General features: G+C 41.5%; 38 protein-coding genes (1 of these 38 only partly in view). 19 read left to right on the plus strand and 19 right to left on the minus strand.

The features are described from left to right. The 4 genes in view from J8L97_RS07670 to J8L97_RS07685 are tightly spaced (at most 34 nt apart) and all read left to right on the plus strand, a layout consistent with a single transcriptional unit that may run on beyond the window. Positions 1 to 52: the 3' end of an acetyl-CoA carboxylase biotin carboxylase subunit family protein gene (locus tag J8L97_RS07670; RefSeq protein WP_211048546.1), read on the plus strand. Its footprint begins 1181 nt before the window's first position; 52 of the gene's 1233 nt are visible here — the last part of the coding sequence; its start codon lies off the left edge, out of view; the stop codon is at positions 50 to 52. Between the two features lie 34 nt (positions 53 to 86). Continuing rightward, a complete protein-coding gene (locus tag J8L97_RS07675) occupies positions 87 to 428 on the plus strand; it encodes a pentapeptide repeat-containing protein (RefSeq protein ID WP_211048548.1) in 342 nt (113 codons plus the stop codon). 12 nt (positions 429 to 440) lie between these two features. Further along, positions 441 to 1382 (plus strand): ketopantoate reductase family protein, encoded by a 942-nt coding sequence (locus J8L97_RS07680; protein ID WP_211048550.1) that lies wholly within the window; start codon positions 441 to 443, stop codon positions 1380 to 1382. Beyond that, on the plus strand, positions 1372 to 1650 hold the full coding sequence (locus J8L97_RS07685; RefSeq protein ID WP_211048552.1) for a 2TM domain-containing protein: 279 nt from the start codon (positions 1372 to 1374) through the stop codon (positions 1648 to 1650). Before J8L97_RS07680 ends, J8L97_RS07685 begins: the two co-directional genes overlap by 11 nt. A gap of 15 nt (positions 1651 to 1665) precedes the next feature. Here J8L97_RS07685 and J8L97_RS07690 read toward each other — a convergent pair whose 3' ends face one another. Then, the gene (locus tag J8L97_RS07690) at positions 1666 to 3747 is read right to left on the minus strand and encodes a winged helix-turn-helix domain-containing protein (protein WP_211048554.1); all 2082 of its coding nucleotides are present in this window, start codon (positions 3745 to 3747) and stop codon (positions 1666 to 1668) included. Between the two features lie 731 nt (positions 3748 to 4478). Here J8L97_RS07690 and J8L97_RS07695 point away from each other — a divergent pair. Both J8L97_RS07695 and J8L97_RS07700 read left to right on the plus strand, forming a co-directional pair. Further along, positions 4479 to 5018, plus strand: coding sequence for a hypothetical protein (locus J8L97_RS07695; protein ID WP_211048555.1), 540 nt, complete (start codon positions 4479 to 4481; stop codon positions 5016 to 5018). An 11-nt stretch (positions 5019 to 5029) separates the two neighbouring features. Next, positions 5030 to 5311 (plus strand): hypothetical protein, encoded by a 282-nt coding sequence (locus tag J8L97_RS07700; protein WP_211048557.1) that lies wholly within the window; start codon positions 5030 to 5032, stop codon positions 5309 to 5311. Here the strand turns inward: J8L97_RS07700 and J8L97_RS07705 are convergent. Then, a complete protein-coding gene (locus J8L97_RS07705; RefSeq protein ID WP_211048559.1) occupies positions 5286 to 6440 on the minus strand; it encodes an MBL fold metallo-hydrolase in 1155 nt (384 codons plus the stop codon). The two genes, J8L97_RS07700 and J8L97_RS07705, sit on opposite strands and share 26 nt — an antisense overlap. Before the next feature lie 62 nt (positions 6441 to 6502). Next, positions 6503 to 7375 carry an SDR family oxidoreductase gene (locus J8L97_RS07710; RefSeq protein WP_211048561.1) on the minus strand — a complete coding sequence of 291 codons (873 nt, stop codon included), beginning with the start codon at positions 7373 to 7375 and terminating at the stop codon, positions 6503 to 6505. A 104-nt stretch (positions 7376 to 7479) separates the two neighbouring features. On the opposite strand from J8L97_RS07710, the gene J8L97_RS07715 reads away from it, so the two are divergent. Next, positions 7480 to 8763: a hypothetical protein gene (locus tag J8L97_RS07715; protein ID WP_211048563.1), complete on the plus strand. Its 1284-nt coding sequence runs from the start codon at positions 7480 to 7482 to the stop codon at positions 8761 to 8763. A 41-nt stretch (positions 8764 to 8804) separates the two neighbouring features. Here J8L97_RS07715 and J8L97_RS07720 read toward each other — a convergent pair whose 3' ends face one another. The 7 genes from J8L97_RS07720 to lptM form a co-directional block, all read right to left on the minus strand. Further along, the gene (locus J8L97_RS07720) at positions 8805 to 10286 is read right to left on the minus strand and encodes a peptide MFS transporter (protein ID WP_211048565.1); all 1482 of its coding nucleotides are present in this window, start codon (positions 10284 to 10286) and stop codon (positions 8805 to 8807) included. Between the two features lie 85 nt (positions 10287 to 10371). Next, a complete protein-coding gene (locus J8L97_RS07725) occupies positions 10372 to 11091 on the minus strand; it encodes an HAD-IA family hydrolase (RefSeq protein WP_211048567.1) in 720 nt (239 codons plus the stop codon). Positions 11092 to 11139: 48 nt separating this feature from the next. Then, the gene (xerC, locus tag J8L97_RS07730) at positions 11140 to 12078 is read right to left on the minus strand and encodes a tyrosine recombinase XerC (RefSeq protein ID WP_211048569.1); all 939 of its coding nucleotides are present in this window, start codon (positions 12076 to 12078) and stop codon (positions 11140 to 11142) included. 4 nt (positions 12079 to 12082) lie between these two features. Then, positions 12083 to 12718 (minus strand): DUF484 family protein, encoded by a 636-nt coding sequence (locus J8L97_RS07735; protein WP_211048571.1) that lies wholly within the window; start codon positions 12716 to 12718, stop codon positions 12083 to 12085. A 20-nt stretch (positions 12719 to 12738) separates the two neighbouring features. Then, complete coding sequence (dapF, locus tag J8L97_RS07740; RefSeq protein WP_211048573.1) at positions 12739 to 13569, minus strand: diaminopimelate epimerase; 831 nt, start codon at positions 13567 to 13569, stop codon at positions 12739 to 12741. 64 nt (positions 13570 to 13633) lie between these two features. Next, positions 13634 to 14887: a diaminopimelate decarboxylase gene (lysA, locus tag J8L97_RS07745; protein ID WP_211048575.1), complete on the minus strand. Its 1254-nt coding sequence runs from the start codon at positions 14885 to 14887 to the stop codon at positions 13634 to 13636. A gap of 1 nt (position 14888) precedes the next feature. Further along, a complete protein-coding gene (gene lptM / locus J8L97_RS07750; protein WP_211048576.1) occupies positions 14889 to 15092 on the minus strand; it encodes an LPS translocon maturation chaperone LptM in 204 nt (67 codons plus the stop codon). Between the two features lie 121 nt (positions 15093 to 15213). On the opposite strand from lptM, the gene cyaY reads away from it, so the two are divergent. The 7 genes from cyaY (at position 15214) to add (ending at position 22045) form a co-directional block, all read left to right on the plus strand. Beyond that, a complete protein-coding gene (gene cyaY, locus J8L97_RS07755) occupies positions 15214 to 15534 on the plus strand; it encodes an iron donor protein CyaY (RefSeq protein WP_211048578.1) in 321 nt (106 codons plus the stop codon). Next, positions 15534 to 16187, plus strand: coding sequence for an alpha/beta hydrolase (locus tag J8L97_RS07760; protein WP_211048613.1), 654 nt, complete (start codon positions 15534 to 15536; stop codon positions 16185 to 16187). Before cyaY ends, J8L97_RS07760 begins: the two co-directional genes overlap by 1 nt. A gap of 16 nt (positions 16188 to 16203) precedes the next feature. Further along, positions 16204 to 17055, plus strand: coding sequence for a DUF2914 domain-containing protein (locus tag J8L97_RS07765; protein WP_211048580.1), 852 nt, complete (start codon positions 16204 to 16206; stop codon positions 17053 to 17055). Between the two features lie 20 nt (positions 17056 to 17075). After that, positions 17076 to 18014 carry a hydroxymethylbilane synthase gene (gene hemC, locus J8L97_RS07770; RefSeq protein ID WP_211048583.1) on the plus strand — a complete coding sequence of 313 codons (939 nt, stop codon included), beginning with the start codon at positions 17076 to 17078 and terminating at the stop codon, positions 18012 to 18014. Between the two features lies 1 nt (position 18015). Continuing rightward, the gene (locus tag J8L97_RS07775) at positions 18016 to 19803 is read left to right on the plus strand and encodes a uroporphyrinogen-III C-methyltransferase (protein WP_211048585.1); all 1788 of its coding nucleotides are present in this window, start codon (positions 18016 to 18018) and stop codon (positions 19801 to 19803) included. Next, entirely contained in the window at positions 19800 to 20906 is a 1107-nt protein-coding gene (locus J8L97_RS07780) for a heme biosynthesis HemY N-terminal domain-containing protein (protein ID WP_211048587.1), read from the plus strand. The genes J8L97_RS07775 and J8L97_RS07780 overlap by 4 nt, the downstream gene beginning before the upstream one ends. 140 nt (positions 20907 to 21046) lie before the next feature. Further along, on the plus strand, positions 21047 to 22045 hold the full coding sequence (add, locus tag J8L97_RS07785) for an adenosine deaminase (RefSeq protein ID WP_211048589.1): 999 nt from the start codon (positions 21047 to 21049) through the stop codon (positions 22043 to 22045). 26 nt (positions 22046 to 22071) lie between these two features. Here add and J8L97_RS07790 read toward each other — a convergent pair whose 3' ends face one another. The 3 genes from J8L97_RS07790 to ubiD all read right to left on the minus strand — a co-directional run bounded on the left by J8L97_RS07790 (position 22072) and on the right by ubiD (position 25020). Further along, positions 22072 to 22476 carry a CBS domain-containing protein gene (locus tag J8L97_RS07790; protein ID WP_211048591.1) on the minus strand — a complete coding sequence of 135 codons (405 nt, stop codon included), beginning with the start codon at positions 22474 to 22476 and terminating at the stop codon, positions 22072 to 22074. 247 nt (positions 22477 to 22723) lie between these two features. Continuing rightward, a complete protein-coding gene (gene fre, locus J8L97_RS07795) occupies positions 22724 to 23437 on the minus strand; it encodes an NAD(P)H-flavin reductase (protein ID WP_192506152.1) in 714 nt (237 codons plus the stop codon). Between the two features lie 107 nt (positions 23438 to 23544). Beyond that, entirely contained in the window at positions 23545 to 25020 is a 1476-nt protein-coding gene (gene ubiD, locus J8L97_RS07800; RefSeq protein ID WP_211048593.1) for a 4-hydroxy-3-polyprenylbenzoate decarboxylase, read from the minus strand. Positions 25021 to 25247: 227 nt separating this feature from the next. Between ubiD and J8L97_RS07805 the strand changes: the two genes are divergently transcribed. Continuing rightward, the gene (locus J8L97_RS07805; RefSeq protein ID WP_211048595.1) at positions 25248 to 27836 is read left to right on the plus strand and encodes an EAL domain-containing protein; all 2589 of its coding nucleotides are present in this window, start codon (positions 25248 to 25250) and stop codon (positions 27834 to 27836) included. A 1-nt stretch (position 27837) separates the two neighbouring features. Here J8L97_RS07805 and J8L97_RS07810 read toward each other — a convergent pair whose 3' ends face one another. Both J8L97_RS07810 and J8L97_RS07815 read right to left on the minus strand, forming a co-directional pair. Further along, the gene (locus J8L97_RS07810; RefSeq protein ID WP_211048597.1) at positions 27838 to 28647 is read right to left on the minus strand and encodes a tetratricopeptide repeat protein; all 810 of its coding nucleotides are present in this window, start codon (positions 28645 to 28647) and stop codon (positions 27838 to 27840) included. Positions 28648 to 28797: 150 nt separating this feature from the next. Then, positions 28798 to 30186 carry a M20/M25/M40 family metallo-hydrolase gene (locus J8L97_RS07815; RefSeq protein ID WP_211048598.1) on the minus strand — a complete coding sequence of 463 codons (1389 nt, stop codon included), beginning with the start codon at positions 30184 to 30186 and terminating at the stop codon, positions 28798 to 28800. 155 nt (positions 30187 to 30341) lie between these two features. On the opposite strand from J8L97_RS07815, the gene dbpA reads away from it, so the two are divergent. Then, entirely contained in the window at positions 30342 to 31730 is a 1389-nt protein-coding gene (gene dbpA, locus J8L97_RS07820) for an ATP-dependent RNA helicase DbpA (RefSeq protein WP_211048600.1), read from the plus strand. Here dbpA and J8L97_RS07825 read toward each other — a convergent pair. Beyond that, positions 31720 to 32298, minus strand: coding sequence for a DNA-J related domain-containing protein (locus J8L97_RS07825; RefSeq protein WP_211048602.1), 579 nt, complete (start codon positions 32296 to 32298; stop codon positions 31720 to 31722). The genes dbpA and J8L97_RS07825 overlap by 11 nt on opposite strands. Before the next feature lie 140 nt (positions 32299 to 32438). On the opposite strand from J8L97_RS07825, the gene J8L97_RS07830 reads away from it, so the two are divergent. Beyond that, a complete protein-coding gene (locus J8L97_RS07830) occupies positions 32439 to 35207 on the plus strand; it encodes an ATP-binding protein (RefSeq protein WP_211048605.1) in 2769 nt (922 codons plus the stop codon). On the opposite strand, the gene J8L97_RS07835 is transcribed toward J8L97_RS07830, so the two are convergent. The 3 genes from J8L97_RS07835 to trxA all read right to left on the minus strand — a co-directional run bounded on the left by J8L97_RS07835 (position 35184) and on the right by trxA (position 38361). Further along, positions 35184 to 36443, minus strand: a complete 1260-nt coding sequence (locus J8L97_RS07835; protein WP_211048607.1) for a methyl-accepting chemotaxis protein — start codon at positions 36441 to 36443, stop codon at positions 35184 to 35186. The genes J8L97_RS07830 and J8L97_RS07835 overlap by 24 nt on opposite strands. Positions 36444 to 36569: 126 nt before the next feature. Continuing rightward, positions 36570 to 37829, minus strand: a complete 1260-nt coding sequence (gene rho / locus J8L97_RS07840; protein ID WP_192506143.1) for a transcription termination factor Rho — start codon at positions 37827 to 37829, stop codon at positions 36570 to 36572. 205 nt (positions 37830 to 38034) lie between these two features. Further along, complete coding sequence (gene trxA, locus J8L97_RS07845) at positions 38035 to 38361, minus strand: thioredoxin TrxA (RefSeq protein ID WP_192506142.1); 327 nt, start codon at positions 38359 to 38361, stop codon at positions 38035 to 38037. Positions 38362 to 38452: 91 nt separating this feature from the next. Here trxA and rhlB point away from each other — a divergent pair, with 91 nt between their 5' ends. Further along, a complete protein-coding gene (gene rhlB, locus J8L97_RS07850; protein ID WP_192506141.1) occupies positions 38453 to 39733 on the plus strand; it encodes an ATP-dependent RNA helicase RhlB in 1281 nt (426 codons plus the stop codon). 41 nt (positions 39734 to 39774) lie between these two features. Beyond that, complete coding sequence (gene gppA, locus J8L97_RS07855) at positions 39775 to 41274, plus strand: guanosine-5'-triphosphate,3'-diphosphate diphosphatase (RefSeq protein WP_211048609.1); 1500 nt, start codon at positions 39775 to 39777, stop codon at positions 41272 to 41274. The last annotated feature ends 137 nt before the right edge of the window (positions 41275 to 41411 follow it).

Raw genomic sequence — 41411 nt, forward strand, 5'->3', positions numbered from 1 at the left:
GCGAGACATTCAACAACAATTTCAAAAAAATCTATCTTTTACAACAATTTAATTTTAATAGTATTTAAAAAATAAGGAATAAAAAAATGAACACGATTAGTTTAAACAACTGTGAGCACAACTTTGATTTGGTGAACGTAGATATGGGCAAGAGCTCATTCGAAGAAGTGGATGCATCAGGTTCAACATTTAACCAAGTGAACTTGTGTGGCTCTAAGTTCGAAAAAGTTAAGTTAGACAAATCAGAATTGGATGGTGTTGTTTGTGAAGAGGTTAATATGGTGTCAGTTAACTTACATAATGCCACTATCACGCGCAGTAATTTGCATAATTTAAAAATATCTAGTTGCAACTATGAAGGGATGACAATTGAAGGTATTGAAGTATTTAAGTTATTGCAGGCATATCAATTACAACAGTCAGCATAATGGTGGATTAAAATGAATATTCTCATCGTTGGGTGTGGTGGGATTGGCGGTTACTTTGGTGCTAGGCTTCTTGAAGCTGGCATCAAAGTCACGTTTCTTGCCCGGCAGAATACAGTTAATAGATTGAAAAAAAATGGGTTGCATTTAAAGAGTGGGAGAGGAGATGTGAGCGTCAAAGATATTGACGCGCTTACTAAAGAGGAAATTACAGGCCCATTTGATGTCATTATATTAACGTGTAAATCATATGATTTGGCTCAGAGCCTCCGGGATTGCCAAAAGGCGGTAGGGCGATCGACTTATATTTTACCAATGTTAAATGGCTTTGGGCATTATGAGAAAATAGGCTCTGCTTTTCCTGACGCTCAGTTATTGTATGGCTATTGTAATGTAAGTACTGCTAGAAATGCTGATGGAGAGATCCAACACTTCAATTCGATTCATGAAATGACAATTGGGACTGATGATATTGCACAACAAGATGAGGTTTCTTTTAAAGCGCTGATTGAGTTGTTAAAAAGTGCGCATTTTAATTTAAGAGTTAGCAAAAACATTCAGCAGGAATTATGGGAAAAGTTCACTTTCATTAATGCGCTGGCCGGATGCACCACTTTATTGCGTGGCACCATTGGCGAGCTAATTAATACAGAACATGGACAGGCTGTTGCGGTTCAAATTATTGATGAGTGTCAAAGTGTGGCTTCAGCCCATGGTTTTTCGATACGGCCAAGGTCAAATAAAATAACACGGGATGCGTTTTTACAGGTGGGATCACCGCTTTCAGCATCGATGTTAAAAGACATAGAAAATAACCATAGAATAGAGCTAAATTTACTCTCAGAATTATGTGAGTTCGCGGCGGAGAAGGCTGTAAAGGTGCCTTTGATGTGTGCAGCACACAGTCAACTTGAAGTGTATTTAAATAATAATAAGGAGTTTAGGCATGAGTCGTGAAGACAAGGTATATCAACAAGCAATTGAGCAGGTAAGTAAAATTAAACATTTTTATCAGTTTCTTTTAAAAGGATTACTGTTGTGTGTGGCATTAATGTTGATCAATGTGGTGACGAGTCCCGAGTATATGTGGAGTTTGTGGGTTTTGGTAGCATGGTTGGTTATTGCATCGCTAAAATGGGTCAGTACATTTGGTTTTGGCGCGCTATTTGATAGAAATTGGGAGAAAAAGCAAGTTGAAAAACGCCTGTCTCAGCTGAGCGAGTGAGTTTCAGTATGCGCACTATATAGCAGGGGCAAGTTCAATAATGTCTGTGCTACCTAGTGCGTATTGATCAATTGAGCACTGTGTGGAGCCACATTTAATTCTTCGCGGTGTACTGTTTAAATGAATTAATTTAATCAGCTCGTACTCCCCGCCATTTTCCCATATTTGTAAAGTCTTTCCGTTTAGCATCAGGATATAGTCATTCGTGACTGTCCACTTATCGGAAAAGTAGCTCTCAAAATCAGGAATTATCAATGTTTTCTCTCGTGTGTAGGCGTTGTATCGCCAAAGGCCTGGTTGTCTAAACTCAGTGAGGTAAATATTTTGGCCGACAAAGTGCCCTGTATACCCAGAAACCCCAAGTAATTCTTTTTGTTGAGTTTCCAAATTGAATGATTCTAAGTACCAACTTTCACCAACTTCCTTACTATACAAAACTTTATTGTCGGTTGCCGAATATGAATAATTTTCGATATTCGGGGTATTATCTTTTAAAGTTGAAATTTCACCTGTGGTTTTATCAATTTGAATTAGCTTACCAGGCTTCGTGGTTAATAATATGGACCCAGCGTCGGTTAATGTTTTTATGTTCTTAAGCATGCTACTGTCAGAGAGCATCTTATTTTTATAACCTTGGCTTTTCCAAATGCCAGTTTCGTTTGAGCGATTGCTAATGAAGTAAAAACTGCCATCCTTTAATGGACGTGTCGGTGTATGTTCCAAGTAGTCACTTTTTTCTCTATCAGTGAGGCTGAAGTCATTCAGTGAAAGGAAAGCAAGCTCGGCTTTAAAAAAATCTCCCGTACTGAGAAAGATAGAGCCGTTTATTGCCATAGGCATATATAATGCCGTTGATAAGTCGTAGACTGTGTCTATCGCATCATCTTCCATTGAGTAATTGAGCAGAACTTCTCCATTGGTAAATATGATTTCGTCATCAGAGTACCAACTTAATTTATCGATTATGTATGGTTTCGCAAATAGTTTCCGTGTTTCACCTGAGTGCATGTCCATAACCCAGATACTTGACTTTTCCCAAAATAAATCTCTAATAAATGCAATTTTACTCCCGTCAGGACTGACTGTCGCGCCATAGTCACCACGGCCAGTTGTTGGGGGGGAGGTTAAATTTCTTTCTAAACCTGTTGTTAAGTCATGCTTTACGATCACGAAAGGTTCAGTGACATCTCTACTTTGAGCGTAGAAGATAGCATCACCTGCCTTGGAAAACTCTATGGACATAATATCCCGCTGTGTTTCACACGCTGAGATTAGCCTTTTTTCATTCATGATTAATTGACCGTTGGAAACGCGTGTGATGTATAAGCATGAACGATCACCATCAACTTCGACAAAAGCCAGAGCGTTGCTGTCTTTAGAAAATGCAAATGAAGTGATCGAGTGCGCGCTTTCTAAGCTGATGGATTGCTTCTCCTCGGTATCCAAATTCTTGGAAATCAGAGAAAATTCAGACTCTTGTTCGTTTATATAGACCAGTGTTTTCTTATCCGGAGATATGGAAAAGTTGTATTCCAAACCACGTTCAAACGTGAGGGTTTTTTGCATGAATGAGGGTTTTGAGAATGACGCCGAAAAATTTGGAAATAGCGAGAACAAGGTCCCTAACGCCACTGTTAGAGCGGCTGCAATCATGGATTGCTTCACTCGCTTTGGTTGTATTTTTACCTTGTTAACGATGTGATTGGTTTGATCTGTCTCTATAGGAGGGATCAATTGATCATTTTTTGTCGTGACTTCAGTATATTCTTGCTCAGTGAATGTTGTGACCGACTCGAACTCAGCGAAGCGATAACCTCTTTTTGGCACTGTGAGAATATATCTTAAATCAGGGTCGCCACAATTTATATGCTTTCTGAGCTCTGAAATGACAGAGGCAATCGTGTTTGTATCACGAAATTGTGTGCCCCAAACTTTGAGTAGCAGGGTGTCATAGTCGACGGTTTTACCTTGTGCTTCGAGCAAAGCTAGCAAACATGCATTGTGTCTCGCGGCAAGCTGAGTAGAGCCCCCATTCGAAAATATAAGTTCATTATTTGACGAAAAAAATGTCCAATTGGGTGTCGCGTAAATATCCATGGCATTTGGGCCTTAACTACTCGAAAGAGATAGAAAGTGAGAAGTATTTATTCATTATTGGTTAATGTTTTGAACTAGTATCTTTTCTGTAAATTACAATGTCAACACAATATTATTTAATTGACTTAAAGTTAACATTGTAAATTCCATTATCCACATTTAATCATTTATACTAATCCGCTAGGATGGTTTTTTATTTTTTACCCATATAAATTGATTAGATTTAATGGTTTAAGGTAGGAGGGTGGTGATAAGAAAATAATTTAATGCTTTTTACTGAATGTTCTATTTGGAATAAATTTAGAATTTCAAAACAATAAGCATAAATAAAGGAAAAGTAAAAGGTTGAATTTAAGCAAGTCATTTAGTCGAATATAGGTGATGATATTGCCAAGTGTATGGATAAAAGCAATGGCGTGATTGGCGGCAGTCCAGCGTTAAAGACCGCAGTAAAATATGTGTTGTAAACTTTAAAGTCAGACATTTTAGAACGATAAATACTCGTCATGAAGCGATAAGTAAATGGTTTTCTGTGTAATTAACTATTGTTTTTTATACCTTTAATAATATTGTAAATGACTTCTGTGTGTAAGTCTTAGTGGTCATTTGTTGGGTTAGCGGTGTTGATGGGTTGTAATTGTGTTATGAGAATTGTTTAAAATTGTAATGTAGGGTTGCGTAGGGTGCTGATGTGCTGAATTATAGAGCGATACAATGGAATAGGATTTCTCGTGAAAAAAGCCATATTTACTTTAGCGATAGGTGATAACCCAATGTACCGGGCTGCGATTGCTAGCTTCCGCTATTATGCCGATAAGGTCGGCGCAGATTTAATCATTTCAGATCAACTTCACTTCCCAATCTCTATTGAGAAGCCAAAATATAATGCCAGTCCTGCTTGGACAGAAAAACTGCGTATTGGTGACCTGCTTCGTGAATATGATCGTGTTCTTTATGTAGATGCAGATGTATTAATTACGCCTAATGCACGGAATGTGTTTGAGCTATACACAGATAGAGAAACAACTTATTGGTTTGATGAAGGGGTGGTACAAGATCGAGATAACGATATTGCGTTGGTCTGTGATGCGTTAGGTGATGTTTGTTGGCCTAAAAATAATGAACGGTTTGTTTATTATAATGCTGGCATTATTCTCACTTCAAAAGAGAGCGGTTTGTTTAAAAAAACAAAGTTAGATGACTTACAGCGTATCTGTAATGAGATAATGATCAAAGTTATTTTAATTATCTGTTACATAGATACTCAATAAAGCATGCGTCGTTGGACAAAGCATTTAACCGCATGGATATGTTTGGAACTGATGATTATTTAGAGGCTGACTTTATACATTATGCAGGGAAAGGGTATGCTAAAAATAGCCGTCGACGAGATGTACAGTTTTTGAAAGATTTTGGCAATTTATACCATAACCTTTTGCCCGTGGAGCAAGTTGCTAATTTGAAAATACGGGCATGGCAGGACTATTTGGCGGTTGTTTATAAGAAGTATCCTTTACCAAATAGCGTAATAAAAATGTTCAGTCAGCGATTTGTTCCACATTAGTTTTTACATTGGGAGGGGGGAGCAGATCGGTATAGCGGATGCTCTCACCCATTTGCATTATTTTTAGGTGCATGTTGGGGTTAATGTCTTTAAACGCTTTCTTTAAACGCCTTAATGGTTCGTTAACGTGCTCATAGCCTAAGAGCCAAGTACCGTAACCCCACGGAATAAAGACTTTACAAGCAAGGTCTTGCGCAGCTTTGACAGCATCTTCGGGTGCCAAGTGAATACTACGATAATTGTGGTCATATGCCACTATGGGCATTAAGCAAACATCAAAGCCGTTAAATTGGGCTTTTATATCTTTATAAATTTGACTGTAACCCGTATCGCCGGCAAAAAAGACAGTATGCTCACCGTCATCAAATAACCAGGATCCCCACAGTGTTTTATTCCAGTCGGTTAAACCTCGTCGAGAAAAATGGTGGGCAGGTAAAAAATGAATATTCGTGTTACCGACAGACGTCTGTGTGTACCAGTCCATCTCTGTAATAGGGCCTTGCTTGTAATCAACATTGTCTGTGACGGCTAAGGGAAGAAGCAGCTGTGTATCTGTGGCCAACTGGTTTAACGTTTGTTCACTTAAGTGATCATAATGATTATGAGAAATGACGACACCATCTACAAATTGCAACTGAGCTGTTTTTACCGGTGCAGGTCCCTGCCTTGCCATATCATCGTTGATACTCCGTGCTAACCAGCCGACAAAACCGTCAAATTCACCAAAAACAGGGTCGGTTAAAAAGGCGTCGGTATGGCGTTGTTGCACGAGAAAGCTTGCATGGCCTAACCAGGTTAATGTCTGACGCGCAGTTTCATCGATACGTGGTGTTGGGTATACCAGATCCTGATAATTGAAGCCGGTATCTTTACGTAAGCCGGTGAATGACCCGATATTAATAAAATTAGGTTCTACTTTTTCAATTTCATGGAGTTCAAGAAACTCAATGTTGTCATAAGGATGGTGGGGGCCATGCCCTTTAAATGGACTTGGATATTGATTGCTAAACTCTCCGAGACTATTTTTATTAAAATTAGGATTATCAATCGTTTTAATTGGTAGAGTTTGGCATGCAGTTAAACCAGCAACAAATGTGCTGATGGCAACGTATTTTAATCGTGCGTGCATGATACTCCTGTGTCGTATAGTGGCGCTTATCGAGCCACTATACTGTATTTCGATGCGCACGTTCAACGATTGCTGTTAAGTACCTGTGCGATGGCTTTGTTGAAATCTCTTTGATGTTGGATATTGAGCTTACTAAGTCGAGTATCTTTAAGGGCGCAGTTATAGGGTCTTTGTGCCGTGTGCTCAGGTTTAGACTGAGGCTCAAGTAGCGTTTTCGGGTAGCCTAAAACATCAGCAATGATACACGCCATCTCATATTTACTGAGGGCTTGATGATTGGAAATGTGAAAAATACCGCCGAGGTGCTGAGGTTGTTTGAGTAAATCTCTAATTGTACAAGCAATATCCTCTACATGGGTTGGGTAGCGAATTGCCCAATTATCGTGTTTTGAGTGTTTGAGTGGATTGACTTGTTCGGCGATAACGGTGACTGCTGACTCAGCTAAATGTGTTACATCTCCATACAAGACAGGCACACGAATAATCGTGTGTTGGCCGCAAGTTGCGAGTACAGCTTGTTCGGCACGCTGCTTGCTTTGTCCATAAAAATTAAGAGGGTTTGTTTTTGAAAACTCGTCGTAAGGTGCATTGTCACCATCGAACACATAGTCTGTGCTAATAAATAGTAGGCGTATATTTCTTTTTTTACATTGCTGTGCGAGAAATTCAGTGACTTTGACATTGAGCGCTAGAGCTTGTTCTGGCGCCTGCTCACAAATATCAGGCCTGCGCTCGGCGGCAGCATGAATGAGCGCATCTGGTTGATGTTCATCAAGAAACGCAGTTATTGCTGCTTCATCGTTTAAATCGAGTTTGTGAATATTACCGCTAGCGCGGTTAAAGCCAATACCTTGAGTATTAAAAGAAGCCCCTAAAATGGTCATTAATGAACGACCCATTAAGCCAGTTGCACCTGTTATTGCTACTTTATTCATATACACCCTCTTAAAATTGAGATTTAAGGTATATTATCAGTAAAGGACTCACTAGATAATAACTATAATGAAAGGATTTTGTTTATGATAATAAAAAACTACCAGTGGCTCTGTACGTCGGTATGAGTGCTTTATCCACTGTGACAATTGCCCATGATATCTACCCTAAAGGAAGTGAATGCGAAGTGACATTTGGCTCAAAAACGATATCACTTTCCGCGATGTATTTCACAAAAAACAAAGAAACCGAATTCGAGCAGATTGCGCATGTAAAGCAACGGTTATTTGAAAAAGCAACAAAGGCATTGGCACAATATAATACATCAATGATGATTAAGTCGATGAGGTTTAAAAGTCATAGTGAAGATGCGCTTGTTGCCAAAGCTGAGTTTCTTCCAGTGACTGCTTGTGCGAAGGATATTCCTCGAGTAAACACAACCTCTTTAGATTTATTCAGCAATAATATTATGCATTTAAAGCAGAAAGTAAATCTTGGATATGCAATTTCAGTGAATAAGGAAGTGATCAAAACGGCACCATTGAAATTAGAATCAAACTTGATTTCAGACAATACGATATTTGGTATTAAGTTAGGTGAATCGATGCAGTCCGTTGAAAAAGATTTAGGGCGCTTTAGTCTGCTTTGGCCGCTATCTGATGGCGCATATATTGCGTTCATTGGTCGAGACAATGCATTGTTTTTTTCGGATCACAAATTCGTGGGCTATCAATACAATGAATCTTTACTGCTCATTTCTTTGCGTAATCATTTGGAATTCTTTAATGAGGGGATTCGGGTATATGATCCGACGACGGGAAATGCCTTCTCAAGTGGAGAAGAACTAACCACTGCACGTGTTAAAGCCTTAAAAGGCGCATATAAAAATGTGCAAATAGTTAAAGTAAAGACGTCAGATGAAGCTGTCGCCGATAAATTGGTCGGCTTGAGTATTGGAGATACCTCTTTACTCACGGGGAAGTTTGATGCTTTACCTTGTCCAGACGCAGCGGCACTCTTGCAGAGCGCCCCTGACTTAGATAAGTCGTTAGTCCAATTGTTTGGGATGAGTGGCAAGCGTGCTTTGTTGACTGGGTGCCATCAAAAAATTGAGATGAACCACTATGGCACTGTGACATCAATCGAATTATTAGATCCTTTAACAAGTACGAATATGGAATTGAAAGGAGGTAGCCGGTTATTACAGAGTTTAAAACCATGGCAGTTTGGGACAGTGTCTCAAGGTGACTCTGTGAACCAGTTACCCGCAAATGAGTTGGGTGAAGCGAATTTAGATGTGATTGAATGGAGTAACAATCTCTGGGAGGGTCATTTTGTACTTGATAATGATACGGTTGTGGCGGGTACCCTGATACCCATAAAGCTTTAAACATAAAGGGCGAGGCATGCACCTCGCCTTTGATTTGAACTTTAAGAAGGTTGTGACTGCCCTTCCCATACGCGAGACTTAATGCTGACTAATGCAATGATGATCCCTACACCAATACAGAAGAGACTGATTTGTAAGTAAAGGTTTGGCATCTCTTGCACATTATTTGGATCAAAGTGCCCTGCAAGTAACCCAGAAATAATATTACCAATGGAGTAGGTGAGTACGAATACCCCCATCATTTGACCTGCAAATCGCTTGGGTGAGAGTTTACTGATTGCGCTAAGTGCGACTGGACTTAAGCATAACTCACCAACAGTATGAAGAAAATAAGTCGTGATTAACCAATATGGTGCCACTTTTAGGCCTTGAGCAGCATATTGTGACGCCATAAACATAACTAAAAACCCACTTGCCATGATCACAAGGCCGATTGCACATTTCAAGTTATATGAAGGGGAAATCATGCGTTTTGAGAGATTTATCCATAGAGCTGCAAAGAACGGAGATAGAATAATAATAAATAACGCATTTGCAGATTGAAACCAGGCAGTGGGGATTGAAAATGTACCAATCATACGATCTGTATAATCACGCGCAAATAGGTTTAACGATGACCCGGCTTGTTCAAAACCAGACCAGAAGCAAGCGGAGGCAATGCAAACTAAAAGGAGAGCCCACATCTTCTTTTGTTCATCTTCATTCAAGTCACCTTTGTAGTAAATAAGACCGAAGTAAATAAAAAAGACTAAGGTAAATACGACGGCAACATATTGCGCTACGATCACCGGATTTATGACAATGACACCAGAGTATGTGAAAGTCGTCACTATGGCTATACCGATCAGCACAAGCGTTATTACTGACCAAGCTTGCTTTGCTTGCTTTGGTTCGAGCGGGCTGGTGGGTTTTTCCCCCACACTTGCGATATTGCTGAGTGTTCGTTGATATTGAATTAAACCAATTGCCATACCGACCGCAGCTGCACCAAATGCATAATGCCACCCGACATGCTCCATAAAATAACCACACACGTAGTAGCCAATGACAGACCCTAAATTAATACCCATGTAATATATGGCATAGCCACTGTCTCTGCGCTCATCATCACTATGATACAACTGACCAACCATGGCACTGATATTCGGTTTCAATAAGCCGGTACCCAGTGCGACAAAAATGAGGCCTATAAAAAAGGAATGTGTGGAGGGGACCGCTAAAATTATGTGGCCGATCATGATAATGAGGCCACCATACCATACTGTTTTTTGACCGCCGAGTAAGCGGTCTGCTATCCAACCTCCGGGCAAGCCTAAAAAATAGACGGCGCCAGTGTATAGGCCATAGATGGCAGCGGCAGAAGCTACGGTGAAACCGAGGCCTTGTTCTTGAAGGCTGGCGGTCATAAATAAGACTAAGAGCGCACGCATGCCATAGTAGCTCATGCGCTCCCACATCTCAGTAAAAAAGAGTGTAGAGAGGCCTTTTGGGTGACCGAAAAACCCCGTATCCTGTGATGACATAGGCTGAGTTCCATTATAATAATTGTAATTGTCTGGAACTATTAGTACGTTAAACACACAGTTAATGCAACTAAAGGCGTTATTTCTATTTAGAAGGTGATGTATTAACTAATTGATATAAATCATTAATATTATGAATCTCGATGTGGGGAAGGCCAAGGTATTTGTACTTAAACTGTTGGTTATTCAACCAGAGGCTATAACAGCCAGCCAAGTTGGCGCCTTGTACATCACTGTCTAAGCTATCACCAATATGTAAAATCTCCGATTTTTTCACATTTAAAACGACGGCGGCTTTGTCAAATAGTTCACTATGGGGTTTTGCCGCGCCGTCAGGACCTGCTTTTAAGACGAGTTCAAATTCATTACGCAAATTAAACTTGTCAATTTCAACATTGCCATTGGTGATGGCTATTAGGCGAAACTTCGTGCGTAATGCACCCAGTAAGTCGAGCACAGATTGCTGAACGGTGATGTTACTTCTGGCATCACTAAATGCTTGATAGGCACATGATGCATAATGGTGGGCTTGCTCCTTGGTCAATGGTAGTTTTGACATGCCATATTGCAATGCAACTTTACGCCACCGTGTTACATCATTGGCAAGGGAAGGAGTTTGTTTAACGGTTTGATTGCGACAGTGTGACCAGTAATGAGGGCCTTGTTGAGACCATTGTGTTATTTGACTTAAATAGTCTAGCTGTGCTTGGACTGCTGCTTTGATGACCGGGTGGTTATTGTATAGCGTATCGTCTAGATCAAAGCTGAGCACACTGATGCTATCTATGGCTTTATTAAATCGCATTGTTACTTATTTCGAATGAGGAGATGGCGTTATTATACTAAAAGTCTGTCATTTCGGATCGTTATTTTGTTTTTTCGATCTAGGGTGGGCTTTATCATAAACCTTAGCGAGATGCTGAAAATCAACATGAGTATATACTTGGGTGGCAGATAAGCTGGTATGGCCGAGCATTTCTTGCACAGCACGTAAATCACCACTGGATTCAAGTAGATGACTGGCAAATGAATGACGTAACTTATGGGGGTGAACGGGTGTGCTGATCCCTTGTTTAATGCCCCATTCTTTCATTCTTTCTCTCACGTGGCGAATAGATATGCGCTGTTTACGCTTGCTGACAAATACGGCGAGTTCCTCCTCATGTGCCATAATAGAACGCACAGTCAACCATGCTGTTAATGCATCGAGTGCTTTTGTGCCAACAGGGATCACACGTTCCTTATTGCCTTTACCTAAGACACGAATCTCACCTTCACGAATGTCGCCTATGTTGACATTGACCAATTCGCTGATACGTAAACCACTTGAATACATTAATTCCATCATTGCTTTATCTCGCAATGCTAATGCATCTTCGGCAACGATGTTCAGTAATTGACCCATTTGGTCAACATCAAGGTTTTTTGGTAATGGGCGCTGAAACTTAGGGCCTTTGATCCCTTCACCCGGATTGGCGATTGTCGCCTCTTGTATATGTTTTACTTTTAAAAACTTATACAGACTCCGAATACAGCTTAATTTAAGGTTTATTGTGCGAGGGTTGTATTGTTTAGCGCGTAAATGCATGCTGTATCGGCGGATTTGTTCGGGTAATACATGCAGCCAGCCGTTGCTGTTGCTGCTTTGAAAGTACTGGGCAGCTTGGCGGAGCTGAGTGCTATATTGGGTTAATGTATGTGGAGAATATTGCCGTTCATGCTTTAGATATGCCATAAAATCGTTGATGGGTGAAAGCCAAGCTTGGCTAAGCACGGTATTGGTTGCCGGCATGTGACTAGGCCAAGTCACTCAAGCGCAGTTCAAGAGAGGCAATAAACTCCTTGATGAATAAGTTATCGTTGTTTGAATTGAAGTGTGTTACATCATCACTGGCGAAGGCTAAAATAGCCTCAGGGTGCTGAACACTACCAATTAAATACAACGCAACAGAGCGAGCTTGTAGTTGATTGTCTTTAAGCCAAATTAAGTTGTGTTCCTGTTGTGATAATCGACCAAGGTAACAATTTTGCCGCGTTAATCGAGTCTCGACAATGGTATGTAATGGGTCTGTGTAGGGCAGTAATTCACACGCTATGACTTTGGGGTTCTGACATAAAGTATCAGCGAGCTGCGTCGCGAGGTCGGAAAAGCTATGGCATCGCCATAATTGTCGCTGACACTCACTAAATAGACGAAATACGCGTTCATTTTCAAGGGCGAGTCGAGCTGTTGTCGCAAGTTGGGTTTTCAGCTGAGTATTTTGCTCCCGTAACTTACGCTGCTGCTGTAGTGCGAGATTTGGTAGCCCTTGGCTTTGAGAATACAACTCCAGCTCGAGCAATACATATTGATGGTTGGTAAAAAAGTCTGGGTGACGTATCAAATAGTCACAAATTTTTTGTTCATCAATCGTGAATTGCTGTTTGCTCATATTATTGTCTCATAAGTGAATTATAACGCGGTTTGTCCATCAAATACGTGCTCGGCAGGTCCTGTCATTTTCACTGCGTGACCTTCACCTTGCCAGCGTATTTGTAAGCTACCACCTGGTAAGTCTACTCGTACGGAGTTGGCAAGCTTTTTTTGTGCAATGCCGACGACCACTGCTGCGCATGCGCCACTGCCACAGGCTAAGGTTTCTTGTGCACCACGCTCCCACACTCTTAATTTAATATGCTCATCGTTGAGAATTTGCATAAAACCAATATTGGCTCGTTCAGGAAAGCGTTCATGATGTTCCAGTAAAGGTCCTAAAATGGATACGTCAGCAGTGTCAATATCATCCACTTCCAGTACACAGTGAGGATTACCCATTGATACAACACCACAAAATACAGTACGATCATCGGCGCGCATAATATAGGTTAGTTCTGGTTTTGTTGCTTTGAAAGGAATGCTACTTGGCGCAAAGTGCGGATTTCCCATATTGACCGTGACTTGGCCATCTTTCTCCATATATAAAGTGATATTACCGGATTTGGTAGAGACCGAGATTTTATGTTTATTAGTAAGACCTTTCATTCTAACAAAGCGCGCAAAGCAACGAGCGCCATTGCCACATTGCTCAACCTCAGAGCCATCTGAGTTAAAAATTCGATAGTGAAAGTCTAATTCTGGAGAGTAAGGCGCTTCAACCATGAGTAATTGGTCAAACCCGATCCCAAAGTGTCGGTTAGCGAGCTTTTTTATTTGATCACGAGACAAGAACACGTTTTGGGTGACATTATCGATCACCACAAAATCATTGCCTAAACCGTGCATTTTTGAAAAATTTACAAACATAATGTCTTAAAACTACTCCTGCTAAGGCACCTTGCCATGATTTTTTGTTATTACGATACATGAATTATGGTAGTAATTGCTCACCTTGCCACAATGATTGTAGTGTCTCTCTTTGCCTGATCACATAACATTTTTCGCCATCTACCATTAGTTCAGCAGCGCGGGGGCGCGAATTATAGTTAGAGCTCATTGTAAAACCGTATGCACCTGCACTTCGCTGAGCCAGTAAGTCACCGGCTTGAATGGCAAGCGGGCGGTCTTTACCTAAGAAGTCACCTGTTTCACATACAGGTCCAACTACATCGTAATTATGTGTTGGTGTATCGTCGTTACGTGGTGAAACAGCAATAATATTTTGCCATGCTTGGTAAAGAGAAGGTCTCAGCATATCGTTCATGCCAGCATCAACAATGGCAAAATGCTTTTCTTGGCTTGGCTTTAAGTACTCTACTTGAGTAACTAGAATTCCGGCATTGGCGGCAATGGCACGCCCAGGTTCAAACACCAATTCTAGGTGCGGGTAGTTCGTCAGCTTTGCTTTTACTTCAGCCGCATACGCACTGGGATGTGGTGGTTTCTCACTATCGTAGGGCACACCTAGTCCGCCACCAATATCTAGGTGATGTAAGTTAATCCCTGCGGATTTAAGTTGTTCAATCAACGCAAGAACTTTATCTAATGCAGCAAGAAATGGTTCCACTTCGGTCAACTGTGAACCAATATGAAAGTCGACACCGACCACATCTAGTGCAGGCAGTGCGTAGGCAAGTTGATAGACATCAAAGGCTTGTTTAATATCAATACCAAATTTATTTTCTTTTAAACCCGTTGATATATAAGGGTGCGTTTTAGCGTCGATATCTGGGTTAACTCGAATAGATACACGGGCCGTTTTATTTAATCCGTGTGCGACATGACTGATCCGTTTGAGCTCGGCAATAGACTCAACATTGAAGCACTTGATATTGTGTGCCAATGCAAACTCAATTTCAGTGGAGGTTTTAGCGACCCCAGAAAAAACCACTTTACTGGTATCGCCTCCGGCTTCTATGACTCTTGCCAATTCACCTTTCGATACAATATCAAAACCAGCGCCAAGTTTTGCCAGCACATTGAGGACGGCAATGTTCGAGTTCGCTTTTACCGCATAACAAACAAGGTGTGGATGCCCGTTAGCAGCATTGGTAAATGCATGGTAATGACGCTCAAAAGTTTTTCTAGAATAGATATAACAGGGTGTACCGTATTGCTGAGCAATATCCGTCACCGCGACTTCTTCAGCAAATAGCTGTTGATCTTTATAATGGAAAAAGTCCATGTTAGCGCTCCTTTTCTATCATTGGTTCAACATCTACGCTATGGCTGCGCTGCGTTGGTTTAACGTCGCTTTTTGGGGTGTTGAGATCAGGCTTTGAACCGTGCTCAGGGAGATATAACACGCCACTTTGTCCGCACCCAGTTAGGGTCAAAACGCTTAATATGACTAAAATAAACATGCTTGATTGAGAGAGTATCGCTTTCATTAGATTAATGATGTCAGTGCCTTTATAATCGCAGAGTAACAGAATTCGTAAAAAAAGCAGCTATTGCGACTAGGTATTTTAGCTGCATCGTAAATAAATTATGCTGAAAAAGGAAAGTGCTATGACAGATCACGAGTACCATGAACTAGCAGAAGCTTTAATGTTTACCATTGAAGATCAAATTGATGATTGTGATGCGGACTTGGATTATGAGTCAGCGTCGGGCATTTTAGAGATCTTATTTGCCGATAAGAGTAAAATTATCATTAATAAACAAGCGCCATTACATCAGGTGTGGGTAGCAACTAAGTTTAATGGCCATCACTTCGAACTACATGATGACAAGTGGATTGATAACCGCTCTGGTGCGGAGTTTTGGCAATTTATGTGCGATGCTGCGACGCGTCAAGCGGGTACGGAAATTAAATGGAAGCACAGTTAATGTTGCCTTTTGTAGAATATGCAGCGCGTGGCGAGCATAAAGCCAGTATTATTTGGTTACATGGTTTGGGTGATTCGGGTGAAGGTTTTTTACCTATTGCGCCGGAATTAAAGTTACCAGATGAGTTAGGTGTTAGGTTTGTTTTTCCACATGCACCAGAACAACCGGTCACCATTAATGGTGGTATGGTGATGCGCTCTTGGTATGATATTAAATCTATGGATGCAGAAAGCCGTGCTGATGAGCATGGTGTTAGGGAATCGGCTGATAAAGTGCAGCAACTGATTGATGCTGAAATAGCAAAAGGGATTAGCCCTGACAAAATTATTTTAGCGGGCTTTTCACAAGGTGGGGTGATCTCTTTACATCTGGCACCGCGATTATCAGTTAAACTTGCTGGTGTAATGGCGTTATCGACTTATATGTGCGCGCCTGCTAAGTTAGCCAATGAAGCCGTACAAACCGAACTAAATATTTTCATGGCACATGGTAATCAAGATCAAGTTGTACCTATGTCGTTAGGGCGATTGGCTTACGATACACTGTGTGGGCAAGGATACGACATAAGCTGGCAAGATTACCCGATGGCCCATCAAGTATGCCATGAAGAGTTAACCGCGATCCGTAATTGGTTAATCGCCACATTATCTTAATTGAGGAAGAGCAGCAATGACACAACGGATAGTCATCAAAACGGCCGTTACTAAAACGACACCTACCGTTCAAGTGGTAAGTTATCAATGGCACTGGCGCCGTATTTTTGCGGTATCGAGTGTTGTGTTGTTGTCTGCGGCTGGCGTTACTTACGGTTTAACCAATGTCGTAAACGCTGATGAAATGCATCTACAGGCGCCTGATAACATCCCTAGTGCGGGAACAGTTGTAGCACATTTGGCAGATGAGAGTGTGTCAGGTGATGACGCGCTTGCAAGTACGACAGTAGCCGTGGTAGGCAAAGATAGTGAGATCACAGCTGTGTCAGTGGCACGAGCTCCTGCAATCTTAGTAGTTTCTGAAGTGGAGCCTGAATTATCGTTAGAGAAAGCACGCACTGTGACGAGTGAAACCATAGAGGGAGCAGATGAAGAGGATGCTGAGCAGGAGATAGCCTCAATGGTGACTGAAACTGTATTTTCAGAATCAGCGCATATTGCTAATGTGGCGCTTGGAGCTAAAATAGATACAAACGTCGTGAGTCGTGCTGTATTGACTACGGGCATTGAACAGCGCGAGCCGATTGACGTTTTAAATGACAACTTAAAGCGTACCCAGTTTTCAGAAAAACTTTACTTCTTTACTGAGATTAAAAACTTGCAAGGCAAAATAGTGCATCACTTATGGTTTCATCAAGACCAGTTGATGGCAGAAATTCCCTTGCCCGTGAATGCGGTGAGGTATCGTACTTACTCAAGTAAAAATATTATGCCAAGCCAAACTGGGCAATGGCGTATTGAGGTTGTTACCCAGCAAGGGCAACTGTTAGCACAAAAATCTTTTCGTATTATTCCAGATGCTCAATAAGGGCAGAGTTAAGGCAAATCATGACTGAACAAACAAATATCCTGCGTATTGCAACTAGAAAAAGTGCATTGGCTATGTGGCAAGCTGAGTTTGTAAAAGCAAGGTTAGAGCATTTTCATCCGAGCTTAACGGTTGAACTAGTACCTATGTCTACGCAAGGCGATATTATTTTAGATACTCCCTTGGCAAAAATCGGTGGCAAAGGCTTGTTTGTGAAAGAGCTAGAGCAAGCCATGATGGATGGTCGCGCAGATATAGCCGTGCATTCTATGAAAGATGTCCCTGTAGATTTTCCTGAGGGCTTAGCACTTCATACAATCTGTGAACGTGAAGATCCACGAGATGCATTTGTGTCTAATGCATACAAAACATTAGATGAGCTCCCTCAGGGTGCTATTGTTGGCACCTCTAGCTTACGCCGCCAGTGTCAAATTCGCGCATTACGCCCAGACTTACAGATAAAAGATCTTCGAGGTAATGTGAATACGCGTTTAGCTAAGCTTGATAACGGTGAGTACGATGCCATTATTTTGGCCGCGGCGGGATTGTTACGGTTGGCCATGCCAGAGCGTATTGCTGCCTATATTGAACCAGAAATGTCTTTACCCGCGAATGGGCAAGGTGCTGTTGGCATTGAGTGCCGTATCGATGATGTGCGTGTACAAGCATTACTCGCACCGTTAGAGCACACAACAACTCGGATTCGCGTCAATGCAGAGCGTGCTATGAACCGTCGTCTAGAAGGGGGATGTCAGGTTCCTATTGGCGCATATGCTGAGGTTGATGGCGGTACCGTGCACTTACGCGGGTTGGTGGGCGCGGTGGATGGCAGTGAAATTTTGCATGCCCAATCGAGTGGGCCAGTAGAGCAGGCAGAACAAATCGGTATTGCGTTAGCTGAACAATTATTAGTGCAAGGCGCTGATAAGATTTTGGCTGAGGTATATAGAGACGCTTAGTATGGCTATCGCAATTACTCGACCTGAAGGAAAAGGCGAGCAGCTAGGCGAGCTACTGATAGCTCAACAAATTGATATTGTAAAAACACCTGTCCTTAAGCTGGAAATGTTGCCGGTCGATAACACTCAGTTGTCGCCGATAGATGATGCGGATGTGATCATCTTTATCTCGCAAGATGCTGTGAAAGGGTTAGCTGCACACTTACCTCAATTACCGTCAACCGCAACCTTGGTTGCTGTTGGCGAGCAAACCGCAAAAGCCATCAATACAGTCTATGCGCGTCAGGCCCAAACGCCCTTGCAGCAAGACTCTGAAGGGGTGTTAGCGCTTCCTCCATTGCAATCTATCGCTGATAAACAGGTTGTAATAGTGAAAGGCGAAGGGGGTCGCACATTATTGGCAAAAACCCTAAAAGCGCGTGGTGCAGTATTAAATCAATGCCTTGTTTATAGGCGAACCCCAGTGTTGGCACAATCAGATACCTGGTTAGACCACTGGCGAGAAGCTAAGATTGACGGTATAGTCATAACCAGTAACGCGGCAATCGATGCTATATTTAATACCACCAATAAAGTGTTGTTGGCTTGGCTGAATCAATGTCATTTTTATTTGGTGAGTCAGCGTAGTGCCGATCATTTGATGCTACAACATCAGGTAGCATCTTCCCATATTACAGTTGCTTCAGGGCCCAGTGATGAGGCCATTTTTAAGCGTATTATGCCTGAACAAACACAGCAAGGTAGCCAAATGAGTGAACAACAGAATCAGCAAAGCGAAACACACGCGGTAGAAGTTAAACCTGTAAAACAGAAAATCAGTAAAGTGGGCGTATTGGCTTTATTGGTTGCTTTAGTTGGTGGTACCGCAACTGCCGGCTTAATTATTCATGGCCAGCAGATCAGCGATAAAACCTACCTTGCGCTTGCGCAACTACAACAACAAAATAGCCAACTTAGTGAACAATTAAACACCACTCGTGAGCAACTAGTTCAATTGCAAAATCAACAAAAACAAGTTGATATGCAAATTGAGTCTCGCTTAGCAGCACAGACTCAGCAATTTGATACGCAGCTGCAGGCGGCGTTGAGCTCAGCTCAACAACAAGTCAGTGGTGCACTCAGCAGTGAGGTGCTGTACTTACAAAGGATGGCACAATTTAAGGCGTCAGCGGAACAAGACTTTCAGGGCAGCATTGCGGTACTACAAAGATTGAGTGATGTATTGCAGCATGAACCAAACACCACTGGCGTATTGAGCGCAATTGCCCAAGATATTGCACTGTTGAATGCACAGGACAAGCCGCAATTGGAATCTAGATATTTACAGTTACATGGTTTACTCGCACAGGTACCTGAACTTGAGCTGCAAACTTTGCGTTTACCAGAGCAAACAGCAGCGCCTATTGCACAACTATCTAGTGATGTCAGTGACTGGCAAGCCAATTTATTACGCACATGGGAAAATTTGGTAGACGACTTTATCACGATTCGCCATCGGGAAGTCGCTGTTATTGACCCGCTACTTGATAAACAAGAACAGCAATTATTGAAAGCGCAGCTACGAAGTCACTTGTCACAAGCTCAGAGTGCTTTGATGGACAAGCAAGCCAGTGTCTTTTTTAGTGCTTTGTCGAGTGCTCAACAAACGTTAATAAGCTATTTTAAAATGGACTCTGCAGCGGTACAGGCAATGCATGACGAATTAGTCCTGATGCAAGGTCAATCATTGGCGTTTAACCAAACTGTTCAGTTACGCTCAGCTAAAGCGGTGCAGGGGTGGTTAAAATGATCCGAGTGATATTAATAATCATCGCCATTGCTATTGCCATGGCAGCAGGGCATTTATTAATTGATGAAAAAGGCTATGTGCTCATAGCGTATAACGATGTAACCATTGAAGCCACGATAGTTGCTATGGCTATCATGTTTTTCCTGCTAACGATTGGCATATGGCTCGTCGTAAAGGCGATTAAATTTTTCTGGCGACTTTATCGTAAATCAACGGGGCACTTTGGTCATAAGCGTGCAATGAAAGCCTCTCAGGCTTGGCAACAGGCGCTATGGGCGACTCTTAATGATGATAATGAGCAAGTACAAGTGGCGTTTAAGAAGCATGATGCGCCCAGTCAGTGGCAAGATTATCAATATGCGTTGCTGGCGAAGTCTGCCTTACATCAAGGCGAGCAGGCAACTGCGGTACAGCACCTAACCGCCATGTCAGAAGAAGCACAAAGCAAAGTGCCTAAGCTCTGGCTACAGGCTGACAAGGGTGAGCAAGCTTTGGTGTTACTTGAAACGCCGATGCAGCAGAAAAAACCACAATCAACCGAGATAACTACCTACCTTGAGGGCCTATTGGTAGAGCAAAAACATGTTGAATTGATAAAGACATTGAACGACAAACATAAGCAAGTGACTTGGTCAGCGGATTATTGGCAGCGCTTCTTTACGCGTTTTTTTATGCAAAATCAATCTGATGGGCAAGCGTATTATGAACAGCTACCCAAAGCACTGAAAGTGTATGCGCAGCAGCCTTATTTACAATCAATGGCGGCGAGTGGGCAAATTAAACAAGTACAGCCAGTATTGCTGAAATGGTTAAAAAAAGGGTTATATCACGATGTATCGACGGTGATAAGTGCCGCGAATGAAGGTGATTTACAATTAACTCATGCGATACAGGCCCAGCTGAAAAAACAGCCTGATAATGCGGATTTGTTAGCGTGTTTGGCATGCATGGCCCATGTTGATGGGGACTTTGAACTCGCAGCTAAAGTTTTTGATAACATAAATAAAAGTAATTGGCATACTGGTTGGACGAGTATCGCATTACGCAGCTACGAGCAGACCCAACAGTATCAAAAGGCCTATGAATTGGCGATTCTCAAATAAATACTTAGAAAAAGCCAGCGAATACGCTGGCTTTTTCTATTTGCATAACGAGGTAGCCGTGCTAAAAATGGACATGTGTCCTTGATCTTTATATTGGGGCAAGTATGATCCGCAAAATTTTATCTGCAGCCGAGTGAATTATGATCAATAACAACTTACCTTTACTTGATTTACACCGCCATTTAGATGGTAACGTGAGAGCGACTACGATTTTAGAGCTTGGTCAGCAGTTTAATATGCCATTACCGGCGACGGATATTGAGGGCTTGATCCCACATGTTCGAGTACTCGATAACGCCCCCAATCTTATGGCATTTTTAGCTAAATTAGATTGGGGTGTCAAAGTGCTTGGTGATTACGATGCATGTCGCCGTATTGCCATCGAAAACGTAGAAGATGCGATTGCACAGAATATGGATTATACCGAACTGCGCTTTAGCCCTTACTATATGGCACAAACACATGATTTACACGCTCAAGGCGTCGTCGAGGCGGTGGTTGATGGCATTAAATCGGCAACGCACAATACCGATATTAAAGTGAATCTAATTGGTATTATGTCGCGTACTTTCGGTGTTGATAAATGTCAGTATGAGCTTGATTCATTATTAGCATGCAAAAACGATTTAGTTGCTATCGATCTTGCCGGTGATGAACTGGGTTATCCAGGCGCGCTATTTGTCGATCATTTTAAACAAGTTAGGGATGCTTATTTAGGTGCCACAATACACGCGGGTGAAGCGGAAGGTGCAAAAAGTATCTGGCAAGCCATTAACGAGTTAGGCGCAACACGTATTGGTCATGGTGTTAAAGCCATTGAAGATCCAAAGTTAATGGATTATTTAAGAGACAACCGCATTGGTATTGAGTCATGTTTAACCAGTAATATTCAAACCAGTACGGTGGCTGAACTAACCACACACCCACTTAAGCGCTTTTTGGATCATGGTATTTTAGCCTGCATTAATACCGATGATCCTGCAGTTCAAGGTATTGAACTTGATAATGAGTATGCCGTTGCCGCACCTGAGGCTGGGTTATCGACGCAAGATATGGAACAAGCGCAGCGCAATGCATTAGAAATTGCCTTTTTAAGTGACAGTGATAAAAAAGCGTTATTAGCTAAAAAAGCGAGTTAATAGCCAGTCAGTTCACTTTGAGCTGCTTAATGTACTGAGCAGCTCAAGTAGTCTTGTTTTAACGCCTCTATGACTTGGCTTCTTGTTACCAAGCCAATAACCTTGCCATTTGATGTCACTGGATAAACCTTTGGTTTATTGCCTTGCATTTGCTGAGCTAAGTCGACAATATTCATGTGCTCAGTGACTGATACCACATTATCGGTCATCAATTCTTTAACCATTATTTTGCCTTCGCAAAAATAGCTACTTTGTAATAACGGGGCCAACATTTGCTGCTCTGAAATAAAGCCCACTAAGTGCTGCTGCCCATCTAAAACGGGGGCGCAGAATAATGTGTGTTGGTGCAGTTCATCAATCGCTTCTGTGAGCTCGGAATCTGCATAAATTGCGGGAACATGTGTCGTCATGATTTCTTTTACTGTTTTCATTCTAGTGCTCCTGTGTTGATGAATTCAGTATGCTCTGTTATTTTTAATTAATAAAATAGATTAAATAGATTGTTTCAATTTGAAAAATAGGACTGATAGGAAAGCTCATCACACTAAATATGTGTTTTGGCGCAAGGGAATAGAACATGGGCCGATTACTATGCGGTGTAACCTTGAGTGGGGACGATATATGAACCGTGGAATTATAAGCAGTGCCGTATAATCTGACACTGCTTAGGGCTATGAATTATTTGATAAAAGCAAAGGCATCTGCGTACATGTGCTCACGTACGGCACCATGCTTGATAAAGTCATCACGCACAATACCAATCATATCAAAACGACCGGCCATATAAATTGAGTACGTTTCTAAAGAGGAAATATCTGTCATCACGGCTTGGTGCACATAACCTGTATGGCCTCCCCAACCTTCGTTAGGGTTTTCTACTACCGGAATAAAGTGGAAGTTTTCTTTGGTTGCTGCCCATGCTTCCATTTCTGTTTTAGCATATAGCGCAGACTCTTCTTTTACACCCCAGTAAAAATACACTGGTTGAGTACAACCAACCTCGCTTAAGTGATCGGCCATTGATTTAACATACGAGAACCCAGTACCACCTGCGAGCAAGACAATGGGTCTTTGGCAATCAATGCGTAATTGCGAGACACCTAAGCCAACTTCAAGTGCAACAGGGCGGTTGTTTAAATGAGCTTGGCGTAAATGTTCAAGCGCTTGTGATGCGTATGCATCAGCAGCCGATGCACCAATGTGCAATTCTAACTCGTTTTGTTGTGATGGTTTGCTTGCGATTGAAAATGCACGCTTGTCTTTCTCACCTAACACAAGTTGTAAATAGTGCCCTGCTTCAAACTTTGCTGCAGTAGCAGGTTTAAGCGTGACTTTGTAAATAATTTCTGTAAGTGGCGTGATAGCTATCACGTCAGCATTGATTGTTTGCATGTGTTACCTTTTCGCACGGTCTTGTTTGGCAATGTACTTTTGAATATTACCAACCACTAAATTTTTGTATAAACTCTAGGCACTTTAGCATAGGTACCTAGGTTATCCTATGGCTTGAGTGGGATATCTAAGCTGTCCCAGATATCATCTATTCTTTGTTTCACTTGTTCATCCATCACGATAGGCTCGCCCCACTCTCGGTCCGTTTCTCCTGCCCACTTGTTTGTTGCGTCCATACCCATTTTAGAACCGAGTCCCGAAACAGGGGAAGCAAAATCAAGGTAGTCAATCGGCGTATTTTCTATCATGGTTGTATCCCTTGCCGGATCCATACGCGTCGTGATAGTCCAAATGACGTCATTCCAATCTCTTGCATTGACATCATCGTCGCAAACTATGACAAATTTAGTGTACATAAACTGACGTAAGAAAGACCATACACCCATCATCACCCTTTTTGCATGACCAGGATATTGCTTCTTCATCGTTACTATCGCCATTCGATAGGAACAGCCTTCAGGAGGAAGGTAAAAATCAACAATTTCTGGAAATTGCTTTTGTAAAATGGGCACGAACACTTCATTGAGTGCGACACCTAAAATGGCAGGTTCATCTGGTGGGCGACCTGTATATGTACTATGGTAAATTGGGTTTTCTCTGTGGGTCATATGGGTTACTGTCATCACAGGGAAATCATCAACTTCATTATAATAACCAGTGTGATCACCATAGGGCCCTTCAGGGGCCATTTCACCGGGCATGATATGGCCTTCAAGAATAATTTCTGCGCTGGCAGGCACTTGTAAGTCATTTGAAATGGATTTTACCACTTCGGTTTTTGAGCCTCGCAGCAGCCCAGCAAATGCATATTCACTTAACGTGTCAGGCACAGGGGTCACCGCGCCTAAAATTGTTGCCGGATCAGCTCCTAGCGCAACCGACACGGGATAAGGCTCGCCTGGATTTTCTTTGCACCACTCCTGAAAATCGAGCGCGCCACCTCTGTGCGATAACCAGCGCATTATTATTTTATTTTTACCCAGTAACTGTTGTCGGTAAATACCTAGATTTTGGCGCTTTTTGTAAGGTCCACGCGTGACAGTTAGGCCCCAAGTGATCAAAGGAGCTGCATCTCCAGGCCAACAATGTTGAATGGGTAACTTGGTCAGATCCACGTCATCGCCACTGATCACGATTTGTTGACAAGGAGCTTTGCGGACTTCTTTGGCTGGCATATTCAGCACCTGCTTAAACACAGGGATTTGTCCTAGCGCTTCCTTTATGCCTTTTGGTGGTTCTGGCTCTTTAAGGAAAGCCAAAAGTTTACCCACTTCTCGTAGTTCGCTGACATCTGTTTGGCCCATACCTAACGCTACGCGTTTAGGGGTGCCAAATAGGTTAGCTAATACCGGAATATCAAAGCCTGTTGGGTTTTCAAACAACAATGCCGGACCACCTGCTCGTAATGTACGATCGGCAATTTCAGTCATTTCTAATTTTGTTGAAATGGGCTGTGTGATGCGAACTAATTCACCTTGTTCTTCAAGGCGATAGATAAAATCTCGTAAGTCTTTATATTTCATTTTGCTATTAGGACACCTATAGTTATGTGCAGTATATCAAGCCGTTTATGAAATGGCAGCTAAAGGCTTTATACGCAGATAATAATATGACGTTTATTAATGACGATAAATAATCGCTTTATTTAGTATTGTGCAATACTTGATGTTTGGCATATTTTCATGGAGGTCAGTTTGCATTATAGTCTTTATCTGAGCCTAATTTGTATACGGTGGTGGCTAGGTTGAAAGTGAATATAATACTCGGTATCGCGTTATTATTTTTTTGTCGTTGTGGTTTAGCTCTCGATTTACCTGAACAGGTATTTCGGAATAATAGTGCAGTTATGTTGATCATTAATCCGGATACGGGTGGCATAGTTGCGGCAAATGACGCAGCAGTCCATTTTTATGGTTATGCCGAAAGCGACTTATTGTTAATGCGTATTCAGGAGATTAATCAACTGACTGCCAAGCAGGTGGCTACGGAGCGCGAAACCGCAGTAGCTGAAGGCAGAAATTACTTTATTTTTCGCCACCAGCTGGCTGATCAATCTATTCGAACAGTCAGTGTGTATTCAGTGCCATTTCGTGACCTAAGTGGTGAAACGCAACTATTTTCTATTATTCATGATATTAGTGAGCAGCGTGCGCTGCAGCAATCACTGTGGCATTATCAAGCGAATTTAGAGCAACAGGTGGTGTTGCAAACACAGGAAATTAAGGTTGCTAATCAAACTCAGACTATGTTGTTGAGTGTGGTGATCGGTATTTTATGTGGGGCAACTGTGATCTTGGGGTTATTCTTAATTCGACTTAGGCGGGCTAAAAAACGCTCAGAATCGCAAGGCGCGAGGTTACGATCTATTTTTAATGCGATTGAAGATTACCTTATTTTTACTAACGAGCAGGGAGAGATACTGTCTGCAAATACACGGGTAAATGATGACTTCGTTCCGACAGAGAATATGATCAATGAATCAATAGGTACAGTATTAACAAATCCCGGCTGTCTGTCTGAGCCCGCTTATGTCAATAAAGAGTGTCAATTGCATGTTCAAGGACAGCTTCGTTCATTCAATGTGACTAAAAATGAGGTGCTTGATGGTAAAGAACAACGTCTCGGTTTTATTTATGTGTTGCATGATATAACCGTCCGCTTAACAAATGAACGAGAACAACGCTTGGCTAGCACGGTATTCTCAACGACGAGTGAAGGGGTGTTAGTTTCAGATAAACAGAATAAAATTCAAATGGTCAATCGGGCTTTTACTCAGATTACGGGTTATAGTCAAAATGAGGTGTTGGGAGAGTCTCCAGCTTTATTTAATTCAGGTCGGCATGGCACTGCATTTTTTAGTCAGTTATATAGTGATTTACATGAACATGGTCACTGGGAAGGTGAAATCTGGAATCGGCGCAAAGCCGGTGATGTGTACCCGTGTTGGCTGCAAGTCTCTGCGGTGTTTGATGAGAAGCAGAACATTGAAATGTATGTAGCACTATTTAACGATATTACCTCCCGCAAGAATCACGAACAAATGATGTGGCAGCAGGCCAATTTCGATACATTAACTGGGCTGGCCAACCGGTTACATTTTCATGAGCAATTTGATCACACATTAGAGAGAGCGAAAAAACAATCGAGTCGTTTGGCAATTTGCTTTATTGATTTAGACCGCTTTAAAGCTGTTAATGATACTTTAGGCCACCATATTGGAGATTTGCTCTTAATTGAGGCTGCACAGCGACTCAAAGACTGTACTCGTAGTTCTGATATTGTAGCGAGGCTAGGTGGTGATGAATTTGCTTTATTACTGCCCGATATTGACACCATCAGTGATATTGAGAAAATAGCCAATAAAGTATTACAGCAATTGAGCAGTCCATTTGAGCTGGAAGGGCATGAAACATTTGTTTCCGGTAGTATCGGGGTGACCTTTTTCCCTGATGACGGCTGTGATCGCAAGGCATTACTTCGTAATGCTGATAGTGCTATGTATAAGGCAAAAGAGCATGGAAGAAACTGTTATCAATTTTATACGTCGGCAATGCATGATCATGCTCAAGCTAGACGCCAGTTAGAAGGGGCGTTACATAAGGCACTATCAAATCAAGAGCTAACGGTTGTGTATCAGCCAATTATTAGCCTTGATGGGAAGCAAATTGGTTGCGAAGCGTTACTAAGGTGGCACAATGAGACGCTTGGAGAGGTACCCCCTGGGCGGTTTATTCCTATTTGTGAGGAGTTAGGCTTAATCATAACAATCGGTGAATGGGTACTCTATCAAGCATGCTCTCAGGCTAAAGCATGGTGCAATCGTTTTCAGCATCCTCTATTTATAACAGTCAATGTGTCAAGCATTCAGTTCCAACGCGCCGATATGGCAAAAGTGATAGCACGTGTTTTACGCGAGACAGGCTTAGATAGCCGATGTTTAACGGTTGAAATTACAGAAACAGTACTCGCAGATAACGCGCAAAATATTCTACAGCAGCTCCTCGCGTTACGTGAAATGGGCGTTGAATTGGCGATTGATGACTTTGGAACAGGCTATTCATCATTGAGTTACCTGAAGCGCTTCCCGCTGTCGAAGTTAAAAATTGATAGGGCATTTATTCGTGATTTACCAGATGATCAAGAAGATCGCGCATTAGTAAAAGCAATTATCTCCATGGCAGGTAATTTAAATTTGAAAGTGGTAGCGGAAGGTGTGGAAACTCAATCGCAATTAGAGTTTTTGCAAACCTTACAATGTGACTATAGTCAGGGGTATTTACATAGTAAACCTCTCAGTGCATCTGCATTTCAAGAGTGGTTTGCTACAACAGTAAAATGATTCAAAGGCATAGTGATTGCGTGCTTTTACAGAGTTTTTCTAAGGCATGTAGAGCACGTTGATGGCCTTGCATTGCAGACTTTTGGTACCAATAATGCGCCTGTTTCAAGTCAAGGGAGGTGCCTTCCCCTAGCTCAAACATACCTGCTAAATTATATTGTGCCCACGCATCACCAGATATGGCCGCAATTTTGAATGAATTGAACGCCAAAGCGAAGTTGTTTTGGCGATACAACCGTATACCTTCATTATTATGTGTCGTTACGCTGTTGTTGATATGAACTTTTTGATTAATTGGCTGTGGGCTTTGTCGCTGTTTAACGATACCGCCCATGACATATATTTCCCTAGGTCTATAAACATCATCTATGGCATCTTGAGCAAACATAGATAACAGGGCCTCACGCTCCAAGATGAGGTGTTCTGAGCGGAAAAAGCTATTGAGCATTAGCCCATCGAGCTTTATGGCTCGTTCAGCGTCACGCTTGCGGCGATAGGTCGTTGTACTTTGCGTTAATATAATTTTGTTCTCTGCGACTTGTAACACCTGTGCGACTCGATACTGAGCTTGATATTTACGATCAGTTTGAATTCGGCCCAGATTAATCACATACACATCGTCAATTTTTGGATGTGTTAATAAAGAGTGTTGCAAGGCAATATTTTGAATATGTGAAATATAGCTATAGGCAGAAATCGCAAGCAATATGATGACTAACAGTACACGGTAGTGCTTGCTGATGACGCGCTCAATAAAACCGTGAAAGGCAAATAGACTTTGTAATAAAGGTTGGGTCAACCGTGAGTACATATGTGCATGCTAAAAATGGCCGTTAGATATTTTTAGGGTATTAAACATTATTGCATTACACAATGCATAGCTCTCTTTTTTTGCAAACAGGTGGTAGAGAAGGTTGAAGTAACAACGGCTGCATAAGCAGCCGCTTGGTTTATACGGTGGTTACTTACCCGTAATACGAGTTTTAGCATCTGCAGCCATCATTGCGAATACCGCATAGGCAGCTGTATTTTGTTGTAACTTCTCAGGGTCTACTTTATCTAAAGTATCATCAGCGGTGTGATGATAATCAAAATAGTCGGTACCATCTTGGTGTAAAGCAAAAATAGGGGCTGACATTGTATTTTTAAGGGGGATCAAATCAGGACCACCACGCGCTGTATTTTTGCGGATATACTGTACATTTAAAGGGGCTAGCTGTTTAGCGATTTCTCGCACTAAAGGTAATGCTGCTGCAGCAACATTTGATTCAAAGCCATACACAACGTCTGCACCAAAATCAGATTCAGCAGCAGCAACAATATTATCGAGCGTATCTTTATGACGTTTGAAATAGGCTTTTGCACCCCATAAGCCAAGTTCTTCTGCGGCAAATAAAACTACTCGAACACTGCGTTTAGGACGTTTTACATCACTGATGTGTTTTGCAGCAGCCATGGTTAATGCGACGCCAGCACCATCATCTAGTGCGCCGGTACCCAGATCCCAAGAATCTAGGTGCCCACCAATAAGCACATATTGTTCAGGGTAATGCGTGCCATTGAATTGACCAATCACGTTATAGCTGGTGCCTTCGCCTAAATCTTCAGTTTGAATATTGAGCTTGACTTGTACTTTATGACCGGTTTTAAATAAGCGGGCTAGTTGGTCTGCATCAGGGTTCGCAACAGCGGTTGCTGGGATTTTGGTTACGCCAGCTTTGTAATGGCTGCCACCGGTATGTGCGAAGCGATGATGACTGGTACTGACTGAGCGCATCATATAAGCCACAGCGCCTTTTTTGGCAGCTTCTACTGCACCACTATTACGGGCTTTTACTGCTGGCCCATAACCATTCCCATCAATATGTCGATTCATACGATAGTTAATAAATGCGATTTTGCCTTTTAGGCTCCCCTCAGGCGAAGCAATGAGTTCATCTAAAGTTTCAAAAAACACCACTTCAGCCCGAATGCCTGACTTTGGTGTGCTCACACTGTTACCAAGTGCTGTTAGGTGTAGTGGTTGTTCACTTGGGGTAATAATAGAAGCAGATTCGTGGTATCGACGCCAATGTGGAAACGTTGCGGGTTCAATCCATACTTTATCAAAACCGAGTGCTTTAAATTGTGATTGCGCCCATTCAACAGCTTTTTTATCATTTTTGGTACCTGGTAAACGCGGGCCAACCTCTGTGGTTAAAGATTCAAGGAGCTGCCAGCTTAAATCACTATTTAGTGCGGCTTCACGCACTTGTGTAACTTGTTGAATCTGTTCTGGTGAAAACTCTTGAGCGTGCACTGCATTAGAGATACAACTCAATAAACATAACGTACTAAATAGTTTTTTCATGATGTCCTTGGTATTACAGCTGAGTACAAAGCACTATTGTGGCATTAACAAAAGGTGATGCAAACGTAAATGAGATCAAATACTGTGCACTGCGATATTCGTAGCCAATTTAATCTGCTAAAATTGGGCATATTTTTTATTGATGAGATAGTACCGTGAGCGCAACCGCTTTTAACACTTTGCCTTTAGAGCAGGCACTTTTAGATACCGTGAGTGATTTGGGTTATAAAAATATGACTCCCGTGCAAGCACAAAGCTTGCCAGTTATATTATCTGGAAAAGATGTCATTGCCCAAGCAAAAACAGGGTCGGGTAAAACAGTCGCGTTTAGCTTAGGCGTACTATCTCGCTTAAATGTTGCACGCTTTCGCATTCAGGGGTTGGTATTATGCCCAACTCGAGAATTGGCTGAACAAGTTGCCACTGAAATGCGTAAACTGGCACGTGGTATTCATAATATTAAAATATTAACGCTATGTGGTGGTGTACCAATTGGACCACAAATTGGTTCGTTAGAGCATGGTGCGCACATTATTGTCGGCACGCCTGGGCGTATTGAAGATCATTTATTTAAAGGTACATTGAATTTTAATGAGGTATCAACGTTGGTGCTCGATGAAGCAGATCAAATGCTTGATATGGGGTTTGCTGATGCGCTCGATAATATTGTGAGCTATTTACCTGAAAAGCGTCAAAACTTAATGTTCAGTGCCACGTTTCCAAAACGCATTGAAACTATTTCTGAGCGTGTGATGCATCAGCCAGAAATGGTTAAAGTGGAAGATCAGGTTGTTAATACCAGCATTAAACAGTTGTTTTATAAATTAGATAATAACAAATTACGTTTTAATACATTGCGATTATTGCTATTGCAAAACAAACCACAAAGCTGTGTGGTGTTCTGTAACACCAAGGTTGAAACACAAAAAGTGTGTGATGACTTACAAGATGCTGGCTTTAATGCCGTCGCATTGCATGGCGATTTAGAACAGCGAGAGCGTGAACAAACGCTGATCCGTTTTGCGAATAAAAGCGCCTCGATTTTGGTCGCGACAGATGTTGCAGCACGAGGCTTAGATATTGATGATATGGATATGGTGATTAACTACCACTTAGCCCATGATGCGCAGACGCACGTGCATCGAGTAGGTCGTACTGGACGAGGAGGTAAGAAAGGACTTGCTTGCTCTATTTTCGGAGAGAGTGAGGAGTTTAAAGTGGCACAGATTGGCGATGTGTATGATCGCGATTTTGAACCTTCACCTGTTCCTGCACATAGCTTATTAGACAAAGCACCATACAAACCAGACATGGTAACACTGCAAATTGATGGTGGTAAAAAACAAAAAGTACGTCCAGGAGATATCGTGGGCAGTTTAACGGGTGAGCAAGGGATCTCATTTGCACAAATTGGCAAAATCAACGTGTTAGATAATACGGCGTATGTTGCTGTGGCGAGAGATGCATCGAAGCCTGCGTTCAGAAAATTAAGCGAAGGCAAGCTCAAAGGTCGTAAGTTTCGAGTCCGTCGAGTCAATTACTAGCAGCCGATTTCAATTTTATATACTCACTATGCCATTTTTTAAAGGCCTCGCTTCCCGCGGGGTTTTTGTCAGGATGATATAGTAACGCTAATTTGCGCCATTTTTTCGTTAATAATTGCGATGAAAATGGGATGGGCAATTGCCAAACTGCGCAGAGTGTCTGTAACTCTTCTTCTGCAATGGGTTGAGTGTGATTGTTTTGACTGAATCGTTGCCAAAACTGGGTGAGTAAAGACTCAATATCTTCTCGGCTTGTATTATAATTATCCCAATCTAAATAGTAGCTTTTTAAAGGGTTATCTTTAGTTACACTATTATCTACTTTAGCACTTAGGTAGATGTCCATACTGTCAATATGCAGAGACTGATCAGTTGCAAGCAATTCATCTTGGAGCTGAAACAATGCATTCATGATTAGAAAGTTCTTTTTAAATAGTGCTTTATTAGGATCTTCATCCAATAGCTCAAACCAATCTAGCTGATTTAACTGAGCTGCTAAAGTATGAATTTTAAAGACTCTCCCAGAAGAGAGCTCAATAAAAATGGCGTCAAGCAAAGGGTTGAACATTGTTCGATCATTTTAGTTCGTGTATCTTCACCTTAGCACGATTAAATTTCCTATATCAATGAGGATCAAGGATGACTGGCAAGTCGGTTACGCATTTTTATAAGCTAATTTTGTGGTTCAGTTTGAGCATGTTTTGCAATATGAATGCTTTTGCATCTTCAGCCTCTTTGCATGAAAGAGTGTCGCAATTAAATGACTTGGCTTCGTGGCAGGAAGTGGTTGAAACCGGGGAACGATTGCGGCTTCATCCTGATATTTCTTTAATGATGTTACAGCACCTTATAGAAAATCTAGGTCGTGAAGCATTGAAGCATCAAAAATATCAAATCGCAAATGATTACTTCATTGAGCTAGAGGAACTAACAGCAGTGAACCCTGTAAGCGATGCGTTTTATAAAGCCGTCAAATCACAAGGGATAGCGGCCTATTTCCAAGCCAGTTATAAGCAGTCAACTTTGGCGTATCATCGTGCTTTGAAGATTGCGACATTACGAGACAAGCCATTAGAGATAGCCAATATGCACAGTAATTTGGGGTTGGCTTACACTCAAACACATGAGCTGGACTTGGCAATTCTGCATTATGTGTCAGCCCATCAGTTATACCAACAGCATGGTGATATACAAGATAAAGCAGATATTATGCTTAATTTGTCAGGTGTTTACATACGGCAACTGCGATATAACATTGCAGAAGAGATGTTGTTACGCGCAATTAAACTCTTCAATGAGCTACAAGATGATTACGGTACGGCTTTATCGCAGGCTAATTTAGGCGTTATTTATAAACATACTGAACGATGGGCACTTTCTCGGGTTAGCTTGATGGCTGCGATTGATTACTATGAATCAGTAGAGAGTTGGCAGCACTTAAGCTTTGAATACGCCAATTTAGCAACGCTGAGTCTTCTAGAAGGTAATATAGAACAAGGATTAACAGAGGCTAATTTTGCACTTTATTATGCGGAGCAGGCAAATAGTCAAGGGGGACGTCGAGAAGCATTGTACCCTTATGCGCAAGCTTTGTTAGCTCAGGGTCAATATCAGCAAGCGAAAGAGAGCATTCAAGAAGCCATTATATTAGCGAAAGAAGCGGGTGCCGCATTGAGAGAGAGAGATAGTTTACTTTTGCTGTCTTTTATTGAATCCAGCTTAGATCAGCCACGACAGGCATTAGCGAATTATCAGAAGTATCAACGATTACAAAGTAAGCTACTAAATACGAGTTTGAGCAAACGGTTAGAGCAGTACCAAGATACGATAGCTGAGAATCAATTGAGTCAAGAAATAAAAACACTCAAACAATATCAGGCGTTACAGAAATTGCAGATAGAACAACGAGAACAATTAGTTTGGCTGGGAGCTTTATTTATATTGTCGTTGGGGATAGCAGGTGTCAGCGTTTACCGAAAAAGAGTTTTACAGCTTACAAAGACGGAACTCAGTCGGCAAGTGGCTCAACGTACAGCACAGTTACAACAAGTTGCAGATGAATTACGAGAAGCAAATCAAGTTAAAAGTCAGTTTTTAGCGAATATCAGTCATGAAATACGTACACCTTTGACATCGATATTAGGTCATACCGAAGCATTATTAATTGATAATCAAAGAGATCCAAATCTACAAAGTTCGTTACGAGTGGTTCACCGTCAAGGGGAACATTTACGAGATTTAATCTGTGATGTATTAGATTTAAGTAAAATTGAGGCATTGCAATTTGAACTTGAATTTACAGAATTTGAGTTAGAGAGCTTGATCAATGATGTCAGCGACATGTTTCAGCATGCATGTGTATTGAAAGGATTGAAGTTTGTTATTCATAACCATTTACGTGACTCATTAGTGGTGGAGCTGGATTATATTCGATTGAAGCAAGTATTGATCAATTTGCTTGGCAATGCGGTCAAGTTTACTGAGGCTGGGTCCATACAGCTGACAATCACAATTGTTGAGGGTGGAGTCGAGTTTGTCATTGAAGATTCCAGTATTGGTATGGATGAAATTTATTTACAAGGTATATTTGATTCTTTCCAGCAAGGAGACAACAGCATTTCACGTCGATTTGGAGGGTCCGGTTTAGGTTTATCCCTATCTCAACAGCTAGTTGATATGATGGGCGGGAAAATCAGTGTGGAGAGTACGCTAAATAAAGGCAGTACGTTTACAGTGTTAGTGCCTTGTGTTCCCACCAGTATGCCAAGTAAAATTGATAAAATGGAAGGCTTAAAAGAATTCAAAGCATTGTCAGGTAAAGTATTGATTGCAGAAGACCATGATGATAATCGCTCATTGTTTTGTCGTTTAGTCTCAAGCCTCGGGGTTGATGTCATTGTTGCAAATAATGGCGCTGCAGCCGTGGAGGTATGTCTAACCGAATTTCCAGATTTAGTCCTTATGGATATACAAATGCCTCAGGTCGATGGGCTTGAAGCATTTAAGATCTTACGGGAAGCAGGTTATGATGGCCCAATCTATGCGTTGACGGCTAATGTGATGCCAAAAGAAGTGAATGCCTATTTGGAACATGGGTTTACAGGCCATATTGGGAAACCTATCAGCACAGATCATCTTCATCAAATATTAGCAAAACATTTAATGTACATAGATGAAATAAGTGCAATGCAAATAGATATGTCAGATCTTAAAGCGAGCTTTTTGGCAACTCTTGAAGAAGAAAGATATAACATAGTGGACTTATGGGAAAGCAGGCAGACAAAATCGTTGCAAAATGCATGTCATCGCTTAGCTGGTGCAGCTGTAACGTTTGGCTTTAATGATATTGCGCAAACGGCTAAGCAATTAGAACAAGTCGTGATAACCACTGACCGTATGCAAGCGCAGCACTTCTATTTAATTTTATGTGATGAGTTAAAAGTAGCTGCTACGTCAGAACAGCTCAATATCATTTGAGTTATTTTGTTGCATCATGCTTTCATCAAATGCCACTTTATGGAGTCTACTTTCATCCGCTCTTTGTTCGTGGTCAAGTAATGTGGAATCTACTTTAAAAATAGATAACTTAGCGTGGATACTGCGCGCTAAGTTAATGAGGTCATTACTAGAGACCGCTTGAATTTGCGAGTTATTGAGGGCATCTGAGTTAAGCTCAACCATTGAATCGATGCTCATTTGAGCTTCATCTGATACGGCTTTTTGACGGCTAACCTGTTCGTGAATACTTTTAGAAAGTGTGTTGATATCGATCATGGCTTGTTCTATCTGGTCAACTTCACGTGTAGAGGCTTGTGATAAGGATACAGTTTGTTGAGTTTCGTTTAATGCCTCAAGCATTAAGTTATGGGCACTATCAGTACCAGCTTGGATCTTAGAGACCATATCTCTCACTTGCTGGGTTGATTGACTGGTGCGAGCCGCAAGGCTACGCACTTCATCTGCGACTACGGCAAAACCTCGACCTTGCTCACCCGCTCTCGCCGCCTCAATAGCTGCATTCAGCGCAAGTAAATTAGTTTGATCGGCAATTGAGTTAATTACATCAATGACAGAGCTAATAGCATCACTATCGACTTTAAGTGACTCGATTTGCGTACTCGTTGCTTGGATATTATTGGCTAAGCTCATAAGACTTTCTTGGCTCTTGCCCGTGTCTACACGCGTTTTCTTTACCGCATTGGTAGCTTCTGTCACTGAACCATATATTTGATCTAAATGTTCATCAAGCTCTCGTGCGACACAAATCATACGATTGAATGAAGTCGCAAGGTCAGTGCCATGTGCATGCTGTATGGTCGCTTTTTGAGTCATCGAAGAATAGGTATCTCTGAGGCTATCAGCCATAGGGGATAGTCGTGATGAGGAGCAGTAAACTTCGCCAATTAAATGCTCAATGGTTGCTAGACTGGCATTAATTGCTAAGCAAGCTGGTGGTGTATTGGCGTCTGCTTCATTAAACCGGTAGGTTAAGTCAATATTATCGTCTTTTAAAAGTGCAGCAACAAGTTCACTTAAGTAAGGGGTACTTGCATTACCTTGAGTGGCATATTTGAGCAGCACCAATGTTGTTATGGCAGAAACACTTAATAGGCATATGACTGCGGGCCAATGAAGAGAGAAAATTAGCATAATGGTAAAAACAGACAACACATTGGTTGCAAAATACCAAATAACAACATGTTTAGGCTTCATGAACGGACGAGTCCTTGTTAAAACTGCAAAATGACTATCTAGGTATAGAACATAATGACGCATACTTCCATATTTTTAAGACATAAAAAAACCTGCATAAGCAGGTTTTATCATTGATTTAAATCACTATTTACGACGCATTAGATCGAAAAACTCATCGTTGGTTTTACTCATTGATAGTTTATCAATTAAGAATTCCATCGCATCAATTTCGCTCATATCATGCACTATCTTACGTAGTATCCACATCTTCTGAAGCTCATCTGCTTTAGTAAGTAGCTCCTCACGACGGGTGCCTGAGCGATTAAAGTCAATCGCCGGGAATACACGTTTTTCCGCAATTTTACGGTTAAGGTGAAGTTCCATGTTACCAGTACCTTTGAACTCTTCGTAGATGACTTCATCCATTTTAGAGCCGGTATCGATGAGTGCTGTCGCAACAATTGTTAAACTGCCGCCTTCTTCTACATTACGTGCTGCACCAAAGAAACGTTTTGGTTTGTGAAGTGCATTAGCATCAACACCACCGGTAAGTACCTTACCAGAAGAAGGAATGACGGTGTTATATGCACGCGCTAATCGTGTAATTGAATCGAGAAGAATTATGACATCTTTTTTATGTTCAACAAGTCGTTTTGCTTTTTCGATTACCATTTCAGCAACCTGTACGTGACGGTTCGCAGGTTCATCGAATGTAGATGCAATGACCTCTCCTTTCACTAGACGCTGCATCTCAGTAACTTCTTCTGGGCGCTCATCGATCAGCAGTACCATCAGTGTGGCATCAGGGTTGTTGTATGTAATAGATTGAGCGATATTTTGTAGCAACATCGTTTTACCCGCTTTTGGCGGTGCAACGATCAAGGCGCGTTGGCCTCTACCTATTGGTGATGCTAGATCTAGTACACGAGCGGTAATATCTTCTTTACTGCCATTACCGCGTTCCATAACGAAACGTTCGTTAGCATGGATAGGCGTTAGGTTTTCGAATAAAATCTTGGTACGAGAGTTTTCTGGCTTATCAAAGTTAACTTCATTAACTTTTAACAATGCAAAATAACGTTCACCATCTTTAGGTGGGCGGATTAAACCGCTAATGGTATCACCTGTGCGCATACTAAAGCGTCTTATTTGACTTGGTGATACGTAGATATCGTCAGGACCAGCTAAGTATGATGCTTCCGATGAGCGTAAAAAGCCGAAGCCGTCTTGCAAAATCTCTAAAACACCGCCGCCGTATATATTTTCGCCGCTTTTGGCATGTGCTTTTAAAATTGCAAAAATAATATCTTGTTTTCTAAGACGTGCTACGTTTTCTAGTCCCATGGACTCGGCTAGTTTTACAAGTTCATTGATTGACTTGTCTTTCAGTTCGCGTAAATGCATATTGGTGGGTTCTTTATTACAATTGTCATTCTCGTCGTAACGAGGAGGTTGATTTGATACTACTAAGGTTTGTGGTTTTATAAACTAGCAGGTAGGGGGCTAGTCGTCCAGTCTTTAAACAAATTTTATGTAAAATAACATAAAAAAATACAATTTTGTTTTAAAACAGCATCAAGATACAACGTATATTGATGCTGACTGACACTTAGGTGTTCGTATCTAAAAACTCGATAAGTTGAGTTTTTGATAGTGCGCCTACTTTCGTAGCGGCAACTGCGCCATCTTTGAAAAGTAATAACGTTGGAATACCACGAATACCAAACTTAGGTGGCGTTCCTGCATTTTGGTCAATGTTTAGTTTTCCAATAGTTACCTTACCTTCGTATTGCGTCGCAACTTCATCTAGAATTGGCGCAATCATTTTGCAAGGGCCACACCATTCTGCCCAGAAGTCTACTAGTACAGGTTGTTTCGATTTAAGTACATCCGACTCAAAACTTTCATCAGTTAGTTGAATAATTTTGTCGCTCATTACGCTCTCCGTTAGAATTAGGCGAATTATTTACTGCGTATTTAAACACTCTTGTTTCTTATTGCAAGTTTAAACGTTATGCTTAATTGCTATGACTAAGACACATTTGACCAATAATAAATTTTCTGACTTTGCTTTAGCTCCGGAAGTGGTCGCCGGATTAGCTGAGAATGGCTTCGAATACTGTACGCCAATCCAAGCAAAGTGTTTGCCTTTTATCTGCGATGGTCGTGATATTGCAGGCCAAGCTCAAACGGGAACAGGTAAAACTTTGGCTTTTTTAACAGCCACCTGTCATCGTTTGTTGCAAAATAAAGGTGTAACCAGAAAGCACCCAAGAGCGCTGATCATGGCTCCCACACGGGAGTTGGCGATTCAGATCCACAAAGATGCAAAAATCATTGCGCCACACTGTAATCTTAAACTTGGTTTAATATATGGTGGCGAGGATTACGAAAAACAACGGGTCCAACTTGAAAATGGTGTAGATATTTTAATTGGCACTACTGGTCGTTTGATCGATTTCTACAAACAAGGCGCGTATAGCCTTAATGAAATCGAAGTCGTTGTACTTGATGAAGCTGATAGAATGTTTGATTTAGGCTTTATTAAAGATATTCGTTATCTATTTAACCGAATGCCAGATACGGCAGAGAGACTAAATTTACTTTTTTCTGCAACGCTATCATATCGTGTACAAGAACTCGCATTTGAACACATGACAAATCCTGAACATGTGCAAATTGAACCTGATGTTAAAACAGGTAAATTGATTGAAGAAGAGCTGTTCCACCCATCACACGATGATAAAATACCGCTTCTCTTAACTTTGATTGAAGAAGAATGGCCTGACAAAGCGATTGTATTTGCGAATACTAAGCAAAGCTGTGAGAACGTTTATGCTTGGCTAAAAGCAGATAAGCATCGGGTAGGGCTATTAACAGGTGACGTCAATCAGAAAAAACGACAAGCAATATTGGCACAATTTACCAAAGGTGAAATTGACTTTTTGGTTGCAACTGATGTAGCTGCGAGAGGGTTGCATATTCCTGAAGTAAGTCACGTTTTTAACTTTGATTTGCCTGATGATTGCGAAGATTATGTGCATCGTATAGGACGAACGGGCCGAGCTGGAGCTTCAGGTAATGCAATTAGTTTTGCTTGTGAGCAGTATGCATATAATTTACATGAAATAGAGCAGTATATTGAACATGCTATTCCTCTTTCTCATTATGACAAGTCAGCGTTACTTGACGATTTAACAAAGCCACAAGTTCAAAGAAAGCGAAACTATTCGTCGGGTCCACAGCGTAACCGCAGCAACAATGGTCGCCGTCAAAACAGTTACCATAAACCGCGTTCTAATTCGTAACCGCGATTATGGATATATGGTTGTAGCAAGAGGTATTGAAAGTGGGGCAAGATTTTCCACAAAATAATGTGTTTGCTGTTATTGATCTCGGTTCTAACAGCTTTCATATGTTAATTGCTAAGCATATGGCCGGTGGGATTCATACCATTGGCAGAGTAAAACGAAAAGTGCGCTTAGCGGCAGGATTGAATAAAGATAATCTTTTATCCCTTGAGGCAATGCAAAGGGGGTGGGAGTGCTTAGCTTTGTTTGCTGAGCGTTTACAGGATATTCCAGCAAGTAATATTAGCATTGTGGCCACTGCGACACTACGCTTGGCGTCAAATGCGGATGAATTTAAATCTGAAGCTGAGCGTATATTAGGCCATCGGATTAATGTTATCAGTGGTGAACTTGAAGCTAAAAGCATATATAAAGGTGTTGCACATACGTCCGCTTGTCAAGGTCGACAGCTTGTCATCGATATTGGTGGTGCTAGCACTGAAGTGATTATCGGTAAGGGGTTTACTGCTGAGATCTATAAAAGCCTAGATATGGGGTGTGTCACATTTCTTGAGCGCTATTTTTCTGACGGTACATTAAGTCAAAGTAATTTTGACCATGCAATTAGTGCCGCGAATCAAGTTATTTCGCCGATTAAGCAAACGTACATTGATGCTGGCTGGGAATTGGCGATTGGCGCATCAGGCACAATACAAGCAATTCAAGAGATACTTGCGGCATCTGGGGAAAGTGAATTACTGACACTTGAGCGTTTATACTCCATTAAAAAACAAGCAATGTGCTTTGCTAGTATAGACAAGTTGCAATTAGCGGGCTTAGGTGAAGAGCGACGTTTAGTCTTTGTATCGGGCTTGGCAATATTAATTGCTTTATTTCAAAGCTTAGATATAAAGTATATGGGTTTGGCTGGAGGTGCACTGCGCGAAGGTGTGCTATATAGCATGATATCTGATTTTCATAATACAGATATTCGTAAGCGTACGTTGGATGGGTTTACTGAGCGTTATCATGTTGATAAACGCCAAGCACAACGTGTTGCTGAGGTAAGTATCGAATTGGCAGGGCAACTTTCTGCTACATGGCAGTTGCCAATGGAACAAATCATACCTATCTTGACCGCTGTGGCGCATCTTCATGAAATTGGTTTGGTGATTGATTATAAGCTATATCATCAGCACAGTGCATACATACTCAATAATACGGGAATGCCTGGCTTTACTAAAGCTGAAAAACAATTGATAGTCGCCATTACGAGTGCTCATCGAGCTGATTTAAATCAAAGGCAATTTAGTGAAGTAGGTAACCAAACATTACTTGTAACGAGATTGATACGTTTGGTAAGGCTTGCTGTGATCTTATCAATGAGGCGCGAAGATGATGTGTTAGCAGATTTCTTCGTATGCGCAGATAAATTTGATGCGGTTAAGCTTAAATTTGCGGGAGATTGGCTGTCGGCACATCCACTTATGGTAAGTGAATTGGAGCAAGAAACTATTTACCAGCAGAGAATGTCTTGGAAATTATTTATAGAGCGCTAGCATTAGCGCTCTTTTTGTATGCTAAATAAGCAAAAAAGCCGGGTTAGTATGATTTCTATTCGAACGGCTCGTTTTCGTCATTTTTATGTCATAAAACGCTTGCGCTTTTTCTTCATCTCCCTATAATGCGACCCCAC

Source organism: Pseudoalteromonas sp. MMG012 (assembly GCF_018100875.1).
Lineage (GTDB): Bacteria > Pseudomonadota > Gammaproteobacteria > Enterobacterales > Alteromonadaceae > Pseudoalteromonas > Pseudoalteromonas aurantia.

Coding starts and splice junctions, on each gene's coding strand:
- hemC (WP_211048583.1), top strand. CDS start 17,076: ATGACTGAACAAACAAATATCCTGCGTATTGCAACTAGAAAAAGTGCA.
- J8L97_RS07675 (WP_211048548.1), top strand. CDS start 87: ATGAACACGATTAGTTTAAACAACTGTGAGCACAACTTTGATTTGGTG.
- cyaY (WP_211048578.1), top strand. CDS start 15,214: ATGACAGATCACGAGTACCATGAACTAGCAGAAGCTTTAATGTTTACC.
- J8L97_RS07690 (WP_211048554.1), bottom strand. CDS start 3,747: ATGGATATTTACGCGACACCCAATTGGACATTTTTTTCGTCAAATAAT.
- xerC (WP_211048569.1), bottom strand. CDS start 12,078: ATGCCGGCAACCAATACCGTGCTTAGCCAAGCTTGGCTTTCACCCATC.
- J8L97_RS07680 (WP_211048550.1), top strand. CDS start 441: ATGAATATTCTCATCGTTGGGTGTGGTGGGATTGGCGGTTACTTTGGT.
- J8L97_RS07710 (WP_211048561.1), bottom strand. CDS start 7,375: ATGAATAAAGTAGCAATAACAGGTGCAACTGGCTTAATGGGTCGTTCA.
- trxA (WP_192506142.1), bottom strand. CDS start 38,361: ATGAGCGACAAAATTATTCAACTAACTGATGAAAGTTTTGAGTCGGAT.
- add (WP_211048589.1), top strand. CDS start 21,047: ATGATCAATAACAACTTACCTTTACTTGATTTACACCGCCATTTAGAT.
- J8L97_RS07775 (WP_211048585.1), top strand. CDS start 18,016: ATGGCTATCGCAATTACTCGACCTGAAGGAAAAGGCGAGCAGCTAGGC.
- J8L97_RS07765 (WP_211048580.1), top strand. CDS start 16,204: ATGACACAACGGATAGTCATCAAAACGGCCGTTACTAAAACGACACCT.
- J8L97_RS07810 (WP_211048597.1), bottom strand. CDS start 28,647: ATGTACTCACGGTTGACCCAACCTTTATTACAAAGTCTATTTGCCTTT.
- lysA (WP_211048575.1), bottom strand. CDS start 14,887: ATGGACTTTTTCCATTATAAAGATCAACAGCTATTTGCTGAAGAAGTC.
- J8L97_RS07685 (WP_211048552.1), top strand. CDS start 1,372: ATGAGTCGTGAAGACAAGGTATATCAACAAGCAATTGAGCAGGTAAGT.
- J8L97_RS07835 (WP_211048607.1), bottom strand. CDS start 36,443: ATGAAGCCTAAACATGTTGTTATTTGGTATTTTGCAACCAATGTGTTG.
- J8L97_RS07725 (WP_211048567.1), bottom strand. CDS start 11,091: ATGCGATTTAATAAAGCCATAGATAGCATCAGTGTGCTCAGCTTTGAT.
- J8L97_RS07780 (WP_211048587.1), top strand. CDS start 19,800: ATGATCCGAGTGATATTAATAATCATCGCCATTGCTATTGCCATGGCA.
- J8L97_RS07830 (WP_211048605.1), top strand. CDS start 32,439: ATGAATGCTTTTGCATCTTCAGCCTCTTTGCATGAAAGAGTGTCGCAA.
- J8L97_RS07705 (WP_211048559.1), bottom strand. CDS start 6,440: ATGCACGCACGATTAAAATACGTTGCCATCAGCACATTTGTTGCTGGT.
- rhlB (WP_192506141.1), top strand. CDS start 38,453: ATGACTAAGACACATTTGACCAATAATAAATTTTCTGACTTTGCTTTA.
- J8L97_RS07760 (WP_211048613.1), top strand. CDS start 15,534: ATGTTGCCTTTTGTAGAATATGCAGCGCGTGGCGAGCATAAAGCCAGT.
- dapF (WP_211048573.1), bottom strand. CDS start 13,569: ATGTTTGTAAATTTTTCAAAAATGCACGGTTTAGGCAATGATTTTGTG.
- J8L97_RS07825 (WP_211048602.1), bottom strand. CDS start 32,298: ATGTTCAACCCTTTGCTTGACGCCATTTTTATTGAGCTCTCTTCTGGG.
- lptM (WP_211048576.1), bottom strand. CDS start 15,092: ATGAAAGCGATACTCTCTCAATCAAGCATGTTTATTTTAGTCATATTA.
- J8L97_RS07790 (WP_211048591.1), bottom strand. CDS start 22,476: ATGAAAACAGTAAAAGAAATCATGACGACACATGTTCCCGCAATTTAT.
- ubiD (WP_211048593.1), bottom strand. CDS start 25,020: ATGAAATATAAAGACTTACGAGATTTTATCTATCGCCTTGAAGAACAA.
- J8L97_RS07735 (WP_211048571.1), bottom strand. CDS start 12,718: ATGAGCAAACAGCAATTCACGATTGATGAACAAAAAATTTGTGACTAT.
- J8L97_RS07720 (WP_211048565.1), bottom strand. CDS start 10,286: ATGTCATCACAGGATACGGGGTTTTTCGGTCACCCAAAAGGCCTCTCT.
- J8L97_RS07815 (WP_211048598.1), bottom strand. CDS start 30,186: ATGAAAAAACTATTTAGTACGTTATGTTTATTGAGTTGTATCTCTAAT.
- fre (WP_192506152.1), bottom strand. CDS start 23,437: ATGCAAACAATCAATGCTGACGTGATAGCTATCACGCCACTTACAGAA.
- rho (WP_192506143.1), bottom strand. CDS start 37,829: ATGCATTTACGCGAACTGAAAGACAAGTCAATCAATGAACTTGTAAAA.